This is a genomic window from Lacticaseibacillus saniviri JCM 17471 = DSM 24301, from assembly GCF_001311785.1.
GTDB lineage: Bacteria > Bacillota > Bacilli > Lactobacillales > Lactobacillaceae > Lacticaseibacillus > Lacticaseibacillus saniviri.
Map to the genome: position 1 here is coordinate 1 of NZ_BBBX01000013.1, position 57,671 is coordinate 57,671.

40 protein-coding genes and 22 pseudogenes (1 of these 62 running past the window's edge) are annotated in these 57,671 nt (G+C 49.4%); 10 read left to right on the forward strand and 52 right to left on the reverse strand.

Annotated features, from left to right (window positions below):
- Window positions 1–148: 148 nt before the first annotated feature.
- The 30 genes and pseudogenes from uvrB to JCM17471_RS07625 form a co-directional block, all read right to left on the reverse strand.
- Window positions 149–2,155: an excinuclease ABC subunit UvrB gene (uvrB, locus tag JCM17471_RS07490; protein ID WP_054777405.1), complete on the reverse strand. Its 2,007-nt coding sequence runs from the start codon at window positions 2,153–2,155 to the stop codon at window positions 149–151.
- 233 nt (window positions 2,156–2,388) lie between these two features.
- Window positions 2,389–3,036 (reverse strand): YfbR-like 5'-deoxynucleotidase, encoded by a 648-nt coding sequence (locus tag JCM17471_RS07495; RefSeq protein ID WP_054777406.1) that lies wholly within the window; start codon window positions 3,034–3,036, stop codon window positions 2,389–2,391.
- Window positions 3,037–3,169: 133 nt separating this feature from the next.
- The gene (locus JCM17471_RS07500) at window positions 3,170–4,894 is read right to left on the reverse strand and encodes a phospho-sugar mutase (protein WP_054777407.1); all 1,725 of its coding nucleotides are present in this window, start codon (window positions 4,892–4,894) and stop codon (window positions 3,170–3,172) included.
- 207 nt (window positions 4,895–5,101) lie between these two features.
- Window positions 5,102–6,051: pseudogene (gene trxB / locus JCM17471_RS07505) on the reverse strand (thioredoxin-disulfide reductase).
- A 76-nt stretch (window positions 6,052–6,127) separates the two neighbouring features.
- Complete coding sequence (locus tag JCM17471_RS07510) at window positions 6,128–7,192, reverse strand: NAD(P)H-dependent glycerol-3-phosphate dehydrogenase (RefSeq protein ID WP_054777408.1); 1,065 nt, start codon at window positions 7,190–7,192, stop codon at window positions 6,128–6,130.
- 11 nt (window positions 7,193–7,203) lie between these two features.
- A complete protein-coding gene (gene lgt / locus JCM17471_RS07515; protein ID WP_173578937.1) occupies window positions 7,204–8,037 on the reverse strand; it encodes a prolipoprotein diacylglyceryl transferase in 834 nt (277 codons plus the stop codon).
- A complete protein-coding gene (gene hprK, locus JCM17471_RS07520) occupies window positions 8,034–8,969 on the reverse strand; it encodes an HPr(Ser) kinase/phosphatase (protein WP_054777409.1) in 936 nt (311 codons plus the stop codon). The genes lgt and hprK overlap by 4 nt, the downstream gene beginning before the upstream one ends.
- Before the next feature lie 176 nt (window positions 8,970–9,145).
- Window positions 9,146–9,490: a phage holin family protein gene (locus tag JCM17471_RS07525; RefSeq protein WP_054777410.1), complete on the reverse strand. Its 345-nt coding sequence runs from the start codon at window positions 9,488–9,490 to the stop codon at window positions 9,146–9,148.
- The gene (locus tag JCM17471_RS07530; RefSeq protein ID WP_054777411.1) at window positions 9,490–9,771 is read right to left on the reverse strand and encodes a hypothetical protein; all 282 of its coding nucleotides are present in this window, start codon (window positions 9,769–9,771) and stop codon (window positions 9,490–9,492) included. The genes JCM17471_RS07525 and JCM17471_RS07530 overlap by 1 nt, the downstream gene beginning before the upstream one ends.
- Window positions 9,772–9,788: 17 nt before the next feature.
- Window positions 9,789–11,252 (reverse strand): annotated as a pseudogene (gene liaX, locus JCM17471_RS16805) (daptomycin-sensing surface protein LiaX).
- 172 nt (window positions 11,253–11,424) lie between these two features.
- Window positions 11,425–12,101: pseudogene (gene phoU / locus JCM17471_RS07540) on the reverse strand (phosphate signaling complex protein PhoU).
- Between the two features lie 9 nt (window positions 12,102–12,110).
- A pseudogene (gene pstB, locus JCM17471_RS07545) lies at window positions 12,111–12,874 on the reverse strand (phosphate ABC transporter ATP-binding protein PstB).
- 23 nt (window positions 12,875–12,897) lie between these two features.
- Window positions 12,898–13,706 (reverse strand): annotated as a pseudogene (gene pstB / locus JCM17471_RS07550) (phosphate ABC transporter ATP-binding protein PstB).
- A gap of 9 nt (window positions 13,707–13,715) precedes the next feature.
- Window positions 13,716–14,599 (reverse strand): annotated as a pseudogene (pstA, locus tag JCM17471_RS07555) (phosphate ABC transporter permease PstA).
- Window positions 14,599–15,519: a phosphate ABC transporter permease subunit PstC gene (pstC, locus tag JCM17471_RS07560; RefSeq protein WP_054777412.1), complete on the reverse strand. Its 921-nt coding sequence runs from the start codon at window positions 15,517–15,519 to the stop codon at window positions 14,599–14,601. The pseudogene pstA and the gene pstC overlap by 1 nt, the downstream one beginning before the upstream one ends.
- Before the next feature lie 13 nt (window positions 15,520–15,532).
- Window positions 15,533–16,353, reverse strand: a pseudogene (locus tag JCM17471_RS07565) (phosphate ABC transporter substrate-binding protein PstS family protein).
- Between the two features lie 123 nt (window positions 16,354–16,476).
- Window positions 16,477–17,025 (reverse strand): sensor histidine kinase, encoded by a 549-nt coding sequence (locus JCM17471_RS15200; RefSeq protein ID WP_225354183.1) that lies wholly within the window; start codon window positions 17,023–17,025, stop codon window positions 16,477–16,479.
- Window positions 17,022–17,228 carry a histidine kinase dimerization/phospho-acceptor domain-containing protein gene (locus JCM17471_RS15205; protein WP_225354184.1) on the reverse strand — a complete coding sequence of 69 codons (207 nt, stop codon included), beginning with the start codon at window positions 17,226–17,228 and terminating at the stop codon, window positions 17,022–17,024. The genes JCM17471_RS15200 and JCM17471_RS15205 overlap by 4 nt, the downstream gene beginning before the upstream one ends.
- Entirely contained in the window at window positions 17,186–18,019 is an 834-nt protein-coding gene (locus JCM17471_RS15210) for a hypothetical protein (protein ID WP_225354185.1), read from the reverse strand. The genes JCM17471_RS15205 and JCM17471_RS15210 overlap by 43 nt, the downstream gene beginning before the upstream one ends.
- Window positions 18,020–18,089: 70 nt before the next feature.
- Window positions 18,090–18,786 (reverse strand): annotated as a pseudogene (locus tag JCM17471_RS07575) (response regulator transcription factor).
- Window positions 18,783–19,040: pseudogene (locus tag JCM17471_RS07580) on the reverse strand (PDZ domain-containing protein); the annotation flags it as partial. The pseudogenes JCM17471_RS07580 and JCM17471_RS07575, both read right to left, overlap by 4 nt.
- On the reverse strand, window positions 19,025–19,843 hold the full coding sequence (locus tag JCM17471_RS07585; protein WP_054777414.1) for a hypothetical protein: 819 nt from the start codon (window positions 19,841–19,843) through the stop codon (window positions 19,025–19,027). The pseudogene JCM17471_RS07580 and the gene JCM17471_RS07585, both read right to left, overlap by 16 nt.
- Before the next feature lie 299 nt (window positions 19,844–20,142).
- Window positions 20,143–20,961: a permease-like cell division protein FtsX gene (ftsX, locus tag JCM17471_RS07590; protein WP_082395257.1), complete on the reverse strand. Its 819-nt coding sequence runs from the start codon at window positions 20,959–20,961 to the stop codon at window positions 20,143–20,145.
- 31 nt (window positions 20,962–20,992) lie between these two features.
- A pseudogene (gene ftsE / locus JCM17471_RS07595) lies at window positions 20,993–21,686 on the reverse strand (cell division ATP-binding protein FtsE).
- A gap of 20 nt (window positions 21,687–21,706) precedes the next feature.
- A pseudogene (gene prfB, locus JCM17471_RS07600) lies at window positions 21,707–22,821 on the reverse strand (peptide chain release factor 2).
- Window positions 22,822–22,928: 107 nt separating this feature from the next.
- Window positions 22,929–25,291 (reverse strand): annotated as a pseudogene (secA, locus tag JCM17471_RS07605) (preprotein translocase subunit SecA).
- Between the two features lie 206 nt (window positions 25,292–25,497).
- On the reverse strand, window positions 25,498–26,064 hold the full coding sequence (gene hpf / locus JCM17471_RS07610) for a ribosome hibernation-promoting factor, HPF/YfiA family (protein ID WP_054777415.1): 567 nt from the start codon (window positions 26,062–26,064) through the stop codon (window positions 25,498–25,500).
- A gap of 129 nt (window positions 26,065–26,193) precedes the next feature.
- Window positions 26,194–26,652, reverse strand: a complete 459-nt coding sequence (locus JCM17471_RS07615) for a ComF family protein (protein ID WP_054777447.1) — start codon at window positions 26,650–26,652, stop codon at window positions 26,194–26,196.
- A 199-nt stretch (window positions 26,653–26,851) separates the two neighbouring features.
- On the reverse strand, window positions 26,852–27,253 hold the full coding sequence (locus JCM17471_RS15215; RefSeq protein WP_054777416.1) for a helicase-related protein: 402 nt from the start codon (window positions 27,251–27,253) through the stop codon (window positions 26,852–26,854).
- Window positions 27,247–28,110, reverse strand: a complete 864-nt coding sequence (locus tag JCM17471_RS07625) for a DEAD/DEAH box helicase family protein (protein WP_054777417.1) — start codon at window positions 28,108–28,110, stop codon at window positions 27,247–27,249. Before JCM17471_RS07625 ends, JCM17471_RS15215 begins: the two co-directional genes overlap by 7 nt.
- A gap of 119 nt (window positions 28,111–28,229) precedes the next feature.
- On the opposite strand from JCM17471_RS07625, the gene JCM17471_RS15220 reads away from it, so the two are divergent.
- Complete coding sequence (locus JCM17471_RS15220) at window positions 28,230–28,478, forward strand: YigZ family protein (RefSeq protein ID WP_263849460.1); 249 nt, start codon at window positions 28,230–28,232, stop codon at window positions 28,476–28,478.
- Entirely contained in the window at window positions 28,475–28,780 is a 306-nt protein-coding gene (locus JCM17471_RS15225; RefSeq protein ID WP_225354187.1) for a DUF1949 domain-containing protein, read from the forward strand. The genes JCM17471_RS15220 and JCM17471_RS15225 overlap by 4 nt, the downstream gene beginning before the upstream one ends.
- Window positions 28,781–28,836: 56 nt before the next feature.
- Here JCM17471_RS15225 and JCM17471_RS07635 read toward each other — a convergent pair.
- The 14 genes and pseudogenes from JCM17471_RS07635 to JCM17471_RS07705 form a co-directional block, all read right to left on the reverse strand.
- A pseudogene (locus tag JCM17471_RS07635) lies at window positions 28,837–29,927 on the reverse strand (glycosyltransferase family 4 protein).
- 152 nt (window positions 29,928–30,079) lie between these two features.
- Window positions 30,080–31,649 (reverse strand): annotated as a pseudogene (gene rny, locus JCM17471_RS07640) (ribonuclease Y).
- A gap of 298 nt (window positions 31,650–31,947) precedes the next feature.
- A complete protein-coding gene (gene recA, locus JCM17471_RS07650) occupies window positions 31,948–33,033 on the reverse strand; it encodes a recombinase RecA (RefSeq protein WP_054777419.1) in 1,086 nt (361 codons plus the stop codon).
- Window positions 33,034–33,119: 86 nt separating this feature from the next.
- Window positions 33,120–34,367, reverse strand: a complete 1,248-nt coding sequence (locus JCM17471_RS07655; RefSeq protein ID WP_054777420.1) for a competence/damage-inducible protein A — start codon at window positions 34,365–34,367, stop codon at window positions 33,120–33,122.
- Window positions 34,368–34,494: 127 nt separating this feature from the next.
- Window positions 34,495–35,072 (reverse strand): annotated as a pseudogene (pgsA, locus tag JCM17471_RS07660) (CDP-diacylglycerol--glycerol-3-phosphate 3-phosphatidyltransferase).
- Between the two features lie 11 nt (window positions 35,073–35,083).
- A complete protein-coding gene (locus tag JCM17471_RS07665; RefSeq protein ID WP_054777421.1) occupies window positions 35,084–35,974 on the reverse strand; it encodes a helix-turn-helix domain-containing protein in 891 nt (296 codons plus the stop codon).
- A gap of 84 nt (window positions 35,975–36,058) precedes the next feature.
- Window positions 36,059–36,783, reverse strand: a pseudogene (gene ymfI / locus JCM17471_RS07670) (elongation factor P 5-aminopentanone reductase).
- On the reverse strand, window positions 36,783–38,075 hold the full coding sequence (gene yfmH / locus JCM17471_RS07675; RefSeq protein WP_054777422.1) for an EF-P 5-aminopentanol modification-associated protein YfmH: 1,293 nt from the start codon (window positions 38,073–38,075) through the stop codon (window positions 36,783–36,785). The pseudogene ymfI and the gene yfmH overlap by 1 nt, the downstream one beginning before the upstream one ends.
- Window positions 38,062–39,329: pseudogene (gene yfmF, locus JCM17471_RS07680) on the reverse strand (EF-P 5-aminopentanol modification-associated protein YfmF). The gene yfmH and the pseudogene yfmF overlap by 14 nt, the downstream one beginning before the upstream one ends.
- Window positions 39,330–39,437: 108 nt before the next feature.
- Window positions 39,438–41,744, reverse strand: a pseudogene (locus JCM17471_RS07685) (DNA translocase FtsK); the annotation flags it as partial.
- Window positions 41,745–41,945: 201 nt separating this feature from the next.
- Window positions 41,946–42,335, reverse strand: a complete 390-nt coding sequence (locus JCM17471_RS07690; protein WP_054777448.1) for a DUF1149 family protein — start codon at window positions 42,333–42,335, stop codon at window positions 41,946–41,948.
- A gap of 69 nt (window positions 42,336–42,404) precedes the next feature.
- Window positions 42,405–44,446, reverse strand: a pseudogene (locus JCM17471_RS07695) (DNA topoisomerase 3).
- Window positions 44,447–44,454: 8 nt separating this feature from the next.
- Entirely contained in the window at window positions 44,455–44,964 is a 510-nt protein-coding gene (trmL, locus tag JCM17471_RS07700; RefSeq protein ID WP_054777423.1) for a tRNA (uridine(34)/cytosine(34)/5-carboxymethylaminomethyluridine(34)-2'-O)-methyltransferase TrmL, read from the reverse strand.
- Window positions 44,965–45,199: 235 nt separating this feature from the next.
- Window positions 45,200–46,032 (reverse strand): annotated as a pseudogene (locus tag JCM17471_RS07705) (putative RNA methyltransferase).
- 77 nt (window positions 46,033–46,109) lie between these two features.
- Between JCM17471_RS07705 and JCM17471_RS07710 the strand changes: the two are divergent.
- The 3 genes and pseudogenes from JCM17471_RS07710 to rpsN all read left to right on the forward strand — a co-directional run bounded on the left by JCM17471_RS07710 (window position 46,110) and on the right by rpsN (window position 48,640).
- A complete protein-coding gene (locus JCM17471_RS07710; RefSeq protein WP_054777424.1) occupies window positions 46,110–47,057 on the forward strand; it encodes a magnesium transporter CorA family protein in 948 nt (315 codons plus the stop codon).
- 209 nt (window positions 47,058–47,266) lie between these two features.
- Window positions 47,267–48,242: pseudogene (locus JCM17471_RS07715) on the forward strand (GMP reductase).
- A gap of 128 nt (window positions 48,243–48,370) precedes the next feature.
- Window positions 48,371–48,640: a 30S ribosomal protein S14 gene (rpsN, locus tag JCM17471_RS07720; protein ID WP_054777425.1), complete on the forward strand. Its 270-nt coding sequence runs from the start codon at window positions 48,371–48,373 to the stop codon at window positions 48,638–48,640.
- Between the two features lie 317 nt (window positions 48,641–48,957).
- On the opposite strand, the gene JCM17471_RS07725 is transcribed toward rpsN, so the two are convergent.
- Window positions 48,958–49,326 carry a PTS glucitol/sorbitol transporter subunit IIA gene (locus tag JCM17471_RS07725; protein ID WP_054777426.1) on the reverse strand — a complete coding sequence of 123 codons (369 nt, stop codon included), beginning with the start codon at window positions 49,324–49,326 and terminating at the stop codon, window positions 48,958–48,960.
- A gap of 105 nt (window positions 49,327–49,431) precedes the next feature.
- On the opposite strand from JCM17471_RS07725, the gene JCM17471_RS07730 reads away from it, so the two are divergent.
- The 3 genes and pseudogenes from JCM17471_RS07730 (at window position 49,432) to JCM17471_RS07740 (ending at window position 52,111) form a co-directional block, all read left to right on the forward strand.
- Window positions 49,432–50,460, forward strand: coding sequence for a lactonase family protein (locus JCM17471_RS07730; RefSeq protein ID WP_054777427.1), 1,029 nt, complete (start codon window positions 49,432–49,434; stop codon window positions 50,458–50,460).
- A 174-nt stretch (window positions 50,461–50,634) separates the two neighbouring features.
- Window positions 50,635–51,455, forward strand: a pseudogene (locus tag JCM17471_RS07735) (undecaprenyl-diphosphate phosphatase).
- A 14-nt stretch (window positions 51,456–51,469) separates the two neighbouring features.
- The gene (locus JCM17471_RS07740) at window positions 51,470–52,111 is read left to right on the forward strand and encodes a copper homeostasis protein CutC (RefSeq protein WP_054777428.1); all 642 of its coding nucleotides are present in this window, start codon (window positions 51,470–51,472) and stop codon (window positions 52,109–52,111) included.
- Between the two features lie 64 nt (window positions 52,112–52,175).
- Here JCM17471_RS07740 and JCM17471_RS07745 read toward each other — a convergent pair whose 3' ends face one another.
- Genes JCM17471_RS07745 through yjbM form a run of 3 tightly spaced genes read right to left on the reverse strand, consistent with a single transcriptional unit; the run spans window position 52,176 to window position 54,533 of the window.
- Window positions 52,176–53,075, reverse strand: a complete 900-nt coding sequence (locus JCM17471_RS07745; RefSeq protein WP_054777429.1) for an RluA family pseudouridine synthase — start codon at window positions 53,073–53,075, stop codon at window positions 52,176–52,178.
- Window positions 53,075–53,872, reverse strand: coding sequence for an NAD kinase (locus tag JCM17471_RS07750; RefSeq protein WP_054777430.1), 798 nt, complete (start codon window positions 53,870–53,872; stop codon window positions 53,075–53,077). Before JCM17471_RS07750 ends, JCM17471_RS07745 begins: the two co-directional genes overlap by 1 nt.
- Complete coding sequence (yjbM, locus tag JCM17471_RS07755; protein WP_054777431.1) at window positions 53,850–54,533, reverse strand: GTP diphosphokinase; 684 nt, start codon at window positions 54,531–54,533, stop codon at window positions 53,850–53,852. The genes JCM17471_RS07750 and yjbM overlap by 23 nt, the downstream gene beginning before the upstream one ends.
- Before the next feature lie 171 nt (window positions 54,534–54,704).
- Between yjbM and JCM17471_RS07760 the strand changes: the two genes are divergently transcribed.
- Together JCM17471_RS07760 and JCM17471_RS07765 are read left to right on the forward strand one after the other, a co-directional pair.
- On the forward strand, window positions 54,705–55,232 hold the full coding sequence (locus JCM17471_RS07760; protein ID WP_054777432.1) for a CYTH domain-containing protein: 528 nt from the start codon (window positions 54,705–54,707) through the stop codon (window positions 55,230–55,232).
- Between the two features lie 216 nt (window positions 55,233–55,448).
- Window positions 55,449–55,949, forward strand: coding sequence for a DsbA family protein (locus JCM17471_RS07765; protein ID WP_500778360.1), 501 nt, complete (start codon window positions 55,449–55,451; stop codon window positions 55,947–55,949).
- Window positions 55,950–55,984: 35 nt separating this feature from the next.
- Here the strand turns inward: JCM17471_RS07765 and JCM17471_RS07770 are convergent, their stop codons facing one another.
- From JCM17471_RS07770 to JCM17471_RS16540, 4 genes are all read right to left on the reverse strand, one after another.
- Window positions 55,985–56,605: a hypothetical protein gene (locus JCM17471_RS07770; protein WP_054777434.1), complete on the reverse strand. Its 621-nt coding sequence runs from the start codon at window positions 56,603–56,605 to the stop codon at window positions 55,985–55,987.
- Window positions 56,602–57,072, reverse strand: coding sequence for a competence protein CoiA (locus tag JCM17471_RS07775; RefSeq protein WP_054777435.1), 471 nt, complete (start codon window positions 57,070–57,072; stop codon window positions 56,602–56,604). Before JCM17471_RS07775 ends, JCM17471_RS07770 begins: the two co-directional genes overlap by 4 nt.
- 197 nt (window positions 57,073–57,269) lie before the next feature.
- Window positions 57,270–57,662 carry a nicotinamide mononucleotide transporter gene (locus tag JCM17471_RS16535; protein ID WP_369395839.1) on the reverse strand — a complete coding sequence of 131 codons (393 nt, stop codon included), beginning with the start codon at window positions 57,660–57,662 and terminating at the stop codon, window positions 57,270–57,272.
- Window positions 57,638–57,671, reverse strand: the final stretch of a protein-coding gene (locus JCM17471_RS16540; protein ID WP_369395840.1) for a nicotinamide mononucleotide transporter. The gene runs 368 nt beyond the window's last position; the window shows 34 of its 402 coding nt (coding positions 369–402); its start codon lies beyond the right edge, outside the window — the gene reads right to left on this strand; the stop codon is at window positions 57,638–57,640. The genes JCM17471_RS16535 and JCM17471_RS16540 overlap by 25 nt, the downstream gene beginning before the upstream one ends.

A 57,671-nucleotide genomic window follows, 5' to 3' on the forward strand; every position in this document is an offset into this window, starting at 1 on the left:
AGTTATTCTTAGGATTGGTGACATCGATGTCTTTCAAATTATGGGCTCGAGCCCCGTGAATCACGATTTTATCATTTGCCATTTATTCACACTTCTTCCGTTCAGATTAACCATACTGACGCGCTGTGGTAACGAGATCAGCACCTGGTTACATGTCTGCTTGCAGTTCCAAAATGGTATCACGCAAGGTGGCCGCTTGTTCGAAGTCTAACTTCTTAGCCGCTGCTGCCATCTGGTCCTGTAAGTTCTTGACCAATTCTTGCTTATCAGCCTTACTCATGTCCGCGAGATCAACCTCAGCGAAACTCTTGTCGGCATCTTCTGTTTCAATCTTTTCAAGACTTGAGATCGCATCCCGAATCGGTTTGATAATTGTCTTTGGTGTAATGCCGTGTTCTTCATTGAACTTCTCTTGAATCTCACGCCGACGCTTGGTTTCACCAATCGCTGCTTTCATCGAATCGGTCATCTTGTCCGCGTACATAATCACTTGACCGTGTTCATTCCGGGACGCCCGGCCAATGGTTTGAATCAATGACCGCTCAGCGCGCAAGAAACCTTCCTTGTCCGCATCCAAAATCGCAATCAGTGACACTTCGGGCACATCGATCCCTTCACGCAACAGATTGATCCCAATCAGCACATCAAACTTACCCAATCGTAGATCCCGGATAATCTGAGTCCGCTCCAACGTCTTGATATCACTGTGCAGGTACTTAACCTTGATACCCATGTCCTTCAAGTAATCCGTCAAGTCTTCCGCCATTTTCTTGGTCAAGGTCGTAATGAAGACCCGTTCGTGGCGTTCGACACGGATATTGATTTCTGATACCAGGTCATCAATTTGGCCCATAATCGGCCGCACCTCGATATTCGGATCCAGCAAGCCCGTTGGTCGAATGATCTGTTCAGCAACATCGTCTTTTGGCACCCGTTCCTCTTCATAAGGACCAGGCGTTGCGCTGACGTACAGAATCTGATTCACGTGTTGTTCGAATTCATCAATCTTGAGTGGTCGGTTATCCAAGGCACTTGGCAGCCGGAACCCATAATCCACAAGCATCTGCTTGCGGGCGCGGTCTCCGTTATACATTCCACGCACTTGCGGCATGGTCACGTGACTTTCATCGACCATGATCACAAAGTCCTTCGGGAAGAAGTCGAGCAAGGTATATGGTGGTTCACCGGGCAGACGCCCATCCATGTGCCGTGAGTAGTTTTCAATCCCACTGGTGAAGCCCATTTCACGCAACATTTCGATATCATAGTTGGTGCGCTGTTCCAGCCGTTGGGCCTCGAGTAACTTATTTTCACCCTTCAAAACAGCCAAGCGATCGGTCAATTCAGCTGAAATACTGCCGATGGCTTTTTCCATCTGATCATCATTGGTCATAAAGTGAGTCGCTGGGAAAATGGCGACGTGTTCCCGTTCGCCGAGCACTTCACCGGTCAACGCATCGACCTCGGTAATTCGGTCGACCTCGTCACCAAAGAATTCAACTCGAATCGCGTGATCATCGCGGCTCGCTGGGAAGATTTCGACCACATCCCCACGAACACGGAAACGACCACGTTGAAAATCAATGTCGTTGCGATCGAATTGAATATCAACCAATTGGCGCAACAAGGTGTTGCGATCGATTTCCATGCCCTGCCGAATCGACAGCACGTGGTCGCGATATTCGTGTGGATCCCCCAACCCGAAGATGGAAGACACGGAAGCCACAACAATCACGTCGTTACGTTCAAGCAAGGCACTGGTGGCACTGTGCCGCAACTTATCGATTTCATCATTGATGGCCGAATCCTTTTCGATATACGTATCTGAACTCGGCACATAGGCTTCTGGTTGATAGTAGTCATAATAGGAAACAAAATACTCGACAGCGTTGTGCGGGAAGAATTCCTTGAACTCACCATAGAGCTGGCCGGCCAGTGTCTTGTTGTGCGACAAAATTAGGGTTGGCCGATTGAGCTTGGCGATAACGTTACTCATGGTGAACGTCTTCCCAGTCCCGGTCGCCCCCAGCAAGATCTGTTCTTTTTCACCTCGCTGAAACCCTTGAACTAATTTATCGATGGCCTGTGGCTGATCCCCAGCAGGCTGATAAGCTGAGACAAGATCAAATTTCTGATCGTCATGTCGTTCAATCATGGTATTCCTCCTCTAATCACGCTGCATCATGTGTTCTCTCCGTCATATCTCGAACCAAAAAGCCCCGTTCATCCACTTGGATTCACGGGGCTTACGCACACATATTGTTATCCCTGTGCGGACCGTGATTGACGCATATAATCGGTTTTGATTATATCACACCGAACATACTTTCGCCAATCAGGAGGGGCTGAAGCTGTGGCAAAAGACGTCTTTTGTCTCAGCTTGTCAATTTAATCGGTCAAGTCAGTATCCGCAATGGTTTGCCGGGTGAGCTGGTGTAACAGCTCACGATCGGCAAACTTCTCATCGAGCATATCTGGCAACATCTCTTTTAAGAAATACTGCACGCTGGGGCGGTCCTTGAAATCCAAAATCGTACTCAGGGATTCCGTGTAGATGTTCAGGAACACGCGCTCAGGGTTGCCCTTTTCAATCTCGCCAAAGGATTCATATAAGAGGTCGACTTTATCGGCAATCGAAAGGATTTGGCCTTCCAGGGTATCATCCTTACCTTCTGACAAACGCCGGCGATAACGATCCTGATAAGGCGCCGGAATTTCATTTTTGATGAAGTTTTCCGTCATGGAATCTTCGACATCAGCCAACATGTGGCGCAGTGTCGGTGTCGCGTACTTGACGGGTGTCTTGATATCACCGATGAAGCGTTCGGTGTAATCGTGATTCAATGCCTTCTCGTATAACATCTGCCAATTGATCTTGTTGCCTGCTTCTTCTTCGATATCCGCTAACAACTGGGCAATTTCTGCAACCTTAAATGAATGTGCGGCAACGCTGTGTTCGGCGTACTTGAAGAATCCTGGTGCGCGGCGCAATGTTTCCAAATTGTTCAATCCCTGAATAAACTGGTGCATTCCCATATGTTAGAGGCCTCCCTAGGCTAAAATTGTTCCTATGTTAGCACAGAGTCAATCCACCCACAAGCCACAAAAGCCGCGGTGAAACCGAAACCAAGTCGACTTCACCGCGGCTTTAACGCGCGATTATTTTATTTTAATTTTGCCGAAATGCAGCCAAATCTGCTTCAAATTGATCGAGCTTCTTGCTTGCAGCATCCAGATTCTCAGCACTGGTACCGACGTAGAACTTCACCTTAGGCTCTGTCCCGGATGGCCGAATCGCAATCCAGGTACCATCGTCCAAGATATACTTGAGTACATTGCTGACGGGCATATCGATTGGGCTGACAGCACCGTCATCGTCAGTGGCCGTTTGCAGTTGGTAATCTTCGACCCGCTTGATGGCGTGGCCCGCAAAGGCCGTTGGTTGATTGGTCCGGAACTTGGTCATCAGGTCTGCCATTTCGCTCGCACCATCGATACCCTCAAAATCAACCGAGATGGTCTTTTCTTCAAAGTAGCCATATTGTTGGTAGAGCGCTTGAATGCCATCCCACAGGGTTTGATTCTTGGACTTATAATAAGCAGCCACTTCAGCTAGGAGCACGGTGGATTGAATCGCATCCTTGTCGCGAACAAATGGCTTGATCAGGTAGCCGTAACTCTCTTCAAAGCCAAACAGGAATTCGTGTTCACCGGTGGCTTCATAGTGCTTGATTTGGTCACCGATAAACTTAAAGCCGGTCTCAACGTTGATCATGTCAACATCGTAATCCTGAGCGATTGCTGTCGCCAGCTCGGTGGACACAATGGATTTCACAACGGCACCATTCTTAGGCAATGTGCCGGCCTGCTTGCGCGCTTCCAGAATGTAGTGCAACAGCAATGATGCGATTTGGTTCCCGGTCAGCAATTGATAGTGATCGCCCGTCCAAACCGCTGTCCCTAATCGATCGGCATCGGGATCAGTCGCGATCAGAATTTCTGCGTGGTCTTCCTTACCCAATTCAATCGCCATGTCGAAGGCCTGAGTGAATTCGGGGTTGGGGAATGGCACCGTTGGGAATTCGGGATCGGCAACACTCTGTTCTGGAACCAAACGGAAGTCTTCAAACCCTGCATTCCGCAGCGCCAATTGTGCCGGAATCCGACCCGTCCCATGCAATGGGGTATAGATCAGCTTCATGTTCTTACCGACCGTTTTGACCAGATCAGAGTTGATGGTGACTGTCCGGATTTGGTCGTAATAGGCTTCATCGATATCCTCACCGATGATGGTCAACAACTTTTGCGCCCGCAAATCCTGCACTGCCACTTGCTCGATGGCAAACAGATCTGGCACCTTACGAATATAGCCTGTAATCATATCGGATTCTTCAGGGGCCATCTGCGCACCATCTTCACCATAAATCTTATACCCGTTGTACTGCTTAGGATTATGGCTCGCTGTAATCATGATCCCCGCGTAGGTCTTCAAGTACCGAACGGCAAAGGATAATTCAGGAGTTGGTCGCAGACTATCAAACACATAGCTCTTGATGCCATGAGCGCCAAGGACACTCGCTGAGGTGTAGGCAAATTCCTGACTTTGATACCGTGAGTCATAGCTGATGACAACGCCTTGAGCGCGCTTCTCTTCGCTCAGCGTCATCATGAACTGGGCTAACCCTTCTGTGGCCTGAGCGACTGTGTAGACGTTCATCCGGCCAATCCCGGCACCGAGCACACCGCGCATGCCGGCGGTCCCAAATGACATGGGTGCGGCAAACGCCATTTCTTTTTGTTCCTCATCGTTTGCCATCTGTGCGAGGCTACGTTTTACTTCTGGATCCAAATTGGGCTGTTGTTGCCACAATGCGTACGTTGCTTGATAATCCATCAGATCATCTCCCTTTTCTTCTTTTGATACCCCCTATTATACCTGTGCCCGACGAATAAGGTAGCAATTATTATGAATAAATTTCAAATTGATTGTTGACGATACTAATATTCTGTAAGCGTTATCAATCAGATGGTAAAAAAGCGTCGCGACAAAACGATTCCGTTTCATCACGACGCTGGTTTTGCATATTTTTATCAAAATGAGTTATTTTGCGTCCACTGTTTCTGGCACGTCATTCAAGCTTTGAATGTAATTGAAGACACTCTGACCTGCTTGACCACCTTCACCCACAGCTGTGGTGATTTGGCGCAAGTTCTTCGCCCGCACATCACCGATCGCAAAATCCCAGGCACACGGGTTGCCATCAATTCATCCGTTGGTACCCAACCTGCTTCATCCAAGATACCCAAATCAGTGAATGCACTGGTCAATGGGTTCACACCGACATAGATAAAGGCACCGCTAGCGGGAACAACATGTTCCTCACCGGTTTCCTTATCACGGTACTTCACACCGGTGACCTTCATGTCATCACCTTCGATGGCTTCAACCTGAGCGTTCCAGACAAAGTTCATCTTGTCATTAGCAAAGGCACGCTTTTGAATGATCTGTTGCGCACGCAATTGGTCACGACGGTGAATCACAGTCACCTTAGAGGCCAATTGGGTCAGATAGAGCCCTTCTTCAATGGCGGAATCGCCGCCACCGACAACAACTAATTCACGGTTCTTGAAGAATGCCCCATCACATACGGCACAGTACGAAACACCACGGCCGCTGTAGGTTTCTTCACCGTCGACACCTAACTTCTTGTGGTCAGCCCCTGTGGCGATCACAATGGCTTTTGCCAGATAGGTATCTTCATCGGTGATGACTTCCTTCAATGCCCCTTGATTACGAACTTGAGTGACATTGCCATAAGCATATTCAGCGCCGAATTGAGTTGCTCCGTCGTACATCTTTTGACCCAAGTCCGGGCCCAAAATGGATGAGAAACCGGGATAGTTCTCAATTTCTGCGGTGTTGTTCATCTGCCCACCATAAATCCCACGGTCGAGCATCAATACAGACAAGTTGGCACGAGACGCATAGAGCGCCGCCGTCATCCCACCAGGACCAGCACCGATTACAACCACATCATATTGTTTTGCCATGGCATGATCTCTCCTTAACGCGCGTGACGACCGCTTTGAACAGTCGCACGCTTATTTTTGCTTACATATAGTAAGCCTAATATGTGTCACTATACATGTTTTGGTCAGTTTGTAAACTGTCTTGTGCAAAATCGAATTCTGGCTTACCAGCGCGTCGCATCAGATCGGTAATTACCGTTCGAATCGGCTCATTCTGATAGAGAACGCAATAAATGGCATCCGTAATCGGCATGTCGACACCTTGTTCGGCAGCCAATTCGTGCGCGACCTTAGTTGTCGATACCCCTTCAACGACCATGCCCATATTTTCGAGCACATCGGGTAACGCTTCACCTTGGCCCAAGGCATTCCCTGCGCGCCAGTTACGTGAGTGAACCGACGTCCCCGTCACAATCAAGTCACCGACACCGGAAAGCCCAATAAAGGTCATTGGGTCCGCCCCCATTTTGACACCCAATCGGGTAATCTCAGCTAGCCCACGCGTCAGCAGCGCCGCCTTAGTGTTATCACCATAGCCCAGACCGTGAAGGGCACCGGCACCAATGGCAATCACATTTTTCAACGCCGCCCCCATCTCAACACCCAAAACATCGGTGTTGGTGTACAGGCGGAAGTAGTCGTTCATGAACAAGGTCTGTACCGCTTGGGCACAGGCCACGTCTGTTGATGCGGCCGTGAGCGTGGTGATATCGCGCCGAGCGACATCTTCAGCATGACTCGGACCAGAAATCACGACGATTCCCTGACGTTTGTCCGCCGGGATCACAGCTTCAAGCACTTGTGATACGCGCAATTCGGTTTGCTTTTCCAAGCCCTTTGCCGCGTGGACGATGACGGGCTTTTGATTCTCTGCCAGTAGTGGCACCACTGATTCTGCCACGCTGCGAATCGCATTTGTCGGCACAACAAACAAAATCACTTGGGCATCCGCCAAGGCGAGCGCCAGATCACTGGTGACCACCAAACGGTCATCCAAACGAAAATCAGGTAAGTAGTGCTGATTATAGTGTGTTGTCATCAATTCAACGGCTTGACTCTCGTGGTGTGTCCAGAGTGTCACCTTGTGGCCATTTTCGACCAAGAGGTTCGCCAGCACGGTGCCCCAAGAGCCCGCACCTAAAACTGCAATCGTCGTTGCCAAAAATATTCCCCCTAATTAGCGTACTTCATGAGATTACCTTCCAGATACCAAGGTACTGATTGACGGCGGCGATAGATCCAGGTGCCCAGTGCGGCGACAAACAGAATAATGGAGACAACCTGTGAGACCCGCAGTCCTGGGAGTGCATATAGACTATCGGTGCGCATGCCTTCAACGAAGAACCGCCCGAAACTGTACCACATCACATAACTCAGGAAAATCTCGCCTTGCTTAAACCAGTGCTCATGATGCCGCACAGTCATGATCAAGATGAAGCCGGCCACATTCCATGCCGATTCATAGAGGAAGGTTGGTTGTCGATATGACCCATTGATCAACATCTGTTGGATCACCCATCCTGGTAGATGGATGCCCTTCAAAAAGGCCAAACTGGTCACCGCACCATACGCTTCCTGATTCATAAAGTTACCCCAGCGACCGATGGCCTGTGCAATCATCACGGTCGGTGCGACGATATCCATCACCAACCAGATCGACAGCCACTGGACACGTGCATAGATGATAAACACGATCGATGCCGCAATTAATGCCCCATAAATCGCGATACCACCATGCCAAATGGCGATAATCTCGCTCGGATGTGCCGCATAATACGGCCATTTGAAGGCAACATAGTAGAGCCGAGCCCCAATCAGAGCAAAAGGCAGCGACCACAGAATCAAGTTCATGATGTGGTCTTCATTCACCTGCCGCCGACTCGCTTCTTTGGTTGCCAGATACACAGCGAGCAAAACACCGCTCGCAATAATGACCCCATACCAGTGAATGGCCAAGCCACCCAGTTGAATGGCAATGGGATTGAGTGCGCCCATAATCATTGTCATTCCCCCGAGTTTGTTTGAATTAAGCGATTCAGATTTGCCTCAAAGGTCTTGGTAGCGTCATAACCCATCGACTTGGCCCGGAAGTTCATTGCGGCCACTTCAATAATGATGGCTAAGTTCCGCCCAACCTTAACGGGGACAGTAATCTTAGGTACAGGCACATCAAAGATCTGCTGCGTTTGTTCACCGGAACCTAAACGATCAAAACTCTTATCAGGACTCCAGTTTTCAAGGTGCACAATCAATGAAATCGCGGTATTTTCCCGCACGGCACCAGCACCAAACAGATTCATCACATCGATAATCCCAATCCCGCGAATTTCGAGTAAGTGTGACAAAATGGCAGGTGCTTCACCGATGACAGTTTGTTCATCCTGTTGATAGACATCAACGCGATCGTCAGCGATTAATCGATGGCCACGTTGTACCAGTTCCAATGCGGTTTCGGACTTACCAACCCCGGAATCACCGGTAATCAAAACCCCTAAACCATAAATATCGACCAACACACCGTGCATACTGCGGCGTTCAGCCAGTTGACCATCCAAGTATTCCGTAATCAAGGATGAGAGCCGCGTCGTTGGTAATTTGGAGCTCAACACAGGGATGTGTGCGGTTGCCGCCGCCTGCAACATTTCATCAGGAATGGGTAGCCCACGCGAGACCAGAAATGCTGGCGTGTCTTCTGCCGCCATGCGCTTCAAAATCAGTGCGCGTTCATCACTGCTCATGTTACGGGCAAATGAAATTTCTGTTCGACCAAATAATTGAATTCGTTCATGTGGATAATAATTAAAATAGCCGGTTAATTCCAAACCGGGTCGGGAAATATCACTAACGACAATCTCGCGTTCGGTCAGATATTCTTCACCTCTGACCACCTCAAGATTGGTGTCAGTCACCAATTGCTTCACAGTTACACTGTCTGCCATATGGGTTTCACCTAACTTTCACAATAGTTAGGTCAATTCTACCATAGGAAAGCGTCACATAGCGTAATCGAGGCAAAAGAAGTCAAATCTTAACGGAGCTGTGGCAAACCAAAGAGCCTGCGACAAAACCAAAACTGGTTTATCGCAGGCTCCCGCTATATGATTAAGTTTTTGTTTTATGCTTCATTTCTTGATGAGGTGAATAAGGCATTGATTACCGAAATGACAATCGCCAAAATCACGCTGCTACCGAAGCTACTAAATGCGATCCCCGGCACAAACCAGGTCATCAGGTTGAGCATCAGTGCGTTGATCACCAAGAGAAAGAGACCAAACGTCAAGATGGTAATGGGAAAAGACAGAAACTTAAGGATTGGTCGAACCAAACCGTTCAAGATTCCTAAGACGATGGCCCCTGCCAACGCTGTCCCCAAACTTGCCACCATGAGTTGCCCGGGTGCAAGCTGCGCGTACGCAATGAAGATCAGTGTTGTCAAAAGTGTGCGCTTAATGAAACCCATTAAAAATCGCTCCAATCGTCGTCTTTTTCAGTCACATTATCGGCGGCTTTACGTTCTTGATTGTTGTCGACATGTGTCTGCCAATCGTCGTGACGGCGATTGTTGCGACGATATTGTCGATATGGGCGACCGTGATGATGATCACGCGAGAAGAAGACAATCAACCCGATAATCACCGCTGGCCAGAACAGCACTTTCACAAAGAAAAACAGTAACATGAATGGAACGATGAGCAAAAGCCCAATCCCAAAGAGAAATAGCGGAATCAATAGTAGTGGCATTTGCCAACACTCCTTTTTTAGTCTTGTTCGTCAGTATTTTTCAACTGAATATTACCACTGGTGGTCGTAACGGTCAGTTCGCCGACCGGATCACCGGCACGTGTCAATTCGAGTTGCTTAGGGCTCTTAGTTGGGACACTGACACCACTCAAGCGGCTCTTCACACTCCCAAAACGAGTTTTTGCAGCGCCACTCAACCCAATGGATTCAGGTAAAGCCAGTTTGACGTTACCATTCACGGATGATGCATTCAAGACCTTGAATTCACCAGTGTATGTGCTGCGAATCGTCCCGTTAACGGTCTGAAGTTGAGCAGTAACGGGTGTGGTCTTCAACTTGATATCGCCATTCACGGTTTCGAGAAAGGCATCGTGTACCCCACCATCGATGAGCTTGATTGAACCGTTCACACCTTGTGCTTCCAGCATCACCATCTGCACGTTATTCAATTGAATATCGCCATTGGTGTTCTTGAGGTAGAAGTCCTTACCGTGCACTTGATCGAGATTGATGTTCCCCGTTCAGTGAGCGAATGGTGGTGTGATCGTATTCGCGATCAGGCAAGTACACAACCAGATCTGCTTGGACCCGCTTGTTTGGCACTTGGAAAATAAAGTGATCGTCTGTCACATCAATCCGGCTGCGTTCCATGAAGGCTGCCAGTGGTGATTCTGCTTGCATCTTGCCGTAAAGCTTGATGTTGGCTTCGACACGGAATCCTGATTGGTCCCAAGGCTTGAAGGTCACATCACCGTTGGCCACCTTCAGATCCAAGATGGTTGCGGCACTCTCTGGAAAATCAAAGGTGTGACTGAAGCGTTCTGTGGCCAGTCCTGGCACCTTGATGGTGATGTCTTTCCAATCAACATTATCGAGCACCGTGCTCATAGTTGACTTCACGATGTGGCCGATTTGGTTGGTCGCATCGCCCATTGTCTTGCCTAGGTCATTCAATGTATCGCGGGCTTGGTCTTGCCATTCACCACCGAGTACTTGATCCTTGATGCGTTGCTTGGTGAGTTGACGTTGCTCTTGTTCAAGCTCGCTCAACTGTGACTTCAAACTCTCTTGCTGTTGCGTCAAGTCGGTTAACTGCTGGTTGAGTTGCAGATTTTCTTGCTTCAAACGGCCACGCTCTTGATACTTTTCTTGTGTTAAGGTATCGAGATCTTCCATGGTGTCTAATACGATAATCTGTTCTTCGTTGGCCGCGACTTGCTTGTGCGTGGCCCTGATTTGTTCGCTCAGCGCATCGAGATTACCAGAAACCGTTGCGATGCGAGTATTCAAATCACTCAAGGCTTGCTCGGTTTGATCCACCGTCGTTTCTGCTTCGGCTTCCGGTTGTTCATCGGCTGCTTTGTCATCGGCTGGTTGATTGGTTACTGATTTTTGGCTAAGTTTTCTAACAATACTAAAGCTTCTTCACTTGAAAGGATCCCCTGCTTGACGAGATCTAAAATGCGTTCACGTTCGTTCATCGGTCTACCTCCATTTGGTTGTCTTAACTGATGACCTTAGTATGCACGCTTTTTGGATTTGACGCATAGGGCCTAAGATTGATTTTCATCTCGGACTGTTTTGGCCAAATAAACAGGAGCACCGACCACCGCCGAAAAGGCGTGTCATGCTCCTGTTTGGTGGCGTGAATGACTAGAATTCATCCTCGCTCGCGTTAGAGTTCAATTCTAACAACTTCCCTGTCTTCAAGTAGACGATCCATTCACAGATGTTGGTGACATAATCCCCGATCCGTTCTAGGTAGGATGACACGAACATGTAGTCCATGGAACCCACGATGGTATCGGCATCACGGGTCATCTCATCGATACACTTCTCATAAATATTGTTTGAGAAATCATTGATGCCATGGTCTTCTTCAGCGATTTGGCGTGCTTTTTGTCGTTTTCTTTGACATACGCGTCGAGGACTTGTTCCACCATCTCCTTGACGGCTTCGGCCATGTCAGCGATATCCTTTTCGATCGCAGGCACCCGGGTTTCACCCTTCACCCGAATTGTGGACTTGGCAATGGAAACCGCGTGGTCGCCCATGCGTTCCAAGTCAGAGCTCGCCTTCATAACGGTGACGATCATCCGCAAGTCTGTGGTCACAGGCTGCTGCAAAGCAATCATCTCGAAGCTGGCCTTTTCGAGCTCAACTTCGCGTTCATTGATGTGCTTGTCTTCATGAATCACTTCACGGGCCAGGTCTTTATCGTGATTGATAAATGCCTTGACCGATTTATAGATTGCCTCGTTGACCATCATCCCCATTTCCGAGAATCGCACGTGCAGGTCATTCAGTTCATCTTCAAAAACTCGTCGCATAATACCCTCCTATCCGAATCGACCACTGATATAGTCTTCGGTTTCTTTTTCACTAGGATTCATAAAGATTTTTTGGTTTCATCGAATTCAATCAAGTTCCCTTGCAAGAAGAAAGCGGTCCGATCGGAAATCCGTGACGCCTGATGCATATTATGCGTTACCAAAATAATCGTATATTGATCTCTTAATTCTAGCAACATATTCTCGATTTGGGTACTAGAAATTGGATCCAGGGCACTCGTCGGTTCGTCCATCAAGATCACATCAGGTTTCACGGCAAGCACGCGCGCGATGACCACCCGCTGTTGTTGCCCACCAGATAAGGATAAGGCACTCTCGTGAAGCTTATCTTTCACTTCATCCCAGATGGCGGCGGCCTTCAGACTGGTCTCAACCGCTTCATCCAACACGGCGCGATCCTTCACCCCGGCTAACCGCAGGCCATACACGACATTGTCATAGATTGAGAATGGAAATGGATTGGGTTGTTGGAAGACCATCCCCACTTGTTTGCGCAGTTGCACGACGTCCTCGGTTGGCGCGTAAATGTTTTGCCCCCGCAAAGCGATGTTACCGGTAATGGTGACCCCGGGAATCAAATCGTTCATGCGGTTGAGCGTGCGCAAGTAAGTGGACTTCCCGCAACCGGATGGCCCGATCAATGCGGTGATTTCGTGTTCCTTGAAATCCAAATTAATGCCCTTGAGTGCTTCATACTTGCCATAAAACAGATGCACATCTGAACTCGTGATCACTGTTTCTTTTTCTGCCATGTTGGGTCTCCTTATTCGTCGCCCTAGCCGAAATGACCAGAGACGTAATCCTCAGTTGCTTGAATCTTGGGCCGTGTAAAAATCTTGCGGGTTTCATCGTATTCAATCGCTTGGCCGCTGTAGAAGAACGCCGTGTAATCACTAATCCGAGCCGCCTGCTGCATGTTGTGCGTCACGATAATGATTGTGTACTGTTCCTTCAATGCCATCAAGGTGTCTTCAACGGTTGATGTTGAGATTGGATCCAGCGCACTGGCTGGTTCATCTAACAGCAAAATATCCGGCTGCATGGCAATCGCCCGCGCGATACACAGGCGCTGTTGTTGGCCCCCAGAGAGTGCTAAGGCACTTGAATGCAGGTCATCTTTGACCTGATCCCACAGCGCGGCCTGTTTCAGACTGGTTTCCACCACTTCGTCCAGTTTCTTTTATCTTTTTCACCAAACCGCTTCAGCGCAAACGTGATGTTGTCGTAGATTGATTTGGCAAATGGATTTGGGCGCTGGAACACCATACCGATGTGCTTACGCATCTCGTAGATATCGACGTCGTTGCTATTGATATCCAAATCGCGATACATGATTTTACCCGTGACCCGTGTCCCATCAATATTATCGTTCATCCGGTTGATTGAGCGCAAGAAGGTGGATTTACCAGACCCTGACGCCCCGATCAACGCGGTGATTTTGTAGCGTTCAAATGGTAAGGAAACACCGTGAATCGCTTCTTTATCCCCATAAAATACGCGCAAGTCCTCTGTCTCAACCGCAATCTCTTGCTTTTGGCGGTCGAACTCGCGGATATAGGTATCATCTAATGAATAGTTTTGCATGCTGACCTCCTAGCTAGCCGTCATCTTCTTGTACAGCTTGTTGCCGGCATAACGCGCCAACAGGTTGAATAACAATACCGCAATGATCAAGACTGCGGATGCCCCAGCCGACACAGCGGCCGCATCGGGCTGAATCCCTTCAGAGTTGATCTTCCAAATATGCACCGCCAATGTTTCAGCGGGTCGGAATGGGTTCAGGGGACTCGCGATGTTCATTGGGTTCCAATTGGTGAAGTCGAGTGCTGGTGCACTTTGACCGGCCGTATAGATCAGCGCAGCCGCTTCCCCAAACACACGACCAGCACCCAAAATGGTCCCGGTGATAATCCCAGGCAAAGCTTCGGGAATGACCACGTGTACGACCGTTTCCCACCGCGATAACCCTAACGCTAACCCCGCTTCACGCTGGGTGAAGTGAATCTGGCGTAAGGAGTCTTCCACGTTTCTGGTCAGCAGTGGCAGATTGAAAACGGTCAATGCTAGCGCCCCAGATAAAATTGAGAAGCCAAATTTGAACTGTAAAACAAAGACCAAGAAACCGAATAACCCAACCACAACGGAAGGCAACGAGCTCAGGATTTCGATTGACGTCCGAATCACATCGGTAATCCAGTTTTCTTCGCGTATTCTGAGAGATAAATACCGGCGCCAAGGGCCAGTGGAATGGAGATTAACATCGCTAAGATTAATAAATAAAAGGAATTGAACAGTTGAATTCCGATTCCGCCGCCCGCTTCAAAGGTACTAGCGGGTGAGGTCAGGAAATGCCAGGAGACATGTGGTAAGCCTTGAACCAGGATGTAGAGTAACAAACTGGCCAAAATACCTGTGATGATGACCGCGATGGTGTAGAGCACACCTGTCGCAACTTTATCAGCTTGTTTTGGCTGCATTACTTCAACTCTCCCTTCTTACCAATCCAACGAATCACAATGTTGAAGAATAATGACATCAGTAACAACAGTAATGCCAATGACCATAAGGCGTTGTTTTCAAGTGAACCCATAACGGTATTCCCAATCCCGCTGGTCAATACTGAGGTCAGCGTGGATGCCGGTGATACCAAATTCTTTGGCAACAGTGAGGCATTCCCGATCACCATCTGAACGGCCAATGCTTCACCGAAGGCCCGCGCCATCCCAAAGACAATCCCGGTCAAAATACCTGGTGTCGCAGCCCGTAAGACCACGCGCCAAATTGTCTGCCAGCGTGTTGCCCCGAGCGCCAGTGAGGCGGAGCGGTAATGCGATGGTACAGCCTTCAATGCATCCACGGACATGGATGTCACCGTTGGCAGAATCATGACAAACAGCACAAAGGTCCCGGATAAAATCCCAAACCCGGTCCCACCAAATGTTTGGCGTACCAGTGGCACAATCACGGATAACCCGATAAACCCATAAACCACAGAAGGAATCCCGACTAACAGTTCGATAACGGGCTGTAAGATTTTGGTCCCCCACTTAGGTGAGATTTCTGTCATGAAGATAGCCGCGCCCACCGCAAAAGGTGTCGCCACAATGGCGGATAAGAATGTGACCCCAAAGGAGCCTACAATCATCGGCAAGGCACCCACTTGTGGCTTACCAGCCGCATCTTTGACCGCGGGGCTCCACACGGAATGCGTGAGGAAATCCCAGAGGTTCACACCGTTACCAAAGAAGGTGGCAAGCCCTCGTGAGGCAACAAAGAAGAAGATGGCTAAGACGATAACCACAATCAACGTGATACAAAATAAACTGATTAACTTGCCTCGGCGCTCCAATTTAGCGGAACGTGAAGGCTTAAGCATTGATTCTCGAATCGGATCCATTGTCACCCCTCCTTTACTTGACCAATCGGCCCTTTGCATCACGCGTGACTTGCATACTTGTCATTGGGATGTAGCCCATTTTTTGACTAATTTTTCTTGTACCGAGTCAGATAACAGATAGGTCAAGAATTTCTTGGTCAACCCGGTTGGTTCGCCCTTGGTGTACATGTGCTCGTATGACCAAATTGGCCATGCATTCGTGGCCACGTGCGCATCCGTTGGTGTTACCCCATCCAGACTCAAGGCAGCGACGGTCTTGTCGACGTAAGAGAACGCCACGTACGAAATGGCGCCCGGTGTACTGCTGACAATCGAGCGCACCATCCCTGTCGAATCTTGTTCTTGGGCAGGTAATGGCTGCTGGCCATCTAAGACCCAACGCTCGAAAGTTGCCCGCGTCCCGGAGCCCTGCGCCCGGTTCACCACAACAATCGGCAGATCCTTACCACCCACTTGTTTCCAGTTGGTGATTTGACCGGTAAAAATCTTGCGCAGTTGCGCGATGGTCAGGTTCTTGACCCCGACTTTAGGATGGGTAATCGGTGTGATACCGACAACGGCCACCCGGTGGTCCACTAACTTGTTGGCTTTGATGCCAGGTTTTTCTTCCGCAAAGAGATCTGAATTCCCGATATCGACCGCGCCTTCTTGAATCTGGCTCAGTCCGGTACCGGAACCGCCACCCTGCACGTTGATGAAGACGCCCAAATGTTCGGTTTGATATTGTTCTGCGCCGGCTTCAACCAGTGGCTGCAACGCACTGGAACCCACCGCTGTAATCGACTCGCCTTGGCCGCTACCGCCCGCCGAACAAGCAGTGAGGCCGATCCCAATTAGCCCTAGCGCTAATAGCTTGAGTAGTTTTTCACACAAAAGCCCTCCATTTTCTACACTAACAATTACTCTAACAAATGACTGTAAAACTTTATGCCGCATTGTGTAAAAATAACGTAAAGGTCATTCGTTAGGGAGCGTGATCACAAACCGGGTACCCACACCCAGTTGACTGTTGACCTGAATCTTGCCATCGAGTTTTGCGACCAATTCAGCCACAATGGCGAGCCCCAAACCGGTACCGCCGTTGTTGCGGCTGCGCGCTTTATCGACGCGATAGAAACGTTCAAAGATACGCTGTTGCTCATCACTTTCAATCCCGATCCCATTATCCTGCACAACCAGTTCCACCTGTTGATTCGATTTTTGCGTCGCACTGATCAACACATTGCCGGCCTCGTGATTGTAAAAAATCGCGTTGGTCAACAGATTGCGGATGATTTGCGATAGGCGCATCTCATCGATTTGAAGGGTCAAATCCTCCGGAATCTCAGTCATCACATGCACTTGCTTTTGCGTGATCTGCTGTTGCAGGCTCGCCTCAACCGAAGCCACCAGCTTCGCCAGATGAACGGTTTGGACCGAATTATTTTGGCTATCGGCTTGGCTCAACGCCAGGATATCGGTGATGAGCTGACTCAGCCGTGTGCTCTCTTGATAGATAATCGTCAAGAACTGTTTGAGTGCATCGGGGTCGTCTTTTGCGCCCTGCAGCAGGTTTCGGCGAAGCCACTGATGGCCGTCACCGGCGTCTTCAATTCATGACTGACGTTGCCCACGAAGTCCAACTGCATCTGTTCCACTTGGCGCAGGTAGGTGACGTCATATAGAATCACCAGCACTTGGAAATGATCGGTGTGTGGATTGAGCACCACGCTGAGGCATCCACAGCCTTGTTGGTGCCAATTAAGGTGATTTCTTGATGATGCGTGCTCTGAGAACGGAAGGTATGTTCAATCATCCGGGCCAGTGCATAGGTTTTGATATCGTCCACGTAGCTGTGACGCGACTTGCTGATGGGATGCCCCACTAGCGTGCCCATCACCTCATTGCGCAACACCACTTCCCGATCGCTATCGATCAACATGACACCTAATGGCAAATGATCAATCAGACGATCAAAGCTGACTTGGCGCAGGCGTACTTTTTGCCGCAGATGTACCACTTCACTGCCTAAGCGATTGACCGCTTCGACCAGTGGATAGATCGGTGAACGTGGCGCCAAAATAACGGGTTCGGGTTGTTTTTGATGGCGAATTCGATTCAGATTTGCCACACTCTGGGCAATGAGCTCGGCCTCATGGCGGCGGTGCCGGTAATCGAGGCCGATGAGCACCACTGCCGTTGCCAAATAGAGGCTGAGTAGCGAAATCGCAGCTGGGGTTGCCAGCGTATCTTTGACCTGACTCACAGCAAGATATGTATTGCTTTGCTTTTGAAAATAAACCAGTTGAAGCTTGCCGCTCAAGCGCATGCTCTGCGTCAAGTGCTTGGGTTGGCCGGCACGCGTCAATGTCTCCTGCAACAGACGCTCATTGGTCGTATCAGCCGTCCCCGTCAGCGTCGTCACGGTCACATCGGGCAAGTTATCCACCTGATTGCGTTGATAGATATCTGCCACCATCTGAAGTGAACGCGCTTGTTCCTTCACAATCAGTGTTTCCATTCCCCACGCGAGGCAAAAAAGCCCGCTATCGCTAGCAGGCAAAGTGTTATCGTGCGCCGAATTGATGCTGTCATTGTGGCACCTCCATCTGATAACCAAACCCGCGAATCGTTTTGAGATAAACGGGGGTGTTTGGGATCCGTCTCAATCTTGTCACGCAGATGGCTGACCTGAATATCCACCATTCGCGTTTCTGCGGGATACTCAAAGCCCCAGATACCATTCAATAAGGCATCGCGACTCAGCGTTTTCCCGAGATGCTTAGCAAAGTAAACCAACAGCTCGAATTCCTTTGGCGTCAACTGCAGGCGTTGGCCGGCCTTTGTCGCCTTGAAATTCTGTTCGTCGATGGCCAAGTCGCCCACCACCAGTTGATCACCCGTATTGACCGGTGCGGGTTGACTCGCCGTCCGCCGCTCAATGGCTTTGATGCGCGCGATGATTTCACGTGGTGAGAATGGCTTGGTCACATAATCGTCTGCCCCAAGTTCCAGCCCCACAATTTTGTCGGTTTCATTGTCCTTGGCGGTCAAAATCATGATTGGTGTCTGAACGTGATCTTCACGCAACTTCTTGGTGACATCTAAGCCGCTCATACCGGGCAACATCAGATCCAAAATCATGAAGTCAAATGGTGTTTCCTTTGCGAGTTCATAGGCCGATAAGCCATCGGTTGCGGTGCTAACGGCGTAATTTTCCTGTTCGAGATTATATTTCAACAAAGTTAAGATTGCGGGTTCATCATCAACAATTAAAATCTGCTTCATGCTGTCTCCTCCGGGAATGTGATCATCCCCAATTCATGGGGAGCGCCTTCGAAAATGGCAGACTCGGTCAAGCGTAACTCACCGTTTAAGTCGGCCACTTTGAGGCGACAATAAGTTGGGCTGGTCTGAATGGCGGCATAGAGTGTGGCGTTGTCGTACACGGCAATATCATTGCACGTCACCACAAGCTCGCCCATCGCCAGGCCCATTTTGGCGGCCGGGGTATCCGGCACCACAGCTAACAATAACACACCAGCTTTAGTTTGGTGAAATTCAGCTTGCCCATATCGAGCAAATCTAACCCAATCCCAATCACGGTTAACGCGAGCACTAACCATCCCGTGTAAGGCTGAATCTGGGTCACACCGTAACTCAAGCCTGTGAGCACAAGCATCGCCAAACTCATCCCGTATAACAGATGAATGTGATGTTTGCGCGCTGGCTCAGGTAATTGATGCCGGACAACAAACGCGCTGCCCAACACCAGTGGCAAGAAGAGCAGACCGAAGCTCGTGTTGCCCACGCCAATGGTTGGCCACCAGCTCATCGCCGCAAACCAATGGCCTGGTACAGGCACAATCAGTGGCAACCAGTAGAACTGGGCGAATGAATACTGCGCGATAATCTTGCCCCGCCGCGTCTTCTTGATCATCGGTGAAGCGACCCGAACGTGAAAAATTTGTAGCAATAGTGCTGTCAGCAGCCACATTGCCGTCAATAATGCCGCAAGCTGCCACGTCCCCGCCGCCAGCATGGGAATGACGCTTAAGCCCAGCCATAACACGGAGAAGTGCCAGCGGCTGACCACCAGCCCTAACAAGCTAATCACGCCCAACGCCACTAATGTATTGGTGGGCAAGAACAGGGCAAGACTGACACTGATGATACTCAACAGGATGCTGCCCATGAGTCCGCCAACGATAAAGGGCGTAATCTCAATCGGTGAACGTGTAATCGCTGTTCGAAATTGCCGCCGTTCCCGCCGAATGCGGGCGTAAGCTTGCCACACAACGGCAACAATGCTCAACCCTGTACCTATACCGAACAACCACCACATACCAAATAGCCTCCAACTGTCATAATTTAAATTTAGTATAGCATGGATGAAGGTGTGAGCGGGAAGCCAGGTGTAAAAAAGCGCGCGGTTTTACGCGCAAAAACAAGCGCCTGTGACATATCCCCTTCGTGGGTGCCACAGACGCTTGCTTTTACGAACATGATTGACTAATCGTGTGCCAAAAGGTTGAGAACTCCGGTCAACAAGAAGTGGGCGAACTTGCACTCAGAGCCACAACTCCAACAAAAGACGCTGTGATCAAACTTCCTTGGAAGCTGTCACAGCGTCTTTTTCATCCACTATTTGAGATAGCGTCGCATGGAGCCCAATGCCCCTAGTGCACCGATCAAGACCCCAATAATGATTAATAACAAGGTTAACCACCCCATAAAGGGCCATGGGGCATACAAGGTGTAGCCACTATCGACCAACCCATGCTGAAGGCTGTGATAGGCCACGGGATAGCCAGCATTGACCAGAATTGCCGGGATAATCGCCCCCAGTAGCCCCGTAAACGCCCCTTCCATCAAGAAGGGCCAACGAATATAAGCGCTGGTTGCGCCCACCAGATGCATGATTTCAATCTCATTTTGGCGCGCGACAATGGTCAAGCGAATCGTGTTACTGATTAAGACGACGGCGACAAACAGAACCAAAATCATGATGCCTAAGCCGACGTTTTGCAACGTGCTCATCACCTTGAACATCCGCTTTGTCGTCTGGCCGCCATACGTGACATCACTGGTATGTGCCAGTTTTTTGGCACGCTTAGCAATTGTTGTGGTGGCCTGTGGTGTGTTGGCCTTCACCAAGAAAATATCGTTCAGTGGATTCTGATCGCCACTAAACATTTCCCATTGGCGGCCATAGCTGGCCACAATACTCTTCAATTCTTGATCCTTTGAGCGATAAGTCACTTGCTTAACGGCTGGCAGTGCCACCAGTTCGCGCTTGAGCGTTGCCCGCTTACTGCTACTGGTACCTGGCGCAATATACACGCGCACGGCCACGTCGCTTTCAACCTGTTCAGACAGGCGATTCACATTCAACAGCCCCGCCAAAAGCACCGAGACCAGAATCAGGGTAACCGTCACAGCGCTCACCGCAGCAACACTCATCCAACCATTGCGCCAAAGCGAATGCCAGGCATCAGTGATGTGTTGTTTCACTGTAGAGGCCCCCTTCCTGATCGCGTACGAGCTTACCGGCCACAATTTCCAACACGCGATGCGGATGTGAATTCACCAGATCGCGATCGTGTGTGGCCATCACCACCGTTGTGCCCTGCCGATTCACCTGTTCGAGTAACGTCAAAATCGCATCGGACGTCTCCGGATCAAGATTACCCGTGGGCTCGTCCGCTAACAATACCAGCGGCTGGTTCACAATGGCCCGCGCTAATGCGGCTCGTTGCTGTTCACCACCGGACAGTGCATCGGGAAATGCCTTGGCCTTGTCCGCGATACCGACCAGCTCTAAGACGCGCTGCACGCGATCTGGGATGTGCTTGGGTGGTGTCTTAATCACCTGAAGTGCAAAGGCCACATTCTCATAGATGGTAAGCCGCGGTAACAGCTTAAAGTCCTGGAACACCACCCCCAAATGCCGGCGCAGCTTGGGTACCTGGCGCGGTTTGAGTTTGGTCAGATCGGTATCATTCACCACCACCTGACCTGTTGTCGGGGGTAGTCGCGTGATAGAGCAACCTGATAAAGGTTGACTTACCAGCACCACTGGGGCCGACCAGATAGACAAACTCACCCGAATCGATATCCACATTGATATCGGTCAGTGCATTATCGTGATCGTTGTATTGCTTATTGACGTTGCTCAAATGAATCATGTCGGAACTTCCTTTTTGGTTTAGTCTGGATTACTCTGGGCGAGTTCCCACTGCAAGTAAGCATAAATGAACGGATTGAGATCGCCATCCATGACCGCTTGCCCGTTACCTGTTTCGTAATTGGAACGATGATCTTTGACCATGGTATAAGGATGGAACACATAGGACCGAATCTGGGAACCAAATGCAACGTCCATTTGATTACCCTTGATATCGGCCGCTTCCTTGGCCTTGGCCTCTTGTTCCCGCTGATAGAGCTTGGCCTTCAACATCGCCATCGCGGTATCTTTATTCTGGAATTGTGAGCGCTGCGCCTGGCTGGACACGACAATGCCCGTTGGAATATGCGTCAGACGCACGGCACTTGAGGTCTTATTGATATGTTGCCCACCAGCACCACTCGAACGGAACACATCCATTTTCACATCTTCGGGCCGCACTTCGATCTCAATCGATTGATCGAGTTCTGGCATCACATCCACCGATGCAAAAGACGTGTGGCGACGACCAGCAGCATCAAACGGCGAGATCCGCACCAGACGATGCACCCCGCGTTCGCTACGCAACATCCCATAGGCGTTTTCACCCGTAATCAATAAGGTGACACTCTTGATCCCAGCTTCATCACCTGCCTGATAATCGGCCATTTCAACGCTGTACCCATTTTGATCGGCCCAACGTTGATACATCCGCAAGAGCATCGATCCCCAGTCCTGCGATTCGGTACCACCCGCACCGGGGTGAATTTCAAGAATCGCATTGTTCTTGTCATATGGCTGGTTCAATAGCAATTGCAGCTCGTAATCCCGCAACTGTTGATCGAGGCGGGTAATACCGGTCTCGATTTCTTCTTGCAGGTCGGGATCCGCTTCTTCTTGCAGCAGTTCAAAGCTCACTTCCAGTTCCTCTAACGCATCTGCCATTGCCATAAAGTTATCGTGTTTAGTTTTTAATTGGTTGTTATCATCGATCACGCTTGGGCCGCGGCCTGATCATCCCAAAACCGGGTTCGGCCATCCGTCCTTCATTCTCGGCGATGCGTTCGTTCAGCGCATCGAGGTCAAAGTGACCCCCTAAATTGATTTATTTTGGTGCGCATTTGGTTCAGGTTGTTGCGAATTTCACTGATTTCCATAATGATTCTCCTTCTTAAATACTCTAGCCAAACACAAAGGGGATGCAGCCTCTGCCGCACCCCCTTTGCATTCTTGGTTGTTTCAGCGTTGTGCGGTTATGTCGCGCTTAACGCCGAATGTTTTGCCGAATTTCTGCCTTCATAAACAAACGGGTCACATCTTCGTCGATGTTAGCGATCATTTCTTCAAACATCCGGAAGCCTTCTTCTTGGTATTCAACCAAGGGGTTCATCTGGCCGTAACCACGTAACCCAATGGATTGACGCAATTGATCCATGGCATCGATATGATCGGTCCACATGGAGTCAACCACACGCAGAATAACAACCTTTTCAAATTCAAGCATTTGCGCATCGTCTGCCAATTGCTTCAACTTGGTCATGAAGTTTTCTTCTGCTAAGCCGTTCAAGAAGTCGATCAGTTCTTGCTGGGTCTTGTTTTCAAGATCAGATAGCTTAATCTTTTCTTCGCTGACCATATTAGTGGTGGCGTAGTCGTAGATAGCCTGCAAGTCCCAATCTTTTTGGTCGCCTTGGGTATGGGTTTGAACAATCCGAGTGACTGTCCGGTTGATCATTGCCATCAAGACAGGCTTCAAGTCCGTCTTTTCATTGATAACCTGTTGCCGTTGCTTATAGATCACTTCACGTTGTTCACGCATCACGTCATCGTATTGCAAGGTATTCTTACGGGTATCGTAGTTGTTCCCTTCAACCCGCTTTTGCGCGGATTCCACTTGACGAGAAACCATGCGACTCTGAATCACTTGATCATCATCGTCGACCTTCATGCGATCCAAGAATGCTTTGATCCGTTCTGAACCAAACCGCTTCATCAGGTCATCTTCCAGTGACAGGTAGAACTGGGTTGAACCAGGATCCCCTTGACGACCGGAACGGCCCCGAAGCTGGTTATCGATCCGCCGAGATTCGTGACGTTCTGTCCCGATAACAGCCAAACCGCCCAGTTCTTTGACACCAGGTCCAAGCTTGATATCGGTCCCACGACCAGCCATGTTGGTCGCAATCGTAACGGCCCCGCGTTGGCCGGCATTCATCACAATTTCAGCTTCCTTGAAGTGATTCTTCGCGTTTAAGACGGTGTGTGGAATCCCCTTTTGATCCAAGATGTGGCTCAAACGTTCACTGGATTCAATCGCAACGGTCCCGACCAAATTGGTTGACCCTTCTCGTGGCGTTCGCGGATGTCTTCGGCAACAGCTTCAAACTTCGCATCCAGACTTGGATAGAGCACATCGGGTGCATCCACACGCGCGATTGGCCGGTTGGTTGGAATCGACACAACGTTCATGTTGTAGATTTCACGGAATTCTTCTTCTTCGGTCTTGGCCGTCCCAGTCATCCCAGACAGCTTGTTGTACATCCGGAAGAAGTTTTGGTACGTGATGTTGGCCATGGTTTGGCTTTCATCTTCAATCTCGACGCCTTCCTTGGCTTCAATCGCTTGGTGCAAGCCATCAGAGAAGCGGCGACCTTCCATTGCCCGGCCGGTAAATTGATCAACAATCAACACCTTACCGTCCTGCACCATGTAATCAATATCGTTTAACATGATGTAGTTGGCCCGCAAGGCTTGATCCAAGTGATGGGTCAAGGCTGTGTTTTCGGTGTCATACAAGTTATCCAAACCAAAGTTTTCTTCCGCCTTACGAATCCCACTTTCAGTTAAGGAAATGGTCTTGGTTGGCCAATCAATCTTGTAGTCTTCCTCTTCTTTTAACTGCTTCACAAAACGGTCGGCCCGGATATACATCCCAGTCGACTTTTCAGCACCACCAGAGATGATCAATGGGGTCCGCGCTTCATCGATTAAGATGGAGTCAACTTCATCGACAATCGCATAGTTGAGTTCACGTTGAACCATTTGTTCCTTGTAAACCACCATGTTGTCACGCAGGTAGTCAAACCCGAGTTCACTGTTGGTTGAATACGTGATATCAGCCAAATAAGCCTCACGCTTTTCTTCACTGGACTTGGAGTTCAAGTTCAAGCCAACGCTCAAGCCTAACCAGTTATACAGTTCACCCATTTCGGTGGCGTCACGACTGGACAGGTATTCGTTAACTGTCACAACGTGCACCCCGTGGCCAGCCAGCGCGTTCAAATAAACGGGCATGGTTGCCGTCAAGGTTTTCCCTTCACCAGTCTTCATTTCGGCGATATTACCTTCATGCAAGGTGATCCCACCAATGATCTGCACGCGGAATGGGAAGAGCCCCAGCACACGCTTAGCACCTTCACGCGCAACGGCGAAGGCTTCAGGTAAAATATCATCCAAGGTTTCGCCATTTGCTAGGCGTTCCTTGAATGCGGGTGTCTTTGCTTGTAATTCTTCGTCGCTCAGTGCTGCGTATTCTTCTTCGTGGTCCATCACCTTATCAGCAATTTTGCCGATTCGATTGACTTCGCGTTGGTCATTTTCGACCCATTTTCGTAAAATATTTGCCATTTTTTAAAAGTTTCCTCTCCTGTCGTCAATTACACGAATAATTTCGGTGTCACCTGACAGTGTCCTTGATAGTTTATCATTTATCCTTCGAGAATTAAACTATTCACCTCAAAATTCGATTTATCCTCACCAAAACAACCCTTCTTCATTCTTACGAAATCAAAAGGGTTGTCGGCTTACTTATTCAATTAGTCAGCAGATGGTGATTATTCATCTGTTTCGATCAAACCGTAGCGACCATCACGGCGCTTGTAGACGATGCTAGTGCCGTTTGTGTCCGCATCTTCGAAGATAAAGAAGTTGTGGCCCAACATGTCCATCTGCAAGATGGCTTCTTGTGAATCCATTGGCTTGAGTGAAACCCGCTTGGTCCGAACCACATCGAGTGCAGTTGGATCATCGGAGACATCACTGTCAGCACCGGCATCCACAGCGGGAACGCTGAGATCGAATTGATCAAAGCCCTTCTCACGTGACTTACGGTTGATCTTGGTCTTGAACTTACGGATTTGACGTTCAAGCTTGTCGGTCACCAAATCAATACTTGCGTACAGATCGGGACTGGTTTCTTCTGCCCGTAAGGTGAGATATGGCATAGGGATAGTTACCTCGACTTTAGCGGTCTTATCTTGGTAAACTTTCAGATTGACGTGAGCGATGGCATCTGCTGAATCACCAAAGAACTTATTCAGCTTGCTAATCCGCTTCTCGACGTAATTCCGAATGGCCTCGGTAACCTCGATGTTTTCGCCACGAACGTTATATGTTAGCATAAAACTTCTCCCCTTTCGTCCGTATGAGTGACCTCATACGCCGGTTGGCCTCTATATAAAGCCCTTCCAACCTTGTAACTCTATTATAACCAACTGACCGCGATGAAACAATTAATAAACTGCGAATCTTTAACGAATTAACGAAAAAGATGTGATGGTTCCGTGAAAACCGGCATCACGTAAGGCAGCAGCGGCATGGTAAAGTGTTCGACCGGTGGTGTAGAGATCGTCCAACAAGCGCACATGATTGATACCCGCAAAATCGACGTCACCCTTCACCGTAAAACTCTGGGGTGTGGCCAACCGTTCACGGCGATTCTTGCTGGCTTGAGGGCGATCTGTCGCGTGTTTGACCAACCACTGTTGCAGCGGCAGATGGGCAAATAACCCTAATACGGGATCAAAACCGCGCCGCTGATAATGCGTTGCTTCACTCGTGATTGGCACCAGCACTTGATGCCGCGCAGGGTTTAAGTCAATCTCACTGATAAAGGCCGCATGCAGCTGATAATCACCTAACCCTTTGTATTGCTGAATAAAAGCCTTCATGGCGGTGTTATAGGTGAACAGTGCGCGATGATGTAGCAAAGGCTCCGTCTGTTGCCAGCGCACGCAATCTTGGCACAAGCCGGCACTGTGCGTCCGCAACCGGGACAAAAAGGCGGTTCGATCCGTTCAAATTGAGCCATGCATCGCTCGCATAACCGTGGTGGTGTGATGGTGAACCAGCGCAGCCAACGTTTGAGCGGTAAATTATTGCTGATTGGTTGGTGACACAATAAGCATTTCATGGCGTTGGCCTACGATTCATCTGATGAATCTGCCGGCGTGCTTGGTGAATGGCACTGGTGTAGTGCTTGGCGTAATAGATTACCGGATCATCCGGACTATCGGCACTACGCCCCGCTCGCCCCGCCATCTGTACCAAAGCACTGGTACTAAACAATGCTGCATCCGCCTGCCACACGATGACGGCACATCGCGCGATGGTCACACCCCGTTCCAGAATGGTGGTTGTCACAAGGACGGGGAAATCACCGGCCCGAAACGCGGCTACCTTTGGCTGACGTTCGGGGTCGTTGGCATGCACCGTCTGGCAATCAATCCCCTGCTGCTTGAACCACGTCTGCAGGGGCGCTAATTGTTCGATGTGCGGAACAAAGAAGAGCAACTGTCGCGTGATCAGCATTTTTCAATCATCTTGTAGTGAGCTCGAGTCGGTAGCCCCGTGCTAATCAGCTTGACCTGTGGTTTTGGCAACGGAAATTGATGAAAGCGGCGCGCCAAATAACTCACCGCTAGTTTTTGGTGCTGAACGGCCCGCAACATAGCGTTTGATGGCGTGGCGGTCAAATAGATAATCGGCCCCACGCTCGCCTGGTGCACCGCCCGATCGAGCATCGGGACCGTGGCGTACGGGAATGCGTCCACTTCATCGACAATCACCAGATCAAAAGCGTGATAAAAGCGCAGCAGTTGGTGGGTGGTCGCTAATACCAAGCTGCTCTCAATCACTTCATGCTGTCCACCATACAAGATGGCAATCGGCGTATTGACAAAGGCTTGTTGCAGACGTGGCGCAAGTTCCAGTATCACATCGACTCGCGGCGACACGATCGCAATCTGGGCTTGTTTTGCCAGGGCATGTGCCAGAAGCGGGAACAACATCTCGGTCTTACCAGCACCCGTCACCGCCCACAACAAGCGATCACGACGCTCATCGAAGGTCGCAATCAATTCTTGACTGACTCGGGCCTGGTCAGCCGTCAAGTCCCCTTGCCAGGTCAGTTGACCGTCACCGATGCGTTCTGTGCGCTTAGGGAAGCGAAACAACTCGGTGTGATCGGTCACGCGTCCAAGCGTCAAACATTCCTGACAATACCACGCACCACTGGGCAATCGATTCGCGCGCGTCATCACCGCCAAGCAGCGATTGCAGCGCTGATTTTGAATACCCGGCACGCGGGTTGCCTGTGTTACACTGGATGCTGGCAGTTGCCGCCAATCGACTTCATCTCGGGTTAATTGCTGGCCGGCACCTCTCATATTAATCACCTCACTCAAAAGGAGATTACGCAAATGACTTCAGACTATCGCACCATTGCCCATGATGGGGTCAATGAAATGATCATTAAAAATCTCGGTTCATCACGACGATGGCCCGCGTGCACACAACCGAAGAGGCAGAAGCACTGATTGCGCGGGTCAAAAAAGAACATTATAAAGCGAATCACAGCGTTTCTGCCTTTCAACTCGGTGATCATGACCAAGTTCAACGCGCCCACGACGACGGCGAACCCAGCGGCACAGCAGGCGCACCCATGCTGCAAGTCTTACAACAGATGCAGCTCAAAGACGTCGTTGCTGTCACCACACGTTATTTGGTGGCATTAAGCTCGGTGCTGGTGGGTTGATTCGCGCTTACGCTAACAGTGTCAGTGAAGCCGCTCACGCACTCGGTATCGTACGCTTGGCGGAACAAGTGGCCTGTCAGATCACCATCAGCTATGCGCAGCTGGGTAGCATTCAAAATTATTTAGCGGAACAGGACCTACAAGTAGATCATATCGATTATGCCGCGGATGTGACCGTTCATCTCTTCGTCGATACCAGCGCGGTTGATGCGTTCAGCGCTGCAATCATTGAGCGTTTCAATAATCAACTCACGCTCACCCGGGGAGACAAACGATTCCGCGAGATTCCCGTGACAGAATAAATGCACCATCAAAAAATCGTCATGCTAAGCCTATACAGGTTTAGCATGACGATTTTTTATGTCTCAGGATTATCTTTGGCAAGTTTCTTGACCACACTGCGAATCATATGTAGCAATGGTGCGCGCTTTGGTCCGAGCAAGCCGATTGATTCCACGAATAGCTCGAGGCCAAGGAGCAAGAAGATGGTCAGGAAGACATTCCCCCAGAACGTGCTCAATGGATACAGCAGTGAAATCATGGAGAAAATCAATGCGATCCCATAAATGACGAGCACAGTTTGCCGATGGGATAGTCCCATCTGCATCAAGCGATGGTGCAAATGATGCTTGTCCGCTTGCATGATGGGCTTGTTGTTTAACTTGCGCCGAATGATGGCGTAGGCCGTATCGGTGATTGGCACACCCAGAATCACTACGGGGATGACCAAGGCGACAAAGGTCACATTCTTTAAGCCCTGAAGCGACAGTACACTCAGCATGAAACCGATATACAGTGATCCGGTATCACCCAAGAATATTTTGGCCGGGTGGAAGTTGTGCGGCAGGAAGCCAATGAGGGCCGCTACCAACGTAAAAATCATGATGGGCGTTCCGACTTCAGACACCGTGAGGAAGAAGAACCCGATAATTCCCATCGTGAACAGCGCAATAATTGATACCCCAGTTGCCAAGCCATCCAGGCCATCGATCAGATTTAAGGCATTGGTAATCCCCAAAATCCAGATGATGGTAATCGGTAAGCTCAACCACCCCAATTCAAAATGGACAAAGGGCAGATTGACCTCGGTCATGCGGATACCAGCGAGGAAATACACAATCAAGGCCGCAATCGTTAGGCCAAACAGTTTTGTTTTGGGCTCAGTTCCTTGATGTCATCAATCATCCCGGTGATGATGATGACCGCTTCCGCTAGAAACAGTGAAAAGAGCATATGGGTGTTGAATTGGGGACGCAACAAGACAAATGTCGCAAAGGTGAAGGCCAAAAAGATGGCGAGTCCACCCATCGTTGGCATCGCCGTCTTGTTCACGCGGCGGGCGTTTGGTTTATCGACCGCCCCCAAGACGAAAGCCAGCTTGCGTACAAATGGCGTTATCCCCGCAGAGATGAGCATTGTCACAAACAAGCTGACAATGATATTAAACATTGGCATGTTGATAACCCTACTTTCATTAACTTTCTCCATTATACAAATGCACGCTTCAATTCTCAATCAAAGAAAGGGATGCATTGAATAAAAAAAGTTGTGACAAAATCGAAATTTTGCCACAACTTTTGGTTGTCATTAAAAATTGCTGGTTACTTTGCGTATTCAATTGCACGCATTTCGCGAATCACAGTGACCTTGATATGCCCAGGATATTGGAGTTCTTCTTCAATCTCGGAACGAATATCATGCGCCAAAATCACGGATTCATCATCACTGAGCGCTTCGGGTTTAACAACAACTCGAATCTCACGTCCGGCTTGGATCGCGAAACTGTGATCCACACCGGGATGATGATTGGCAATGCTTTCGAGCTTTTCAAGTCGATGCAAGTAATTCTCAAGTGATTCGGAGCGGGCGCCTGGCCGTGCTGCAGAAATTGCATCACTAGCCGCGACAAGTACCGCAATCACGCTTGTTGGTTCAACATCACCGTGGTGCGATGCAATTGTATTGACCACCACAGCTGGTTCTTTGTATTTCTTAGAGATCTCGACGCCGATCTCGACGTGCGAACCGTCGACTTCATGATCAAGCGCTTTCCCAATATCATGTAATAATCCCGCACGCTTTGCCAACGTGACATCTTCACCGAGTTCTGCCGCTAGCACACCGGCCAATTTGGCGACTTGAATCGAGTGATCCAAGACGTTTTGGCCGTAACTGGTTCTGAAGTGCAGACGACCCAAAATCTTGATTAAGTCAGGATGCATACTGTGAATCCCGACATCAAACAGGGCCTGCTCCCCAATCTCACGAATGCGACCGTCCATTTCCTTGCGCGCCTTGTCGACCATTTCTTCAATGCGTGCTGGATGAATTCGGCCATCTTGAATTAATTTTTCGAGTGCAATCCGCGCGATTTCGCGACGATTGGATCAAAACCGCTGAGCACAACCGCTTCCGGTGTGTCATCGATAATTAAGTCAATCCCTGTTAACGTTTCTAAGGTCCGGATATTACGGCCTTCACGACCAATAATGCGTCCCTTCATATCGTCATTAGGTAAGTTAACCACCGTCACTGTGGACTCAGCCACAATGTCGGATGCGCTACGTTGAATGGCATCCGCAATCAAGGAACGTGCCGTTTGGTCAGCCTTGGCTTTCGCCTCTGCTTCACTTTCTTTGATCAAGCTGGCTCGTTCGTGTGTCAATTCTGCCTTTGCAGTATCCAACACTTGCTTTTGCGCTTCTTCGTGGGTTAACTCAGCAATCCGTTCAAGTTCCGTTTGCTGCTTGGCAATTTCGGTAGTGATATCTCGTTCACGTTCATCTAATTGTTGCTGGCGTTCATTGAGGTTTGCTTCGCGATCTGAAACGCTCTGTTCTTTACGATCGAGCACTTCATCCCGATGATCCAAGGCTTCTTCGCGTTGCAATACCCGATGCTCGGACTGTTGAACTTCCGCCCGTCGTTCCTTTAACTCAGCCTCAACTTGGCCGCGATATTGATGGGTTTCGTCCTTCGCCTCGAGAACTGTTTCTTTTTTAACGTTGCCGCTTCTTTCTTAGCGGTCTCAATGATTCCCTCTGCAGTGTGACCCGCATTTTTCAAATCATTGGCGTAATGCCGCTTTTGAATCAAAGCGCCAATCAATAAGCCAACCGCTAACGCGATGATTGCTGCGGGGATTATTGAGACCAGTAATGCTGAACTCATCTTTTCACCTCCGCATCATCTAAGCGATTCATCATTTTTGATTAACCAATCTTCGATGCTATTTTATTATTACACTAATCGATTGTACTGGTTACGCCGCAGACTGTCAATATCCATCACAAGCATATCATGGGGCAATAAAAGGCTTCCAACTTACTCGATCACCTGATCCTGCTTGCTTTCTCCGTTGCCGATTAAAACAACACTTCAACGCAAAATGTCTTCCAGTTCAAAAAAAGAGACTGTACCAGACCCGATTGGATCAGCACAACCTCTTTTCACGTATTTTAACTCGCGCTTATTCTTCTTTTTCGCCGTCAAACAGTTCGGTTTCAGCAGCCTTAGCATCAGCAGGCTTTTCTGCCGCCTCAGCATCGTCACCTTCAACCGCACCGTCCATGCCATAAGCGGCACGAACCTTGGCCCGAATTTCGGTTTGAACTTCAGGATGTTCGACAAGGTAAGTCTTGGCATTCTCACGTCCTTGACCGATACGATCGTCTCCATAGCCATACCAAGAACCCGCCTTAGAGACAATGTCCTTTTCAACAGCCATGTCGATCAATTCACCGGTCTGTGAAATCCCTTGACCATACATGATATCGACTTCAGCCACTCGGAATGGTGGCGCAACCTTGTTCTTGACCACTTTGATCTTGGTCCGGTTACCAATCACATTGGTCCCGTCCTTAATCTGTTCAGCGCGCCGCACTTCTAAACGAACGGTCGCGTAGAACTTCAATGCACGGCCACCAGGTGTGGTTTCGGGGTTACCAAACATAATCCCAACCTTTTCACGAATCTGGTTGATAAACAACGCAATGGTCTTGGTCTTGTTGATTGAGCCCGAGAGCTTACGCAAAGCTTGTGACATCAAACGCGCTTGTAAGCCCACATGCGCGTCACCCATTTCGCCTTCGATTTCGGCACGTGGAACCAAGGCAGCCACGGAATCGACAACCACAATATCAACGGCACCAGATGAAACTAAGGCATCAGCGATTTCCAAGCCTTGTTCCCCTGTGTCAGGTTGTGACAGCAGTAATTCATCGATATTGACCCCTAATGCGGATGCATATTTGGGATCCATCGCGTTTTCAGCATCGATGTAAGCGGCTGTCCCGCCTTGTTTTTGAACTTCGGCTACCGCGTGCAACGCGATTGTCGTCTTACCAGAACTTTCAGGTCCATAGATTTCAACAATCCGGCCACGAGGGAATCCGCCTACCCCGAGCGCTTCATCGAGTGCCAGTGAGCCACTTGAGATCGTTGAGATCCGTGTATCGACCTTGTCACCCATGCGCATAATGGAACCTTTACCGAAGTTTTTTTCAATCTTCTTTAATGCGGAGTCTAATGCTGCTTTTCGTTCGTCTTGAGCCAAAACAAGCCCTCCTCTGTAATTATCATATATTTATGATACCTTTCTCAGCGGGGAATAGCAAGAAAAATCGAACAAACGTTCTGTGATTAATGTTTCTCTTTCAGTTGCTTCAGCAGATCAAACAATCCGGTCTTAACCGCACGATAGCGCACATCGTGGCGGCTACCTGGGAAGTGATAGAGCGTTGCAGTTGGTTCTTGATTGCGCATCGCGATACCAATCCACACGGTCCCAGCGGGCTGGCCTTCCAACTCATCGGGACCTGCCACGCCGGTGAAGCTAATGGCAATATCCGCATCCGTTTGTGTGAGTGCACCCGTCGCCATTTGTTTGGCCGTGGCCTCACTCACAATGCCTTGTTGCTCTAATGTCGCTTGATCGAGCTTCAAGAAACTTGCCTTAGTAGCTGGCGCATAGGTCACAAAGCCACCATCAAAGACAGCGGAGACGCCTGAAACATCGCCCAGCGTCGCCTGAAAAGCACCCGCGGTCAAACTTTCGGCCGCCGTCACATGTAATTGTTGTCGTTTCAACTCGTTGACAACCACATCGACTAACTCAGTGCTGTCACCGTAGCCATAGAAATATTGCCCGACCCGATGCATAATTTCGGCTTCCAGTGGGTCTAACAGCGCATTGGCTGCTGCCTCATCGCCCGCACTCGCTGTGATCCGCAGTGTCACTTCATAATCCTTGATGTAAGTCGCTAGGGTCGGATTCGTTTGATTATCAATGAGATCTTTGAGCTGTGTCACGAGTGCTGATTCACCGATACCAAAGAACCGCAACACACGGCTTTGGATGATCGCGTCACTGTGCAGCTGTGCGGCTAACCGTGGCACCAATTCATTTTGGACCATGGGCTCAAATTCCTTAGGTGGGCCAGGTAACAGAACAAATTGTGTGTTGTTGAACGTCGTCATGGCGCCGACCGCTAAGCCCACCGCATTCTTCAGCGGTTCAGCATCGAGTGGCAACATCGCCTGTACCCGATTGTTTGGTGTCAATTCTTTTTGCTGTTGTTCGCCCCATGCAATAAGTTTTTGAATCGCATCAAAATTCACGACGAGTGGCTTACCGATGTGCTGTGCCAGTGTTTGCTTGGTCAAATCATCCTCGGTTGGGCCAAGGCCACCGATCAAAATAACCAGGTCAGCGCGGTCTTCGGCCACACTAATCACCTTATCCAAGCGTTCACCATTATCTCCAACAACTTGTTGATAATGACTGGTAATGCCTAGCGCGGTCAATTGCTTGGCCATGTAGCTGGCATTCGTATTCACAATCTGACCCATCAAAATCTCGGTGCCTACTGCAATAATTTCTGCTTCCATTCTTCCACCCTCATCTCTAAGATTCGCAAACCGCCTTCAGTTTAGCACGAGTCTGCGTGAATTTCTTGTTCCAACTTTGATGCCACAAAATAGAGCTGAGACACGGTGTCTCGAGCTCTATGCTTGGTTAAAATGAATCTGAAAAGACGCTGCGGTTCTTGTAGAAATATTCCACGCCGGAGTAAATCGTGAAGAACACCGCGATATAAAACAGAATCAACGCCATTGGGATATGCAAAGCAGCAAATCCCGCATTGTTGATCATCAACAAGATAATCGCCAACATCTGCGTCGTTGTCTTAATCTTACCAGGCCATGCCGCAGCCAGCACTTCACCCTCATTAGAGAGTAATAAGCGCAGGCCAGTAACGGCAAGTTCACGCCACAAAATGACGGCCGTTGCCCATGCAGGCACTTGGCCCGCTGCTGTTAAGTAGATAAAGGCTGTCATTACCAACAACTTGTCCGCCAGTGGATCGGCAAACTTACCGAAGTTCGTGACCAAGTGATTGGCGCGCGCAATTTTGCCGTCCGCCAAATCCGTCAGTGATGCCACCACAAAATCAACATCGCGATAAACCAGCTCAGCGCGATCTTGGTTCCAAGAATCGTGATGCTGCCTGCTGGCCAATTCAGTGCGAGCATGAGGGTAAAAATCGGAATTAAAATAATCCGCCCCATGGTTAACTTATTGGGTAAATTCATCTCAGTGCCTCCTAGTTTGCGGCCGTGGCCGTAAAGGTGATTGTGCGCACGATGCTGTCGCCGCCTTGAAGATCGACATTCGCATCATTCAACTTGATGCTTGTGACAGGTGCGTTACCAGATTTGACTTCAAATGAGGTCACACCGTCCGCAATGGCGACCGTTTGTGGGGCACTCTCTGAAACAGAGCCCTGCCAAGTGGTTGTGCCATTGACAATCACAGAGATCCACGCGGTTGCACTCGTTGTTGACAAGGTTAACTTATTGCCGGTCTTAGGCAAGTTGGTTACCGTGACAGCTTGGGTTGCACCCGTTGCTGCCGCTGCCTTGACGCTCAACTTGTTCTTATCAGCTTTATCGCTGCTGCTTGAAGACTTACTTTCGGTCTTCTTGCTGCTTGCACTTGAGGTCTTCTTACTGCTTGAAGACTCACTTTGCTTAATGGAAACACTGGATGAATCAACTGGGATTGCTGGCTTGTTATTGGATTGTGATTGCCGAATCGTGATGACGTAAACGCCCGCAATGATTAATAAGGCAATCAGTGCAATCACGATTTGTGGTAAGTAGCGCTTAAAGAAGCTTGGCTTAGCCGCATCACCTGAACGACTCAAACGACTGTAGCTCTTTTCAGCTGGTTGCTCAGTCGCTTCAGGTTGCTGTTGCGGTGCGGGCACGTCTTCTTGAAACTCGTTCAATAAGGCGTCGCCATCTAAGCCAACCGTCTGTGCGTATTGTTTGATAAATGCTCTCACATAAAAATCACCGGGAAGCGCATCAAAACGCCCCTCTTCAATCGCAATCAAATAGCGCTTTTGAATTTTTGTGATTTGTTGTAAGTCATCAATGGTATAGCCCTTTTCAGTACGGGCTTCCCGTAATTTTTGCCCAATCTCATCCATTTGTTTTCTTCACCTGCTAGCATAATATGTTCAATTTTCAGTATAACATGAATCAAAGAGCGGATAAATTAAGAATTACTATAATTACGCTAACCAACCGCCTGTGACGTACAGTGTTTGTCCCGTCAGATAACTCGCATCGACTTGCATTAACATGTTCACGTAGTAACTCACATCCGCTGGTTGGGCCAAGCGTGCGGCCGGAATCTCTTCCTTTACCGCAGCGAGTGTTTCCGGATCAAACATCGCATTCATCTGCGTGTCCACGGCCCCAGGTGCCACCACGTTAACCGTGATGCCCAGACTGGCAACTTCTTGCGCATAGGCGTGAACAAACGCCGATTGCGCGCCCTTGACGGTACTGTACCCGACTTCCATGGCGGAACCACTGGCACCGTATACGGAACCGATAAACACGATCCGACCGTGGCCACTGCGAGCCAGTGTGCGCTGCAGTGACGTCAGCAACAGCATAGGCGTCAGCAGATGCACCTGCATCAGCGCCTGTAACTCGGCTGCAGTTGAGTCCGCAAACAGGTGATAATACGTCTGGCCTTGCGCAAAACAACAGCATCAATACCCACTAATTGGGCAGCAAATGCTGTGGCCTCACTCGGCTGCGTGAAGTCATACGCCACCGTCACAAAATCCTGCTTGGGATAGTGCGTTGCCAGATCGCGCTGCAGCGCATCAACCTTAGTCTGGTTGTGTGTGTAATGCAGATAGAGTGACCAACCCGCTTTGGCCAATCGTTGCGCAATAGCGCCACCGATATCACCGGACGCGCCAAAAATCACCGCCATACTCATTATTCAGCCTCAGGCACAATGTGGAACACCGATACAGCATCCACATTGAAGAATTCAGCAGCACTCGCTCGCAAATCAGCCAAGGTGATGGCCTCGAGCTGACGCGGAAAGTCAAAGATGCTGGTTTCACTGAAGCTCTGCGCACTGAGTTGATTGCTGATACCTTCCAGTGAATTCAAGGATTGATAGTACTTCCCAATGGCTGCCCGCTTGAGTTGGTTGAAACGCGTTTCGTTCAATTCTGGCTGTTCGGCACCCTTGGCGATGACATCGATGACGGCATCTGAAAATACGCCGGCATCGGCCACGTCACCACTGATTGTCGCGAAGTTGTACGTATCGGCTGTGGTGAAATCAAAATCAAAGGAATCATCAACAATGCCCTGATTGTACCAATCCAGATACTGTGTCGAGGAATCGCCAAAGACCGCTTCAAGTAAGAGGCGAATCGTCAGGGATTGCTTCATGCCTTCAAATGTGTCAGCAATCGGTGTTAAGCCCTTAATTCCGACAATACTCTTGGGACGCGTAATCGGCATCTCCAACAAACGATATGGCAGGATGGTGGTCACATCGTAGTCGGGTTCAACTCCACGCGTGAACGGTTGATTCACCAACTGCTTCTTGGCTTGATTGCTGGCAACTAATTGCGCAATCGCCTCAGGGTCAACATTGCCGACCACCGTCAGCGTCATGTTGCTGGGCTGATAGAAGGTCTGATGCACTTGATACAGCATCTCCGGCGTGATTTTGGCAATCGATTCCTGTGTCCCGGCGACATCGATACGCACCGGATGCGTCGGATAGAGATTACCGATCATGCCAAGATACAGCCGCCAATTAGGATCATCTTGATACATCTGAATTTCTTGACCGATAATGCCCTTTTCCTTATCCACCGATTGTTGGGTGAAATAGGGATCCTGAACAAAATCCAACAAGATTGTCAGGTTCTCGGCGACAGCATCCGTTGTTGAAAACAGGTAGCTGGTCTTGGTTGTCCCCGTGAAGGCATTAGCACTCGCACCCGTTTGGCCGAACAGATCAAAGGCATCGTGATCCGCCTTTTCAAACAACTTGTGTTCCAAGAAGTGCGCAATGCCATCCGGTTGGGTGACAAATTGGGTCTCGCCCGCGGGCATAAATCGGGTGTCGATAGCGCCATAGTTGGCCGTCATCATCGCATAGGTCTTGTGATACTGTGGCTTGGGCACAATCAACAGCGTCAGCCCATTATCGAGCACTTGGCGGTAGAGCGATTCGCCAACGTCAGAATAATCAATCTTCTCCATTGTCTTGCCCTCCCGTGAGTAAATAGGTCGCTTCTAATGTCATTTGTGCGGCACTGGCTTGAATCATCGACTTGGTGACCTGGTTGACACCCGCCGTGAACGTCTCAAGGTCCATCGGTGCATTAGGCACCAATGCTTGATACAGCGCCTGATTGCTCAAGAAACGCGGATTGTCGTAGGCTGCCAAGCGATGGTTCAGCAGGCCATCCTTAATAATTTGAATTTGTTCGTCGGTGAAGTCACCGTCAATTAATTTTGGCGTTGCGCTTCAACCAGTTCGGTCACGCGCGCAACAGAATCCGCATCAATACCGGTTTGAACCAGCATAAAGTGACGCAGCGCATCTAATTGGGAACTCGCGTAATATGCCAGGCTCTCTTTTTCACGCACATTGGTGAAGAGCAGGGACAGCGGTGAGCCACCAAATAATGATTCCGTGACGATGGCCGCATAGTAAGCCGGGCCAAAGTCATCGATTGCCACATGGTAACCGAAGTTCAACTTGGCCTGATTGACGTTAGCTTGCACGGTTTCACTGCGTTGTTCGCCGATTTCGTGGTCATACGTGGCCAGTTGATTCAGCTCGGCCCGGGGTGTGAACGCGAATTGCTTGGCCAGACGAATCACGTCTGCCTCTTCAAACTGCCCTAACACTGTGATTTCGATTTGATCTTCTTGAATCATCTGTTCATAGTAAGTGGCCATTTGTTGCGCATCTAACGTCAACAGATCCTCGCGGCGACCAAAGCTTGGCGTTGCCTGATCGGGATCGGAGGCAAAGTAAAGCTGCTGCAGTCCTAACGCTGCTTGGGTCTGCCGATCATCATCAAGCGAAGCCAAATAATCAGCCAAATTCTCGCGTTCGCGCTCGAAAGTCGCTTGATCAAAGGCCCCTTCTCTAATATTTGGCCGCAGCAAAATCCGCGCCAAAAAGCCAAAACCGTCCGCCATCAACGTGGTATCACTGAAGCGATCTGCAATCAAATTCAGCGTTGCAGAAACGCGGTGCAGCCGGCCTTCCCGGGCCACGCCGATGCCAAAACTGGCACCGAACATGTTCTCGAGATGAGCCGATAACTGTGCTTGTGTGGGGTAATCTTGACTATTTGTCTCTAATAAGCTGGTTAACAGTGTCCGCTTAGTCACCGTTGCTTGTGCTAACGGAGCAACAAATTGGACGCTAATACGTGTTGTTTTAAACTGATTCGTTTGAATCAGATTCAGGTGAACACCTGAAGTTAATTCGATTCTCAAACGTTGTCGTCCTTTCAGGTTTAAATGACGAAGCCAAAATCGGCCGTCCTAGGTCGTTGTCTGTCACGAATACGCTCATCATACCAGACCAAACGCGCAATTGAAAAGTCAATCAGCAGGCTGGTTGGGGTCACCTGGAACGTGAGTCGCATACACTTTGCGTGGTTTACTGCCCTCACTCTTACCGATAATCCCATGATCTTCCAAATCATCGATCAAGCGTGCCGCGCGATTGTAACCAATACGGAAATGGCGCTGCAAAAGCGATGTCGACGCCTTTTGTTCTTGAATGACAAAGGCGACGGCATCTTCATAATACTCATCCTCAGAGCTACCATTCTCGCTCGTTTCAACTTGATCGCTGGGTTCCATTTCTTCTTCGTAGGCCGGTTCCACCTGCTTGGTGATCGCTTGAACGACCGCTTCAACATCCGCCGAATCGATATAGGCGCCTTGAATCCGGACAGGTTTGTTGGCATCAATCGGTTGATACAGCATATCACCGCGACCCAACAGCTTTTCAGCGCCGTTGGCATCAAGAATCGTCCGTGAATCAATCCCAGACGACACCGCAAATGCGATCCGTGATGGGATATTGGCCTTAATCAGCCCGGTAATGACATCCACACTTGGCCGCTGTGTCGCGATAATCACGTGAATCCCGGCAGCCCGGGCCATTTGGGCCAACCGCACAATCGCGGTTTCGACCTCGGCACCGGCGACCATCATCAAGTCACTCAATTCATCGACAATTACCACGATGTACGGCATCTTCGTGAGTGTTGGATCATCACTTTCGGCCACCTTCTTGTTGTATTCGGTCACATTCCGGACACCACCAGCGGCAAAACGCTCGTAGCGACTTTCCATTTCCCGAATCACATTGTTGAGGGCGCTCGGTGCCTTTTTGGCCTCGGTCACAACGGGCGTCAACAAGTGTGGCACCCCGTTATAGACGGAGAGTTCCACCTTCTTGGGGTCGATCAACATGAGCCGCACATCACTCGGCTTGGTCGTCATCAAAATACTGGTGATGATGACATTGATGACAACCGATTTCCCAGAACCAGTGGCCCCCGCAATCAACAGATGAGGCATCTTGGTCAAATCAAAGGTCACCACTTGGCCATTCAGATCTTTCCCTAAAGGAATCACTAATGGCTTGTCGGGGTGACTCGGGGTTGCGGCGAGCACTTCGCGGTAACCGACCATCGCGACTTGGCGGTTAGGCACTTCAATCCCGATTAAGGATTTGCCCGGAATAGGCGCTTCAATCCGGATATCTTTTGCTGCCATGGCGAGTGCCAAGTCATCCGCGAGGTTCACAATCTTGCTGACCTTCACCCCGATGGCGGGTTGAATCTCGTATTGCGTGATGGCCGGTCCCAAGGTGGCGGATTTAACCGTCACATCGACGCCAAAACTGCTGAACGTCTGACCCAGGATTTGGCGGTTGTGCTTGATAATATCGTATTCATCTTTTTGATCCACTGGCGGTGTTGGTGTCAGGAGATCGATATCTGGTAACTGATACGCATCGGCCTGTGGATCAGCCAAGCTTGGTATCGCTGTGGCTTTGTCATCTGCTTCTGGTTCTGGCTCGGTGGTGCGCTTCACCGGTGCTGGCGTCGAAGGTGTGTCCGGTTTAGCGGTATGAATCGTGAAGGCATCATCAGCGACAGTGTCTGCCGTATCAGGTGCGGACGCTTCCGGTTCCGGCATCACACTTGCCACAGGTTTTGGTTTCAATTTTGATTGTGTTTTTGGCTTAGGTTTGCGTTCCGGTTTAGGCAATGTGGCAAAACCATTGATCACACCTTGCCAACCGCGAACGAGGCCCTGCCCGCAGCGACCCAGAAACTGAAAGAGCTGTTGCGGTGAGACGTTGAAGAAGCAGAGCCCGCTGATCAAGATGCCAAGACTGGCTGCCAGGCGGGTGCCAATCGGTGCAATCAACGGCAGTAAAAAGCCGCTCAATACACCGCCCAGCATCCCACCACCAACACGGGTGCTGGTCGCCATGACCATGAAGTCATTTTGCAGCAGATGCCATGTGGCAATAACGTAGTGGCTGTGAATGTTTAATGTATCAAAGAGCTGCACACTCAACAGCGTCAGCACGCTGATAGCGAGCACCCCTGTTCCCACCAGGATACGGGTGGCAATCAGTGGCAGTTTGCCTGACATCAATAACCATAGGCCCAGGGCGCTGAAGCCCACTGTCGCCACCAAATAGAGGTCGCCGACAACCAACCGAAAAACATTGGCCAGGAAGACCCCCATGATGCCTAATTGAAATGTTGCGAGTAAGCCGACAACGAGGAAGGCGGCCCCAAGCCAATTGAGTGTATGATTGACCTTTTTAGCCGGGCGTTTGCGCGGTGTCGATTTACGAGCTGGTCGTTTACGTGTTGTTGCGCGGCGTTTTTTGTGCCATGAATCTTCCTCCCTTTGCGGATTCCATTATATCAGTCGTTGCACGCAAAAGCGATGTGGTTAGCGCTCAAATTTGCCCGTATGTAAACAAAATAAAGGTTGTGGCACCCCCTTGTGGGCGTCACAACCTCTATTTTATTGCGAATCACTCAGCTTCAAACCCCTGCGTATATCAGTTGACTAGTCAGCCGCTTTGAAATTCAGTGAAATGCCTTGATCTAAGGCAACAGCTGTCACCTGATAGGTCAACGTTTCAATGGTTTCAACCAAGGGCCGTGATAACTTGGCGAGATCTTCTTGGGCGATGTCTTTGGGTTCGCCAAAGAAATCGAGAATCTGAACCACACGAGAAATTTGGCCTGAAATTTGGAAGCCAGTATTTTCTGGCACCACGTTGAATGGCACCATGATTTCATACATATTGCCCGCTTTTAATTCATCCTTACGTTCAGGATCGTTGGGTTCAACTTGGCGCATTGCCACCTGAATATCCTGCTTGACTTCGGCATCCATGCCGACCAAGTCGTAATGAAACGCATTAACTACAATTGCAAACTTCTTTGTTTCCACTAACGCCACCTGCTTTCGCATTGTTTGTACACCTTTGAGCGTACCGCATTGCCGCTAAAAATGCCACTGCTACTGATTCTTCATCGCAGCTTTTAACGCAGCAGCTAATGGACTTTCGGCTTCTTCATCAGGCTTGCTGTAGCGATCGATCAGCTTGCGTTCTTCACGTTTGTTGACGCGCTTAGACTTGCCCTTAGCTTCCGTCATTGCTTCGGTGTTACCGCAGTTTAAGCACTTGAAGTAATCGCCCTTGGCACCTGTGAGAATCACCATCTTCTTGTGGCATTGTGAACAGCGGTGATTCGTCACCTTAGGATCGCGATAACGCTTGTAGTTGCAGCTTGGATTCGTGCAAATCAGAAGAACACCTTGCTTGGTCTGTTTCTCTTTCAAAAGTGAATCGCAGACCGGACAGTGTTTTTGTGTGAGGCTGTGATCTTGATAGGTTGCCGTGCTACGTTTGATTTCGGCCACTAAGGCCGTCGTCTCCTGCTTGATATCTTGCATGAAGGTTTGGCGCTTGAGCTGACCACTCTCAATTTGCTTGAGACTGGCTTCCCACTTGGCGGTCAAATCAGGCGTGACCAGACGTGAGTTCACCAGCTTGAGCAGTTGATTGCCCTTTGGCGTCATCAACAAATCGCGGCCCTGTTTGCGCATCAATTCGCTGCTCTGCAGTTTTTCGATGATGTCGGCGCGCGTTGCCGGTGTACCCAGCCCAAATTGATCCATCTTGCCCAGTAAGGTGGCTTCGTTCAATCGCGGCTTCGGTGTCGTCTTTTTGGCCGTCCGGTTGGCATGGCCTGTGAGCTTTTCGCCCACCTTGAGCGGCGTCACATCCGATTTCGCCACGTCCTTGAATCCCGGATCGACCACCGCGGTCTCCCTCAAGGTGAGTGACTGCTTCCCGGCGGTCAGTGTCACGGTATAAGTGGTGGCTTGATAAGCCGGCTTGAACAGATCCAAGAATCGATCGGCAATCAGGCGATAAATCCGTAACTCATCTTGATCCAGCTTGCTGGCATTTAACACCTGTTCGGTCGGAATCAAGCCGTAGTGATCACCCACCTTGGCATTGTTAAAGACATTATTAGCCGGTTGTTGACTGCTGAAGCTGCGTGCCTCTGGCCGGTATGGACTCATTGCGGCCAAACGTGCCGTCAGTGAACCCTTCAGATCCGTTGTCAGATACTTGGAATCCGTCCGCGGATAAGTGACCAATTTTTCACGTTCATACAGATTTTGCAGATAATTGAGTGTCTGCTTGGGTGAGTAACCAAACTTTTGGTTGGCTACCTGCTGCAGTTCATTCAAGTCGTATGGCAGTGGTGGCAATTCCTTGTGGGCTTTGGTCTTGATGGCCGTTACCGTCAATGACTGCTGATCCAGCTGACTCACCAGTGCTTGCGCGGCATCCGCTGAGAGTTTTTGATCGAGTTTGGCTTCACCGCGATCAGTGGCCACGCTCACCTGGTAGTAGGTTTCCGGTTTGAACGCATTGATCTGTTGTTCACGCTTCGCCACAAAGCCAACGTTGGCGTCTGCACCCGGCCCGCTGACAATGAGTCATCATACTTAATCGTCAGTGCCCGACTGACATTGAGACCAACCAACCAATCGGCTTCGGCCCGTGCCAGCGCCGCTTGATAGAGATCGTCATACTCCTTGGCAGGTTTGAGCTTGGCAAAGCCTTCACGAATCGCTTGATCCGTTTGCGATGAAATCCAGAGCCGTTTGATGGGTTTCTTGAACTGAAGGTAGTTGAAGATGTAGCGCGCCACGAGTTCCCCTTCACGCCCCGCATCAGTCGCAATCACTGCCATGTCGATATCGCTGCGTTTGGCCAGACTCTTGACCACCGCCAATTGGCTGCGCGTTTGCTTGAGTGGTGTTGTTTCCAAACGTTCGGGAATCATCGGCAGGGTCTCAAACGACCATTCTTTCCACTCCGGATGATACTGTTCCGGCATTTTGAGCGTCAGTAAGTGCCCCAGCGACCACGTCACCAGGTAGCCATTGCCCTCAAAATAACCATGATGTTTCTGTTTTGCGCCCAGCACCCGGGCGAGTTCCGCCCCGACGCTAGGTTTTTCAGCTAAGACGAGCTTCATGTTATGCCTCACTTTAATTTGTCATGTTCATAGGTATGATGGCGTTCCAAGCCAGCAAAATCTTGTTGTCGCAAAGCTTCATAGACGACCAAAGCAGCCGTATTTGAGAGATTGAGTGCGCGCACCTTGTCAGTCATTGGAATCCGCAGTGCTTTTTCTGGATTGGCCCGCATAAAGGGTTCTGGCAGGCCTGTGGTTTCCTTGCCGAATAAGAAGTAGTGATCGACGTCTGTTGCCGAAAGATCGCGGTCAGAATAGGTATCATCCGCAAACTTACTGATTAAGTAGAGATACTTTTGATCAGGCACGGTCGCCAGAAAATCATCGAGGCTGTCATGATAGACAACTTTGACAGCATCCCAGTAGTCGAGGCCGGCGCGCTTGAGGTGTTTGTCATCCACTTCAAACCCCAATGGCTTGATGAGGTGCAAATAGCTATCTGTCGCTGCCGCTGTCCGTGCGATGTTGCCGGTATTAGCGGGAATAAGTGGTTCAAATAAGACGATGTGATTAGTCATGAATTAGCCTCCAAATCAATATGAGTGTACAAAAAAAACGCATTGCTTCGGTGATATCACGGCGAAGCAATACGTTAGTTAAGATTCCTATCGCTAACTTTTATCACCGCAAGCAAATCTGATAAAAGTTAGAAATAAAAATTGCCTGCGAATAATATAACACCGGAAAACCCGAAAATCAAGCCTTTCTGTGAGAAGTTCACACAGTCTCTGGCAATGGATTGTGACAACCTGTTTACCCCAGTGAATCCACCGTGATAAGACTGACATCCACGGTGATTGCGGCCGGTGGATTGGCCAATAATTGCGTGCGGGCCTCAACGCTCGCCTGCCAGCTCAACGGTGTCATGGTGAGCACCGCCTCAAATACGCCGGCGTGAGCGCAAAGTCATACCGCACCCGCTGAATTTGGGCCTCCGGATAGCGCTGCTGCAGATGACTCATGACTTTGGCATTGCTATAGGTCGCCTTGTCACTGCCCGCATACAAGCCCTCGCGCAACTGCTTGAGGTAATCCGCGTTAGGAATCACCTTGAAGAGCCGGCCACCAGGTGCGACACGTTCAAACTCGGCATAAGCACCGGGTGAAAACAGATCGACAATAGTCGTAAAGCTCCCGGCCAGAAATGGCAAATGTGCCAGATCCGCCACACAGAAAAAGGCCGGACTGTTCAACGCCCCTGCCAAGTTGATCGCCGGTGCCGAGATGTCAAAGCCGATGGTGGTCGCACCACTTTCGGCCAATTTGACGGTTGGTGTTCCCTCCCCGCAACCGATATCCAGCACACGATCAGCCGCATTCAACTGAGGTTTGATTTCATCTAAGAACGGGTCAAACAACCCTGCATTCAACGCCGTGCGCCGCGCTGACAGCATGTTGGTACTGTATTCGGTTGCCACTGGGGCATTCAAAAAGTTCACTGTTCCCTTTTTAGCCAAATCGAATCGATGCTGATTGGCGCAGACCAGCGACAGCTCATCGCGAAGCAGTTCTGCCCCACATACCGGACACGCAAAGATGCCTGGATGGTCACTCACAAATTGTGCTTTTTCAAAAATTTTTCGCATCTTATCGCTCCAAGTCGTTTACAGCGAGCGGATTTGAAGTAGACTGGTAGTATTCCATATGAAAAAGGAGAACAACCATGCTCGCTGTTTATAAGTATGATGATACCGAGAAGCAATTGCGGAAACAAGCCCGAATTGAACCGGACGTGTGGATCAACGCAATTGACCCCACCCCAGATGAACTCGCCACGCTGCAAGCCAAGACCCATGTGCCTGAGGCTTTCCTGCTCTATGGCTTGGACGAAGATGAGAGTGCCCGGTTCGAATACGATGAAGATGCCGATGCGAGTCTCATTATTTTCGATAATCCGACCGTCACCCGTGACGATCACCGCAATTTTGCCTATGAAACCGACCCGCTTGCTATCATTCTGACCAAACGCGCCATTATTACCATCAACAAAACTGATGTCCCCTTGCTCACTCAATTCAGTGATAATCGTGTGTCACATTTCAATCCGCGGTTCCGGCAACGCGCTGCCTTGCAAATCATGTATCAAGTCACGGTGAGCTACCTGACTTACCTGCGTGAAATCAACAAGCATCGCATCCAGATTGAACGCCAATTGCAAAGAAATCTCAAAAACCAAGAACTGTTCGGCTTAATGGGGATTCAACGCAGTTTGGTGTACTTCATGATGAGCCTGCGGACCGATCGCAATGTGCTCGAAAACCTCAAGCGTGCCAATACCTTACACCTTGATGAGGATGATCTTGATTACCTCGATGACATCATGATTGAAAATCAACAAGGTATGGAAATGGCATCCATCAGTAATTCCATCATTAATGAGACCGCCGATACTTACTCCTCCGTCATTAACAATAATATGAACGGTGTCATGAAGATGCTGACCTCGTATTCAATTATTTTGACGGTACCCACACTGGTCTTCTCATTCTATGGGATGAACGTCAAACTCCCATTTGCCGGTGATACGTTCAGCTGGATTACCACTATCGGTATCTCGGCCCTCATTGCCATCGTGCTGGCGATTCAATTCTGGCACCGGAAACTCTTTTAAATCAGTTATCAATTCAGAGTCGCGAATAGAGCTTTCCAGCTCAAAAGCGGCTCTTTTTTTTGACCCTTTTCAAGCAAAACACGAACAATATAAAAAATTCAAAATAAAAGTTTGACATTATCGCTGATATTGCGTATATTGACTCTTGGTTCGAATGAATTATTGTTGATTTCAAATTAATGTTCGTCTTTTACGAGAGGATGGCCCACATGGAACTTTTTGATTACGAAGATATTCAGCTTATTCCTAACAAGTGTATTGTACGCAGCCGTAAAGAGGTCGATACCACGGTCACATTTGGTCCTCGGGACTTCAAATTACCCGTGGTTCCCGCTAACATGCAGACCATTATCGATGAACCACTCGCTGTTTGGTTGGCTGAGCACGATTATTTTACGTGATGCACCGATTCAATCCTGAACGGCGCCCAAGCATTTGTTGAAATGATGCAACAACGCAATCTGTTCGCGTCCATCTCTGTCGGGGTGAAGGATGAGGAATTCGACTTCATTGAAGCCCTCGCCGCAGCCAATCTGACGCCTGAATATATCACCATCGACATCGCCCATGGTCACGCTCAGATTGTGATTGATATGATTCACCACATCAAACATTATCTCCCTAACGCCTTTGTTATCGCTGGTAACGTCGGCACTCCCGAAGGCGTGCGGGAACTCGAAAACGCTGGTGCGGATGCCACCAAGGTTGGTATCGGCCCTGGTAAGGTCTGCATCACCAAGATTAAACCGGTTTTGGGACTGGTGGCTGGCAGCTGGCCGCCCTGCGCTGGTGTGCAAAAGCCGCTCGCAAGCCGATTATCACCGATGGCGGCATTCGCACCCACGGCGACATCGCCAAGTCGATTCGCTTTGGCGCCACCATGTGCATGATTGGTTCCCTCTTTGCTGGACACGAAGAAACCCCTGGGAAGAAAGTGGACGTCGATGGCGTTCGCTACCAAGAATATTTCGGCTCCGCTTCTGAATATCAAAAGGGCGCACATCGCAATGTCGAAGGCAAAAAATGTTGATGCCTGTTAAGGGTCACATCGAGGACACCCTTGTCGAAATGCAAGAAGATCTGCAGTCTGCCATCTCTTATGCGGGCGGCAAAGACCTGGGCGCATTGACCAAAGTGGACTATGTCATCGTTAAGAATTCGATTTTCAATGGCGATGCTATCTAGCACTTACAAAAATAAGTTTTATTGTATCCGTTTGTTTTGTGCTAATCTTATTGAGACTTTTATTGAGGTACGAATGGTTCGTTGAATACAGATTCTCATTAATTTTGGCACAAAAAGGAGCGAATACTTTGGCAAAGAAATCCAAGATCGAAAAAGCAAAGAAGATTCAAGCAACTGTTGATAAGTACGCTGATTTGCGGGCACAGTATAAGGCAGAAAAGAACTATGCTGCTTTACAAACACTACCTCGTAACGCATCCCCTGTTCGGGTGCACAATCGCGACGCAATCGATGGCCGCCCACACGCTTACATGCGCAAGTTCAAGATGTCACGGCTTAACTTCCGTGATCTCGCTCACAAGGGTCAAATTCCTGGTGTGCGTAAGGCTTCTTGGTAAGCAAAATATTACAAAAAGAGGTTGGGACACATGTCCCAACCTCTTTTTGTACTTTCCGAACAATATAGACTAATCGCGTGCCAAAAGGCTGAGAATTCCGGTTAACAAAGAAGTGTGCGAACTCGCGCTTAGCAACTGAGCAACAGCATAGGTTCGTTTAATTGGCGATTTGTGCCAATAACGAACTACGCTGGGCGCAAGTTGTTGCGAGTTCAAACACGTTAATGAATTGATTCAAATTCTAAATTCGGAATTTATCATCAATTCCTGTTAATCCTCATTCTCAAAAAACCTTTTCTCACAGCTTCTTCCTACGATCAATCGTAGTAAACGATGGTATCGCCCTCATGAATCTCAGGCATGACACTTGGCGTCAGATACAAAGCACTTTCCAACCGATCGACATCTGGTGCCGCTTGGAACAGCAATGCCACATGCCCGATTGTTGTAAAGTTTTGATCCGCGAGCTTGCCAACATGCGTGATCGTATAGGTCTGATCATTAATCGTGATCGTTTGATCTGCTTTAAATTTGAAGCCGCTCAGCTGATCGCGTTGTTCAAAACGTTGGATTACCGTCACTGTTTTGAGTGCATCCGTTGCGCTCTCATCAAACAAAATCAGCATTTTATCGTCTGGATTCAGTGCGTCTGGCCCAATTTCTGTAATCGTTGCGGTAAGATTCATTAGTCGTCCATCCTTTCGTTAATAACTTCATTCTAACACGAATTGGCGGCTTTCGAATCCGCTTTCTCGTGTTATACTGAATTTTGTGAAAGGGGTTTTCAACTCATGAAAGAAACAGTTCTCTTAGGCGGCTATACCCGTCGCGAAGGTAAAGGCATTTATCGCGCCACACTCGATACCGAGGCGGCAACGCTCAGCACACCCGAGGCATTTATCACCACGCTCGGCAGTCCTACCTACCTCGCCGTATCCAAGGCCAATGCGCTCTATGCGATTGATGGCGTCGATAAAACCGGTGGTCTGGCCAGCTTTGATTTGGCCACCACACCAGCTACATTGTTAAACACGGTGCTTGAACCCGGCAGTTCCCCCGCTCATGTCAGCATCGATGAAGCACGGCAACTCGTATTTGCCAGCAACTATCATGAAGGCCGCATCAATGTCTATCGCATCAACGCGGATAAGAGTCTCACGGCAGCGGACAGCGTGACTCACGATGGCAAGGGCCCACGTCCTGAACAAGAAGCGTCTCACGTCCACTTTGCTGACCTCACGCCGGATGGTCGCTTAGCCGTTGTTGACCTGGGTAACGACACCGTCACCGTCTATGATGTCAGTGACACCGGTAAGCTCACGCTCGTCAGCACACTGGTGGTACCAGAAGGCTATGGACCACGCCACTTGGCCTTTAATCACGGTCACAACATCGCCTACCTGTTAGGTGAATTGTCCAGCCAAGTCAGCGTTTTGACGTATGATCAGGCAACGGGTGCGTTCACCCTGGGCGAGACTCTGCCGACGATTCCTGCCGACTGGACCGCTCACAATGGCGCGGCTGCCATTCGCCTGACACAAGATAACAAGTTCCTCTATGTCAGCAATCGTGGTCACAACAGTATCACCGTCTATGCGGTAAGTGACGATGGCATGCATCTGACACAGATTCAACAGATCAGCACGGAAGGCGATTTTCCACGCGACTTCAATCTCGACCCGACAGAAGCTTTCGTCTTAGCGGTGAACCAAAACAGCGACAACGGCACACTCTATCGCCGCGACGCTCAAACTGGATTGTTGACAATGATTCAAAAGGATATCGTGACCCCAGAATCAACGGATGTCACCTTTCTTTAATCACTAACTACTGAGAAGAGAAGTCGCGCGCATCGCGGCTTCTTTTTTCATGCAATCAACATTGACTTCTACATTTTCTTCAAAGATTAGTCATTCTAGTGGCAGAATCGTGTTTTGACGGTATACTAATAACATTGATTAAATTTCAATGATTGACTTTAAGGAGGAGAAAGTGTGTTAGACATTATTAAGGCCATTGTGATCGGGATTGTTGAAGGGCTCACGGAATTCCTGCCCATCAGCTCGACCGGTCATATCGACTTGGTCAACAGCGTCATCAAGTTGGACCAGTCAAAAGAATTCGTTGCGATGTTTGAGTATGTGATTCAATTTGGGGCAATTCTCGCCGTGATCTTCTTGTACTTCAATCGGCTGAACCCACTGTCACCTAGCAAAACCAAACAGGAGCAACACGATATTTGGCAATTATGGTTCAAGGTGATTGTCGCCGTCATTCCATCCGTCGTCATCGGGTTACCACTGAACACTGGATGGATGAACACCTTCACACCCCATTGGTTGTCGCAACAACCTTAATTATCTATGGGATTCTGTTCATCGTGATTGAGAACTACTTCAAGAACCGCCCCGCCAAGTTCAGTAGCTTGAACGACCTCACCTACCAGATGGCATTGATGATTGGGATTTTCCAAGTGCTTTCCATTGTGCCTGGTACCAGTCGTTCCGGTGCCACCATTCTGGGGGCCATCATCTTGGGCACCTCACGCTATGTGGCAACTGAATTCTCATTCTTCATGGCGATTCCGACCATGGTTGGGGTATCGATTTTGAAAATCGGAAAGTTCCTGCTCCAGGGTGGCACATTTGGAGGCGAACAATGGGCCATCCTGTTAACCGGGTCCGTTGTCTCCTTCATCGTTGCCTGGATTTCAATCAAGTGGCTGCTGAAATTCGTTCAAACGCATGATTTCAAGCCATTTGGTTGGTACCGGATTATTCTCGGGATTATCGTGATTGCTGTTATGATCTTCTAGAAAGGAGTCTTTTCATGTTAAAAGAAATTGCTGTTGAAAACTTCACCCTCATTCCTCAAGCTGTTGCGGCAGGTGTCAATCGCATTGAACTGAATGACAACTTAGCTGTTGGGGGCACAACCGTCTCAAAGGGTGTACTTGCTGAAGCGACCCGTTACGCCCATGAACACCAAATCAGTGTTGTGGCCATGATTCGTCCTCGCGGCGGTGATTTTGTCTACAATGACTTGGAGCTCAAAATGATGGAAGCTGATCTCTTTGAAGCACAGGCACAAGGCGTTGATGCGGTTGCCTTTGGTGCTTTGACGGCAGACGGCCAAATCGACGAAGAAGCAATGGAAAATCTGATTGCGGCGAGTGCCGGTATGGATGTTGTCTTCCACATGGCGTTTGATGCCATTCCTGAAGCGGATCAAGGCGCTGCCTTAACCTGGTTGGCAGACCACGATGTCGAACGTGTCTTGACGCACGGTGGCTCACTCGACACACCGATTACAGCAACCTTGCCACATCTCAAAGAGATTATTGCTGCTGCCCCTGCTTCACTCACCATTTTGCCTGGTGGCGGCATCACCTATGAGAACGCGGATGCGATTGCCAATGAACTCGGCGTGCCAGCACTCCACGGCACCAAGATTGTGGACCTCAAAAACTAAAAAGTAACAAAAGAAGAAGCGTCCGCGACACCCGAAGTGGCATGTCATGGACGCTTCTTTTTGTTTAATGTGATTCCACTAGGCCGACCCGCGTGAGGCCCGCCTGCATATCTGCTGGCAGTGGTGCCGTGAGATCAATGGTGCGATTCAGATACGGATGATAGAAATTGAGATGCGCGCAGTGCAGCGCTTGGCGCGCCATCAGCATCTCACCACCGTAGAGGTCATCGCCAATCAGCGGATGGCCAATGGCGGAAAAATGCACCCGAATCTGGTGCGTTCTCCCGGTGTGCAGCGTTACCTCCGCCAAGGCGTAAGCTGAATTTTGTTGCAACAAGCGATACTCGGTGGTCGATTGTTTGCCCGTGGGCACGACCGCCCGCTTCATATAGAATTCCTGACTGCGACCAATGCGCAGTATCAACCAGCCGTGTGACGGCAGTGGCTGGTGCAATGGAATCAGGGCCTGGTAATTCTTGATGAAGCGACTGCTGTGCAACTGGCGATCCACCAGACTGTGGGCAAAACCGTGCTTGGCAAACAGCATCAAGCCACTGGTATCGCGATCAAGCCGCGTCACCACGTGAATCGCCGTGCTCTCGGCGTGACTGCTGATCAAGTATGCTTTAACACGATTAGCCATGCTGTCATCGCCCTTAGCAGCGTCTGGAATTGATGCGACACCGGCGGGTTTATTGACCACCAAATAATGCGCATCTTCATAAATAATATCGATGGGTGCCGCAAATGGCTTCACAGTGTCCACTGGAATTTCCGGTGCCAACTGTAACAAGATACGGTCCTTCGCATGCAGCAAGTAGTCCGTGTTGCGTTGCCGATGATTCACATACACCGCGCCACCGTGAAACTTGAGTTTAATCAATTGTGATTGCGAAAACCCCTGTTGCCGCAAAAAGTTTTGCAGCTTCAAGGGGTTTCCGGTATAGGTCCATTTAAAATACATTACTTTTTAACACCGATGAAGGCATCCTCCACGCGATCCCAGAAATGCATGTGACGATAGCGCGCAAAGTGAATCCGTTCTGAGGCAATGCGGAATTTCATCTCAACAATCGGTGGTGTTGTGGTTGAGAACTGGTCCACTGTCATCACAAAATCTTGACCGCTCGCTGGTCGGAAGGTCACCCATTCATCGGGTGCGATAATGACCGGTGCAGAGAGCGTCCGGAACACACGATTATTGATCGATGCGATTTCAGTGACTTGCAGTGCATCGAGTCGTGGATGCATCACTGCCCCACCGATTGACTTGCTATAAGCCGTTGACCCGGTTGGCGTTGAGACACACAGTCCATCACCACGGAAACTTTCAAAGAAGTTTTGTTTGATATACACATCCGTTCGCATGGTGCCATTCATCCGCTTCAATGTCGCTTCGTTGAGCGCGAGGAAATGTGCCGTCGTCGAGTCGTCATAAGTCAGGCTGACATCGAGTAAGGGATAACTCACACTTTGACCCGAATCTTGCTTCAATGCATCGACTAAGTCATCGAGTTCAAAGTCGCGCCAATCGGTGTAAAACCCTAAGTGACCCGTATGGACACCGATAAACCGCACATGACTCAAACTGTCCGCATAGCGATGAAACGCAGATAGCAGCGTCCCATCCCCACCGACTGTGACGACCACATCGGGATGCTTATCATCGAGCACGAATCCCGCTTGTTCCAGCTTCTTGGTCAAAACACCAGCTGTTGTAATTGATTTTTCACCTGAATTATTGAATACCGTTATCCGCATGATTACCATCCTTATCATCGGTTGTCATCGGAGGCAAATTTTGCCCCTTGCCATAGGAAAAGAGTTGTTGTGCTTCTTGGATTTCTTCGCGAATCTCTGACATTTCCGTATCTAACATGAATGAGGCTTCCGCAGCCCGCTTCAATCGTGCTTTCAATTCGTCAGGAAATTCACCTTGATATTTGTAGTTTAATGAATGTTCAATTGTGGCCCAGAAATTCATCGACATGGTGCGAATTTGGATTTCTGCCAGCAATTTCTTTTCACCGTGTACCAGTTGAACCGGATATTCGATCACAACATGATACGAGCGATAGCCGGAAGGTTTGACGTTGGTCACGTAATCACGTTCCTCAATCACCTTCATGTCGGTGCGTTGATGCAAGAGTTCAACCACCTGATAGATGTCTTCCACAAACTGGCATTGAATGCGGAGACCGGCAATATCTTGCATGTCTTGTTCCAATAGTTCGTCTGTGATGTAGCGCCGCGACTGCTTCTCGATAATTGAATCGATTGGCTTGACCCGCCCCGTCACAAACTCGATTGGGGTGTGTTCGTTGGCTTGCTGGAATTGCTTGCGCATGCCACGAAACTTGATCTTCAGCTCGTCAACCGCTTGTGTGTAAGGCATTAAGAATGTATCCCAATTTCTTTCCATGATGCGACCTACTTTCCACCAAAATATTAGCCAGATATATTCTACCATAGTTCAATCTTTTCGCTTAATATCTTATTGGTGTGTTAGACTGTTCGCGGAGGCGATGACCATGACAATTACACCGGAAACCGAACTCAAACGATCACTGACAAAGCCCCAATTCAAGCGATTTTGGCGGCTTATCCATTCGCACCACAATTCAAACAAACCAACACTTATTTTGACACCCCACATCAGGAGTTGCGACAACATGAGATGGGATTGCGTATTCGCCAATTCGACACCTATGCCGAACAAACACTAAAGACGCCAAATCCCGATCACCAAGGACTGATTGAAAACACCGACCCCCTGACAACAGCCGCGGCTGAAGCGGCTCTACAAGCTGGCCATATCGTCAGTGGTGGCATCGTTAGTGAAGTGCTAACCAAATTTGGTATAGAAGATAAAACACTTGTACCATTTGCGAAAGCAACGACCTATCGGCAGCTCGCAACATTACCAACCGGTGTTATCACGCTCGATGAAACGCACTACCCGGACAGTTTCATCGACTATGATTTGGAAATTGAATATGAAAATTTACATTCCGCAACTGAGCTCATGGCCCAATTAACTGACCAATTTCAGCTTTCCACAGCACCGCTCGCAAATAAGGTCGCTCGAGCTGCTAAACACGTGATAAAATCACAAGCATAATTGATTGCTAAATGTTCGAAATCTGTTACAGTAATGTTCGGAACTAATTTACTAGTCTTAATCGTCGTATTGGAGGAAACATTGTGTTAGAAATCTTTGTTTTGTCAATCCAATTGGGAACATCTGTCTCGAGGTCGAAAAAAACCTCCTTGCTTTAGCTGGTGAGCAATCTCGGCCTGTACAGATTAAGTTTGTACCGACGTAAATTTCACAATCATTACTGATTATATGAAAGCTCACGCGATGGACCCAAAGGATCTAGAACTGCGTAATCACTTATTCAATCTCGCTTATAATATCATCTTAGACTACAAGGCCGCCCAATTTCAGGGGAACTTGAAGGCCCGCAAACTTCTGATGGCGCTCCAACGCGCGTTTAATGAAGACCAGCGTTACGATCGGGCTATGGTGGCTGAACTACTGGCCACCTACCACATCGATCAAGAGATGTTCGATGAAGATCGGACAGACGCCGCACTGCGAGACGCCTTTAGCCACGATCAACAATTGGCTTCTGAGATGCATATTACCAACACACCGTCAGCCGTATTTATGGATACCGATCAGCCTGAAACGGACGCTGCGATTTTATTGGAGAATGTCACGGACCATCATGTCTTTGCTAACATTTGCCATGAGCTTGTCACCCGTCCTGCCGCGTTTTACGGCTCGGCTGAACTAGGCAGCCTAAACGGCACCGATTTACACGTGCTCTAAAAAAGACAGACTCTCGGGTCTGTCTTTTTTGTTGCTCAAATATTAGGTTGCGCTGGTGATACCCGCTGTTCGAGCACGCGTTGCATCGCCAGAAAATCATCGAACTGCTGCAACTTGCGTTCCGAATCAGGATACCATTGTGGTGTTTGCAGCCAGTGCCACCCCTGCTCATCTTCTTCAAGCAAATGTAGTCGCGTCAAAACTGTCAGCCAGCGTTTCATCACGGGCGGTTCACTGGGCCACGCTAGTAATGGTGTCTTCGAGTTACCCAATGCGCGCTGCCAGAATGTATGATTGGCTTCTCTCGTCACCGGCGAATGCTGAAACCTGAGCAACCACCACGTGCGTAATTGCCACTCAGGCACAACCAGTCCCGGTAACCCGGTGAGTTGCAATTGAACAACCCATGGCACACCCGCTAAGTTTATCCCTTTGCGATAACTCGCCTCTTGCAGTGCACGCAATTGTGGTTGCCGATAATAAAGCTGACGCGCCAATTGTAGTTGTGCCTGTTTTGGCGAATGCGCTGAAGGCCGCAAGTATTGGCGGTAGTGGTGACCATACTGCGTGATTAACCAGCCACTGGGTTGCCACTGCCATCGATCCAGCCGCTGTCGAGTCATGTCTAGAAACCAGAGTGTCAGCTCTTGCGTCAAGAATTTTGTTGCTTAGCCTGATAGCGCGGCGCAAAATACCGGGAACCCAATATCCAAATCACCGGCAATCCCAACTGCGTGTAGCCATCTGTCCGTGCCTTCAGTTGTGGCACTGAGATCGGACTGCACTGAAACTCAATGACCAACTTGTGGCCGGATTTCTGGATGATCAGATCGGCACGTTGTTTGATTGTCGGCAGGTATACTTCAAGTTCGACTGACCATCCCAGGTAAGTGTAAAAGTCATAGAGCCACTGCTTACCTGTCAAATGTTGATGGCTTTCCGGTTCGCTCGCTGAACAGGTACCGGCAATATGGGCAAAGTGCGCCGGGTTTTGTTTGCCATTGCGCACCCGCACCGGTTGCTCACACGCAGGGCAAAAGAAGCGTTCCTGACTGAGGGTCGCCGCTTGTTCATGCGTCTGTAGCCAGACCCGTTCATGCGCTTGATTCAATGCAATAAACATCGTGTGCCACCTCCTAGGGATTACATTCGCGAATCACCCGGGAAATGTCACGTCTCACCGCAATCAAAAGCGCCTGTGACATAACCCCTTCTGGGATGCCACAGGCGCTTGCTTGTATGAACAATCTTGACTACTTATGTGCCAAAAGGCTGAGAGTACCGTCTAACTGAGCCCTTTTGTCACAACTTTAATGACGCTTATTTTTGTTGGTGATTAGCCAGATAGTTATCCTTGTGGAACCAGGCCACACCACGATCAAATACGGAAACGCCATCGTTGGCAAAATACAGCAGGTAAGTGAAGAACAAGGTCAGATTCGCATCGCCTTGCGCCGCAGTCACACCCCAGAGGACCATCGACATCACGCTTTGAACAATCCAGAAATAATACTGATCGGAGAAACGCAAGGTGGCCAACAATGAGCCGGTAATACCAATGGTCCCAGCGAGTGCATCAATCACTGGCCGTGGACTGATAAACAGATGGGTATCCATGAGATATAACAGACCAAAGATGATGACGAAGAAGACTGCTGTGAAGCCCCAGCCCCGTACGCCTTGATCCTTCAGATGGCGGACGCGTTGGCCCACGTTTTGGCC

Coding starts and splice junctions, on each gene's coding strand:
- yjbM (WP_054777431.1), bottom strand. CDS start 54,533: ATGGAAAGAAATTGGGATACATTCTTAATGCCTTACACACAAGCGGTT.
- pstC (WP_054777412.1), bottom strand. CDS start 15,519: ATGGATCCGATTCGAGAATCAATGCTTAAGCCTTCACGTTCCGCTAAA.
- hpf (WP_054777415.1), bottom strand. CDS start 26,064: ATGCTAACATATAACGTTCGTGGCGAAAACATCGAGGTTACCGAGGCC.
- JCM17471_RS07655 (WP_054777420.1), bottom strand. CDS start 34,367: ATGGAAGCAGAAATTATTGCAGTAGGCACCGAGATTTTGATGGGTCAG.
- yfmH (WP_054777422.1), bottom strand. CDS start 38,075: ATGGAGAAGATTGATTATTCTGACGTTGGCGAATCGCTCTACCGCCAA.
- JCM17471_RS07725 (WP_054777426.1), bottom strand. CDS start 49,326: ATGAATCTTACCGCAACGATTACAGAAATTGGGCCAGACGCACTGAAT.
- uvrB (WP_054777405.1), bottom strand. CDS start 2,155: ATGATTGAACGACATGACGATCAGAAATTTGATCTTGTCTCAGCTTAT.
- JCM17471_RS15215 (WP_054777416.1), bottom strand. CDS start 27,253: ATGCTGATCACGCGACAGTTGCTCTTCTTTGTTCCGCACATCGAACAA.
- JCM17471_RS07730 (WP_054777427.1), top strand. CDS start 49,432: ATGAAAGAAACAGTTCTCTTAGGCGGCTATACCCGTCGCGAAGGTAAA.
- trmL (WP_054777423.1), bottom strand. CDS start 44,964: ATGACTAATCACATCGTCTTATTTGAACCACTTATTCCCGCTAATACC.
- JCM17471_RS07710 (WP_054777424.1), top strand. CDS start 46,110: ATGCTCGCTGTTTATAAGTATGATGATACCGAGAAGCAATTGCGGAAA.
- JCM17471_RS07495 (WP_054777406.1), bottom strand. CDS start 3,036: ATGGGAATGCACCAGTTTATTCAGGGATTGAACAATTTGGAAACATTG.
- JCM17471_RS07740 (WP_054777428.1), top strand. CDS start 51,470: ATGTTAAAAGAAATTGCTGTTGAAAACTTCACCCTCATTCCTCAAGCT.
- JCM17471_RS07745 (WP_054777429.1), bottom strand. CDS start 53,075: ATGTATTTTAAATGGACCTATACCGGAAACCCCTTGAAGCTGCAAAAC.
- hprK (WP_054777409.1), bottom strand. CDS start 8,969: ATGGCAGACAGTGTAACTGTGAAGCAATTGGTGACTGACACCAATCTT.
- ftsX (WP_082395257.1), bottom strand. CDS start 20,961: ATGAGTGTTGCTGCGGTGAGCGCTGTGACGGTTACCCTGATTCTGGTC.
- JCM17471_RS15210 (WP_225354185.1), bottom strand. CDS start 18,019: ATGGAAACACTGATTGTGAAGGAACAAGCGCGTTCACTTCAGATGGTG.
- JCM17471_RS07625 (WP_054777417.1), bottom strand. CDS start 28,110: ATGAGAGGTGCCGGCCAGCAATTAACCCGAGATGAAGTCGATTGGCGG.
- lgt (WP_173578937.1), bottom strand. CDS start 8,037: ATGACAATGATTATGGGCGCACTCAATCCCATTGCCATTCAACTGGGT.
- JCM17471_RS07525 (WP_054777410.1), bottom strand. CDS start 9,490: ATGGGTTTCATTAAGCGCACACTTTTGACAACACTGATCTTCATTGCG.
- JCM17471_RS07530 (WP_054777411.1), bottom strand. CDS start 9,771: ATGCCACTACTATTGATTCCGCTATTTCTCTTTGGGATTGGGCTTTTG.
- JCM17471_RS07500 (WP_054777407.1), bottom strand. CDS start 4,894: ATGGATTATCAAGCAACGTACGCATTGTGGCAACAACAGCCCAATTTG.
- JCM17471_RS07750 (WP_054777430.1), bottom strand. CDS start 53,872: ATGCGGATAACGGTATTCAATAATTCAGGTGAAAAATCAATTACAACA.
- JCM17471_RS07775 (WP_054777435.1), bottom strand. CDS start 57,072: ATGTTTATTGCATTGAATCAAGCGCATGAACGGGTCTGGCTACAGACG.
- JCM17471_RS07585 (WP_054777414.1), bottom strand. CDS start 19,843: ATGTGGTGGTTGTTCGGTATAGGTACAGGGTTGAGCATTGTTGCCGTT.
- JCM17471_RS07665 (WP_054777421.1), bottom strand. CDS start 35,974: ATGGATGAGATTGGGCAAAAATTACGGGAAGCCCGTACTGAAAAGGGC.